This is a genomic window from Legionella sheltonii, assembly GCF_026191355.1.
Taxonomy (GTDB): Bacteria; Pseudomonadota; Gammaproteobacteria; order Legionellales; family Legionellaceae; genus Legionella; species Legionella sheltonii.
Genome location: NZ_JAPHOQ010000018.1, coordinates 1 through 57,671 on the forward strand (window position 1 = coordinate 1; position 57,671 = coordinate 57,671).

Genomic DNA, 57,671 nt, shown 5'->3' on the forward strand with positions numbered 1-57,671 from the left:
GAAAAAATTTCTAGATCTCTTCTCGCATCCTCAATATAGAAAGTATCTGTTACAACTTTGGAAAGAAGGATTTAGACCTTTTTCCCAGCAAAGATTTAATGAGCTACTTTTCTCCTATGATTTCAATAGAGAATATGGAGAATTTAGTCACGATATAATACAGTTTTATGTTACGGTTGCCCGAGACGATACTTTTCAAGATTTTTTTTCTTTTTCAGAGGACATTGATCCGCTCCTGCTGTTCATAGAAAACCCTCTTATAGAGGTCAATCTATTTAAAGAACTCCAGAAAAAAGTAACGAGGGATTGTAATTATGAATCATTAGTACAAAAGACAGTAAGTCAAAGTAAATACAATCTCTACTATTTCCCTCATCAAGATAAGCATATTGAAAAATACCTCAATTTAATGAACAAGCTAATTTTTTGCTTATCGCAGTGCCATTCTATTGATCATTTAGCATCAACTCCAGGCTTCTTAAATACAGCTAAATTCGATCTGCATATGTTCTTATCAATGGGGTTAGGCTTGGTCGTTGCTTCTACAATTAATACTCAAGCGATAATCCCAGAACCTACTTTAGCTAATGAGACTTTATTTTTTGGTTTTAAACTTCTGTTTAAGGATCCAACAGCAATAGAATTAAATGAATCAATAAAAAAACTGATTCATATTCTGAAAGAAAGAAATGCGAATAAATCTCAGTTATTAAATTTATTTTTCTATCTTTATGTATCGAATAATAATCAAGTACGCAAAAATAGCTTATTCTATGAGTTGATGCGAGAACTAATCAAGGGTATTTCTCCTCAGGAGATACTTCAAATTGTAAATAAATACTTTTCTTTTATAAGTTTGTTTCAGGCAAAATTGAATGTTCTCCCTACCCAGCAAGGTTTATCCTGGCGTCAAGCAATACCTGATTTTATACTTTTTATAACAAAAGCAATTTCGCTTAATTGCGCACAGCAAGATGCAATTCCCATCCAATTGCCTGTTGTCTTATGTAATTTATTAATACTTCAAGTGAAGTTACAGTGCCAATTGAATGATCAAAAATCGGATATTTTCACTCCTGATGTAGAAAAAGTTATAACATCTTTTCTTACTCAGATTGCAGAAATTCGTGAGGAAAGACTTAATGCAAAAATCCTGATGGCATTCGCCCTGAATATGATTTTTGCATATAAAAACGCAGGAATTCAATTATTAGAAGTTATCTCACAAATTGAACCATCCTGGATAAATTATATACCCACCCTCCCTCTCCCACTACATAATCGCAAACTTGACCTATTATCCTTTTTATTAACCCAATTAAGCTCAAAAGATGATTCAATTGTAATAAAAAATGCTGACATTATTTTATATTTATTGGCAAAGCTGATGAATAATAAAATCCCCCTACCCCCTGATTTTTTACAAAATGTTGCTGAATTGCAGCTTAACTTCCTGAAAAAATCGCTATTAAGTCAGAAATCGCAGGAAGCACTGGAATTGATTTTTAATCAGTGCATACATAAAGTTCGAGGTACTGAGCAGGACGCTCTTTTTGAGGACATGCGTACAAAAATATTATTAAAAGCTGATTTGGATCCATCTAAGGATCCTCAAGCAATTCATACCAAGGAAAATCATCTTTATGCAGATCAAATATATCAAGAATGGCTTCAAACTCTTGGAACAAAAGAGGAGCAAAAAGAAAAATTATTGAAAGGATTAGGCCTATTTATCTCTTATATCAGTTTGGAAAAAGAAAAGACGATAAAAAATTCGCTTGCTTTCACACAGGATCCAGATAAGTTAAAAGAACTTATTGGCTATATTTATGGACTTAGGAATGAGGAAACGGACTCGGAGCAAATCAAAGAAATCCATGAACGAGTTATTTACCATAATAAGGCCCTGCTATATTTGCAACAAATCAAAACAAGAGCCATGACTTCATCACATCATGGAATGAAAACTGAAGAACATCGAATCATTGAGGATGCACAGAAGTTATTAAATATCATTTCAATGGTTGGATATTATTCTGATTCCTCGCTTACTCAACCGTTCATTCGTGATGGTAATGAAGCACTTAACATACTGAAATTGGAATTATTTGATCAAATAGAACATCCATCATGCGACCAAGGCCCTTATATGAGATTTTTGATGGCTTTGGAACCGGTTACGAACATTAAATTTCCTACGCTACAGAGAAGAACCATTCCATTTATCATTAAAAATTACATTAATGATTATTATCAGCAATTACCTCGGGAAGCGAAACAACAGTTTATACAGGAAATATATGGGAAAATAGATGATCTAGAAGGTCTCGAGGAAATTGAGACTTTACCTGCCAATGCATTTGATTCCCTAGTTAAGGTATTCCTTGCTGATAATGAAGGAAGACTCGGTTACCTTACTCCTAAAGAAGTCAGGGATTTATTTAATTACGAGCGTCCCAAAGAATATCACCCTGAAATTATTAAGGATCTGAATCAGTATCATCAGTTAAAAAAGGAAAAAACAAATTCTAGTGCAACTAATCTAAATAGATTTTTTGCCTTGTCCCCTGCTACGAGTGCTGATGATGATACCCAGCCTAGCCAGGGTTTAAATAATATGTAGTTTTTTTCTTCCAAGGAAAAAATCAATTAGGTACTTCTAAAACCAATGTAAAGCGGCTTAAAACCGCTTTACAGTTATGGTGTTGAATTTATCTTGTAATTACTGCTTTTTTCATCATCAATTATTGGTCATTTATCACGATTTCTTTTCGTCCCGCCCTTATTTCTTTCATCGAGTTTTATTCAAAAATTTATCTTATTTTTGCATCTTAAAATTCTATGTTTCATTCCAGATTATAGGTAAGATAGCTAGATTAGTGGAGTTCATTACTTTTATAAGGAAATAGAAATGTATCAAAAAATTTTAGTTGCGATTGATGACAGTGATACATCAATTCATGCCTTCAATGAAGCCATTGAGTTAAGCAAAATACATCATGCAAAATTACTCATTGTGCATGTAACCAATGAGTTTTATGCCCCATATTTGGGAACCGGAGTGGATTATGAAAAACTGGAAGCCTCATTTAAAGAATACGGAAACAAATTTTTGAGCAAGATGCAAACAATTGCTCGAGAGCGCAGTGCAGATTGTGAAGCACAATTACTTGAAATGAATTCAGCACAAGAAACCGTTGCAGATAAAATTATTGCAGCAGCAAAAAAATGGCCAGCCGATTTGATTGTCGTTGGAACTCATGGTCGACGAGGTTTTCAGCATTTATTATTAGGCAGCGTTGCAGAAGGAGTTATTCGCAATGCATCCATACCTGTTCTGCTTATTCGCAGCAAACAATCACCTAAATGATGCGAAAAAATTAGGACCTAATGATGCATAGTATCCTGTTCATAGTTTGTTATAATGCAGCAAAAATTACTGATTGGATCTATTTTAATGCAACTGATTAATGATTTTCATGAAATTGAAAAGCACTTTTTTTCTCTCATCAGCTTAAGTTATCTTGATTATCAAACAATAGCTGCATTTGAAACCGGAGTACTTGCATCAGGGCTTAATCCTGCTTTTTTAACCCAAATAAATGAGCACTTTTTAAAAGATTTGGAGCAATGTAAATCATACTTCACCCAAAAGAATCTACCTTGGGCACTGATCATTCCTGAATTGATACCTAATTTCTCAAAAGACGAATGTCAATTACCTCCAGATTATAAATTAGTCGATACCGGTGTAGGGATGGTATGTGATCTTTTATCAAATAATCTGCAAGCTGCTGACGTCGAACTTGAATTTAAATTAATGAATGACGATTTAGATACCTGGAGTATTCCCCTGATTCATGGTTTTCAATCAACACCAGAAATTACTCAGATTTATACCCTAAGACATGCCGAGGCATTAAAAAAATGCAAAGGTATCTACCATTTTTCTGGGTTTCTCGCAGGAGAAGCGGTTGTATCCATGACGTTAACCGTCAAGGAGCGTCTTGCCCGCATCGATGATCTCGCCACAGTTCCTAACTTTCAAAAGCGTGGCTTTGCAAGTGCCATGATGGCTTATGCGTTAAACAATGCTTTAGCGTTGAAAGTCCAAAACTGCTTTTTAGAAGCATCAAAAGTGGGTCTAAATCTATATCAACGCATTGGTTTTCAACCACTTTTTACAAACCATTATTATGAGCTATAACCTGGTACAAGCAGCCCTATCATCAATTTAAATTTTTTCTCATACTCGCTTGGGGAGCCATTGTTGCAATGGGTTTGTCTTCGATCGTTCTCACCTCTGAAAATCGTTCGCTCTTAATCGCTTCGAGATTGGCAGGCGCAGATAAAGTTTGATTATTGTAGGACAGCAATTGTTGAATGATTTTGGGATCAGTGACTTCTTCGATAACATTGATAACTTTTTTTCTAGTCCCCTCGTCAAGCTCCAGCCCCTCTAGACGTTTGATTAATAGTTCTGTTGGCGATAAAGTTTCTGGAATTCCCATCTCTGCTTTTCCGTGGAGATCCTTCCATTTATCCGATGCAGTTGGAACAATTTCCTTGTTGGATTGGGATAACGCTGAAATTACAGAGTCTCGGGGCCCTATATCTCTCAGCTCGATATCTTCTGAAAATTTCGTTAATTGCTCGCAGTGTCTTTCTATACGTCTTTGAAATCGAGCATGATTAGTAGCTGGAACTTGGATAAGTTGTGCTTCATTTACCGCAAGTGTTATTCCAAATAAATCGAATACTTGCTTTGCTTGTTGCTTTGTTTTCGGAATGATCTTCAGCGACAAACTGTTATCCTCAAGCCATAAATAACTCAGATCCACTTTAGGATCTCGAGGCCGATTATCTTGACTTAGTAAAGCGCTCAAATTAGGTAAGGTTATGAATTTATAAGTGGGTTTAATCAGCAATCCATCCCTTTTTTGATTGTACTTTAGCTCTGCATTTTTTATTAGCTGACTCAGTGCATCAGCATTGATATTACAACTTAATCCCGCATCATTTTGTTTGCAATCAAGCCCAAACTCATCCTTTAATTGGCGTGCAAGATTTGTATTGGTTGTAGTTAGCGTATAAGTCCCATTCTCTTCTTTTTTTAATTGAAAGGGAGTTCTGCCACTTGGGGGATCAAAACGCATCGTATTCAGAAAAACCTCACCATCATGAGACATCACCGAAGCTGGGGAAAAATATTTCTCTAGATGATCAAGCAGATCAACTTCCTGAGCAGTTAATAATACTCGTTGTTGGAACGTGGTTAATATATGTTGGTTGCTGTTCCTGGCAGTTGCTGCCATTCCATCAATAAACTCTAGGTAATCAGCAAGTTCTGCATCATGCATCTCGTTTTTAATGCCCATGTCAATTAAATCGATTTTTATTTGACTAAAATATAAATCAAATGTGGATAGTTTCCCTGAGCATAGCTCTATAATTTGGGCATCGATTAAAGCCTGTAAATGACTCCCTTCCTGACTTTGCTCTCTAAGCCTTCCTAAGACATTTAATAATTCTTCAGGGGAAGGAGTTTTTTCTTGAATTCGATTTAATTCCTCTCTTAGCCCTGGATAACTTTTCATTACTTCTTCACTGGGATTTTCTCCAGTAATCATTTTTCTGAATAAATGAACTCCCTCCATGCGTTCAGACAAGGCAGTGTCATAGAAAATACTGTAGTTTCGATACATAAAATGACGAGCAAAACCAATCGTTGATGAGCTTCTAAATAGTGCAGGAGCTTTAGCAAATTTGTCTTCAAATGAAAAATCATCACTTAAACTTGCTGCTACGCCCTCTCCTTCATAAGGTTTACCATAGTCAAAACCATAAAAAGCCTCATCTGCAAAACCTTTATTTTGTGCTTCCTTACCTATACCATCCCGATCGCCAACTCCAATACCAAAAATTAAATTCTTAGCTAAGCCAAAAATATATTTAGAGTGCTTGACTGCTGCGTCCTTATCCTCAACCAACACCCCATTGTAATCAGGCTCAGAACCGCCATATAGAAAGTGAGTTAGTTCTTGTAATCCATTTTTCCAGCCACAAGCCAATACAGCATGAACTTCTCCTTTACCTTTATTGATCCAAACAATTTCCTGCCTTTGATTTTGAGCACTAAAAATTCCCGCAAAACGAGTACCAACAAATTCTCTGAGTGCTTCTTTATTCGCTTTGATTCTGTCTTTTTGCCCCTCTGCATAATCCAGTTTATACATCCAGGCGCTTAAGTGATTATTCTTGGCAACTGCCGTTTTCACTTCACCGCAAAGCCATTGGATGCAAGGAGTCATTACTTCCTTAGCATGAGGTCCTTTTATGTGACTGTTGATAAAAATTGAAAAAATAATTTGTTTTTGGTGCAAATCCTTTTCTTTACTCAAAAGTTCCTTCAAGTCTTGGAGTTTTTGCACATCTCGAACTTGTTGAATCGATGGCAAACGATCATGAGTTAACAGCTTATCCAGTTCCAGAAAAAATAATTCATCTATATCAATTGCCCTAAATCCTGGCTCAACTCCACTGGGTTTTTCTGCATAGCAGAATTGTTTGTCGCCAAACATACTGCCTAATCGGGTAAATTCAGCATTTTTACGTAAAGTGAATTGGCCTATTTGCTCTCGGGACGATTCGACATAATCTAACGAAGGACTGACTCTAGGCTTTGGCTCTTCGAACTTTCCTAGCACTGGAGCACTTTTTGAGACATGACCCACTGCAGTTGCTCTCCTTTGAATGGGCGGTAATAAACTCTCTTTCTCTGAGGATTTTATACCTTGAGCTTTTAAGATATGCATTATCAAACCATCTGGTTGGATATGAACAGTTGATTCCGGACCTAACTTGACACCAAAATTTTGTGCACAAAATTGTCTGATAAATTTACCTAAGCCACTATTTGAGCCACGAAATGATTTTGAAATCAGAGCATATTCACTCACAAAAACATCCAAAAGTGCAAGAAGTTTGGCATCATCAGATAATGTTTGATCCTTCTTTATTCGGATTATTTCCTCATTCAGTCTTTCTAAACTGTTTTCTCTTGAAGTATCTACTTCGAGTCCACTCAATAGATTACTGATTTCAGTGTATTCCTTTGCGAAGTGATTTGTTTTTATAAGTGATTTTCGTTGATTCGGTTCAGTACTTTTAGAATACATACCATCTCCCCTAAGGATTTATGATAAAATACATGTTCAAACCATATGTTCAACATGCACTCGACTGAATCATATTTTAATCATATCCCCTTATGATTAAGGAACTATTAAGCAGCTTGTAAAAATAATGCAACTGCATATTGCATAAAAAGAGAAAAATGACTATTTTTTTGATCCAGTAATAGGTAAAGTATAGTACACAAGACTAAATTGTAATCACATGGATATTGTTACAGCCAGCCTGTTCAATTTATTTCAGAAACAAACTAAAATATCATGATTCAATTGGGATGGTTTATAAATGAGATTGAACCAAAATGGCGAATGGCAAAAGCGCCAGATTCATCCACATTCTAAAAGGCGTATTGATTTATGACCAATACAGGAAAAGATAAAAAATCATCATCCTTTACCTTATTTCCAGTGACACAACAAAATGGAACGGTGGTGTATTATGCCTCTGATTTTTCCCAGGAGTTAGGCTCTTCGGTTTATAAGGGACATCAATGTACATTGATCGACAATGAGCCTATTGATTTAAAACCGCGGCGCGTGAATAAAGAAGAACTTATCATTGATGAAAAAAAGCCTGTATCAATAAAGCTTTATGACGACAAACAACACCCGTCTCCTTTTCAATTTTATGCGTCACAGAGAGCGCGCTTAAATATCGAAGGCCGAGATGTGCTTATCATGGATTATATTGATGGGTTTCATATTTACCCAGATTCCAGCGACAATCCGGAACTAAATCAACTCACTTTTTTTCAGGCGGTCGATGTGTCTTGGCAATTAATTCTAAGACTGAATCACCTTCATTATAATAATACCAGCGGCCCTCCCATTGTTCATGGTGATATCCATGGTGAGAATGTCAAAATAAAAATGAATGCCATCATAAATGCTGAAGAAAAAAGATATAAATTTGAGGTGTCCTACTTAGATCTCGATTATGCCAAACGTATTATTGGAAGGCCGCAAATCCCTCAAGGGACTCCAGAACATATCGCCTTGGAAATACTTCAAGGCGACTATTCTGAATCCAGTGATTTTTTTGCATTAACACCGCTTTTATTGAGTATCTTTGGTGCGAAAAATCCCCTAAAAAAAATAATTGAATTCAGAAATAAAAATCCAGATATGAAGTCAGATAAACTAATAAGGGCTTTTCGTGAGCTTGGTTTTTGTAGCGAGGGGCTCTTTGAGCATTTTGATAACAAACCGGACCCATTTATTTGTGAGTTGATAAAAAAATTTATCCTGCAAATGGGCGAAAAGAACAAGGAAAATCGACCTTCACCTGATGCAATACTTGAATTTTTTACTGCATTAAGGCAATTGCTCCTCATCGATGAGGGTGCTGAAAACGATAAAGAGTGTTTGATCTTGCGGCTTTGTATCGCTGCCAAAGAGGATAATTGGCTAACTGAGAAAAAATATCAAAACTTATTTTTTAATTTGGATGAATCTTTGCAAAATAGATTAATTACTTTGATGAATCCGAGTCAATGCGTTTTTCTTTATAAAATGGCTCAAGAAAAACAAGCACCTGCCTCACTTGTAAATCAATTAAGACACCCTATCGCTGCTTATCTAACCGAATATATTCATTTTTTAGAAAGACCATCATATTCAAGATTGCTTTTCTTTTCTTCAATAACACAACATGATCTAAAATGGTTACTTAACTGTTATGAACAGAATGATCCCGCAGTTTTTTATTCCGCAAAACATGAAAAACAAAGAAAAAAGCTAGAATCCTGTACTGAAAAAAACCTAGCACCTTTCATCTCCATTATTGCTGAAGGAATTAAAAGCGATCTCTACCTCGTCCCGTCCTGACATCACTGATAAAATAATATGAAATTGAGGCATTACTGATGACCTATATTTTCCCCGGGTTTTTCTGCCTTTACTAGTGAATATCCGATTTATATTGATACTCGATAGAAAACACTTCCTGCATTAGTTCAGCGGATTTTTCTTGTCAGATCCTGAAGTTAATGACGCTTCAGATTGATTATCCTCTTCAACTACAACTTCGACTTCGGCTTTTCTTTTTTTATTAGGTTCCGGGGTACTTAAAACTCCTAAATCGCTTTTCGATAATAAAGTGGGAGCACTCGCTTTTTTTCTCCAGCCAAATACATTAATGTTTGAATCCTCTTTTAAATTTTTCGACATCTCAAATGTGACAAAATTTTGCGAAGCTTTGGCACAATGATTTTTAAAAGCGTGCTTACAGGATTCTTTTCCTAAATCCAATAGAAGATACTTTGAAGGTGAGTCTTCTAACTCATCAAGCCGTTCCTTCTCCGTTTTTTGAAACCAGTCGCTTATCCCAATATCATCAAGATCTGGTGGATAAAAAGCAAATTTATTATAAACGGCAAGGGAGTCTGCTGTGGGACTGACGGACATATTAGTCTGCCCTGTATTTACGAAAAAATTAAAAGCCTGCACCATCATTAAGTTAGCAAGTCCTTTACAGCGATAATCTTTACTTACAAATAGACTATATAATTGGGATATATTTTCTGAGTTTTGGATTAGCCTTAATTCTATAAAGCCAATAACCTTGCCATTATCTCGCAAAACAAGCATTAAATCACATCTCTTGCCATCTTTATGGAGCAATTTTCCATTTTTGTTAAATAGCTCAACCGTATCATCCTCTAATTTTTCCACCTCTTCATTTTCAAAATAAATTTCTGCCATCGCACTCTCGTGCTTCACGTAATTAAAGAAGTCCAAAAAATCATTTTTATTAGGATAATCCAGAACATAGTGCGGTGTACTTAATGGAACAACATTATCATCTGCTTTTCCTTCCATAATTGATACCCAAATTACCATCACATTGCTTAATTATAATTCTATTGGAATATATATTCAACAGCAAAAATTAAACGGTAGGTACCTCAAATCGTGGTGGCATCAAATGAGGCGGATCAATTTTCCATTAAGTCACCCTAAGGAAAGACAAAATGAGTATACTTTCTGAGGATATTATCATTTCTCCATTGGTATATACTTAAATGAATCCAGTTGTTTTTTCTACTCATTTAATAAAAGTAAATACGCGTCTTAAAAAAGGGGGAGCGTGTGGAAAACAAACAATGGCAGTCGCTCTGGTATGTGCTGATGATTTGTTGGATGATTATCCTGTTCCAGAACTTATTTTTCGCCTCACATCCTGTCAATATTGCTTACAGCGATTTTATCACTCTTTTAAAAGCAGATAAGTTAGATAATGTTCTACTCGATGAAAGCTACATTACCGCCAATGTGAAAACTGAAGGTTTGGTAGGATTACTCCCTGAAGATAAATTAAATGAAATAAAAAAATATGGTGGTAAAGAACCACAAATCACTACCGTACGAATTAATGATCCCTCTTTGGTATCGACTCTAGAAGCCGCAAAAGTAAAATTTAATGGGCAAGCTGAAAATAAATGGATAACCCTACTGCTATCTTGGATTATTCCTGCACTGCTTTTTTTTGCTCTGTGGAGTTTTTTGTTAAAACGTATGGGCTCAGCTGCTGGTGGTGTCTTGGATGTGGGAAAAAGTAAAGCCAAAATGTACATGGAAAAAGAAACCCATGTATCATTTCAAGATGTTGCTGGAGTAGATGAAGCAAAAACCGAGCTTATGGAAGTCGTCGAATTTCTCAAAAATCCGCACCATTATACGCGTATAGGGGCGCATATACCCAAGGGAGTACTTTTAGTTGGGCCACCAGGAACAGGAAAAACACTGCTCGCACGAGCTGTGGCAGGTGAGGCTGGCGTGCCATTTTTTTCAATTAATGGGTCAGAGTTCGTAGAAATGTTTGTTGGTGTTGGGGCGGCGCGAGTCCGAGATCTCTTTAATCATGCCAGAGAAACAGCACCAGCAATTATTTTTATCGATGAACTGGATGCTTTGGGCAGAGCACGTGGCGCCTATCCTATTGCAGGGGGTCATGATGAAAAGGAACAGACCTTAAATCAGTTGCTGTCAGAAATGGATGGTTTCGATCCCAGTGAAGGATTAATTCTCCTTGCCGCAACCAATCGCCCGGAAATTCTTGATCCCGCATTATTACGTGCTGGGCGTTTTGACCGCCATGTATTAGTGGACAGACCCGAAAAAAAAGGTCGCATAGAAATTTTGAATGTTCATCTGAAAAAAATAAAACAGGCTCCGGATGTTGATCCCGAAAAAATTGCTGCGTTAACCCCAGGTTTTTCTGGTGCTGACCTGGCGAATCTCGTCAATGAAGCAGCTTTGCTCGCCACACGCCATAATGGCGACTCGGTATGTATGGATGATTTTACTAACGCAGTAGAACGCATTGTGGCCGGATTGGAGAAAAAGAACCGTTTACTCAATCCTGAAGAACGTAAAGCGGTTGCCTATCATGAAATGGGTCACACGTTGATCGCACTCTCCTTGCCCAATGTCGATCCAGTGCATAAAGTTTCAATTATACCGCGCGGAATAGGCAGTTTGGGTTATACCATTCAACGCCCTACAGAAGACCGCTATCTCATGACGGAAGAAGAATTAAAAAATAAAATGATGGTGCTTCTTGGAGGCAGAGCCGCTGAGTTTGTAGTTTTTGGCCGCTTTTCAACTGGAGCAGCAGATGATCTCGCGAAAGCAACGGATATTGCCCGCAGCATGGTCATGCGCTATGGGATGGATAAAGAACTGGGACCAGTAACCTACCAGAAAGAACACTCTACCTTCCTAGAGCCTCCTATGGTTCATAACGAACGTGACTTTAGTGAGGAAACTGCGTGCGAGATTGATTCAGCAGTTCGCAAAATTATCCAATCTGCATTTGATGATGCCGTGGATATTATAAAGAAACGCATCAAGATTTTAGAAAAAGGGGCAACCTTGTTATTACAAAAAGAAACTCTAAATGAAGACGATTTAGTTGCATTGAATATAAAGTAATACTGAACAGTAGCCTAGCTGCAGTACAACAAACCTATCATGAAATTCCCTTCTTCCCGCGGGGAGAAGGTGCCCGTCAGGGCGGATGAGGGTATTAATCAGAATTTATGTCCTCTCACCCCTACCCCACAAATGGGAGAGGCAATTTTTAACTGCATCATTCATTGCGGCATCAACTGTTCCAAGCTTAAAGGGTGTAACGCACTCGTTTTATCAAAATGAATTAATCCATCAAACTGATAAGGCAAGTGTGTAAAAAAATAATGACTATAACGTTCAGACTTCGGCAAATAAACCACACCTATGGCACGTTGTAGGCGAGGAATAGTTAAATAATGCTCGAGTTTCTTATTATCTAATAAATTTAAGAAAAAATTCTTGTATTTTAGATGATGAAATAATTCCTCATAACTTCCTGGTAAACCAGGCTGTACTTGTTTTTCCTCTCCGGGTTGCCCCCAATCCGATGCAGCCATAACCGTGCCTTCATAAGTCGAAAAACCAAGAGAATAAGAATGCGTATCATATTGTTCGCGTACTAATTGCCCCAGGTTACACTCTTGACGCTCCCCCATCTCAGTGGCCCGTGAATCCCCCACATGTGAGTTATGTGCCCAAATAATGATTTTAGCCGGTTTCTTGAATCGGGTTTCCAAATGATCAGCTAACACATTAAGTGTTTCTGCCATATGTTGATCTCGGATATTCCAGGTAGAAACCCTTCCTTCTAACATGGAGCGATAATAATTTTCTGCATTTTTTACCAATCGGGCATTTTGAGTTGCAAAAAAGTAGGCATCCTCAACCGCTATCCCGTCACGATGCAGGTATTCAAACGCACGATGTTGTAATTCAACCAATTGAGCTACTGCTTCACGGATACAAGCCTTTTTTATCCCAGCATTAATTAAATAGCCATACATTTGCGGATCTTGATTCAAATGATCAAAACACGCATAACGCTGCTTTGCACGTTGTGCTGCTTCAGGGTCGATTCTGTTTAAGAAATCAATCACAGCGTGCATGGAGGCATTTAAACTGTATAAATCAAGACCATAAAATCCAATTTTTTGTGCTGCAGGTAAATTGTCATTGTATTGACGTAACCAACTTAGAAAGGGTGGAAGAGTAGTATTTCGCCACATCCAAACAGGGAAACGCTGAAAACTATCCAGAGCCAGCTCACTAGAGGTTACACTTCCTTCACCTTGTAAATAACGATGGACACGATGGGCATCAGGCCAATCCCCTTCAATCGCAACGGCCATAAATCCATGCTCTTTAATAAGACGCTGAGATATTTTAATACGTGTCTGATAAAACTCATGCGTTCCATGGGATGCTTCACCAATCATCACAAAACGCGCATCTCCTATTTGCTCTAGCACCGCATCATAGTTTTCGTTTTGGGCTTCCAGAGGAATTACTGAATCATCGAGTGCATCAATTAGCTTTTGTAACGCGTCCCTATTCATAAAAGCCTCCTCAACTCACGCATCCCAGTATCACAATAAATCTCCAGGTAAGGTGCTCGGGATTGCGGAGCAGTATGACGTTATTTTATCCAACACAATACTGGTCAAACCATTTTTTTGCTAAATCCGCTACCTCGCTTAATTTTCCAGGTTCTTCAAATAAATGGGTTGCCTCAGGAACTATTTTCAATTTTGTGGTGCAGTTCATCTGAGCCATCGCTTGTTGATTAAGCTCAATAACCTCATCATCATACCCCCCTACAATAAGTAAGGTAGGTGTTTTGACTTGAGGTAAATAATTTCTGGCCAAATCAGGCCTGCCACCTCGGGATACAATCGCATGGATGAACTTAGGCGTCTGTGCTGCTGCTACAAGTGCTGCCCCACCTCCTGTGCTTGCCCCAAATAAACCGAGAGGAAAATGATATGCCGCTAATTCATCGGTACACCAATGAACGACATCAATCAGTCGAGAAGCTAATAAATGAATATCAAAACGAAATTCGCGAGTCACATTATCAATAAAGTCTTCTTGTGATGTAAGCAGATCAAAGAGCAATGTAGCGTATTTCCCTTCATTCAAAGTACTTGCGACATACTGATTACGACTACTGAATCGACTGCTACCACTTCCATGCACAAAAATCACAAGCCCTTTAGCTTCTTCAGGAATAAATAAAAATCCATTCAGGTATACATTTTTACTAGGAATTGTCACGGGATGTTGAATATCAGCAGTATAGGTATTCATGAGCATTCCTTTTCCTGAGCCTATCATTATTTCAAGTATAGACCAGTAAATGGCTCAGAATTTACAGGCTAGAGTCCTGAGGGATTCAAAAAATGAATACCGTTTACTGTTCATGACAAAAACCAATAAACTAGACCACCGCTTGTGATCATACAGAGTAATAATAACGAAGATTGCAAAGCAAAACGTACAGGAGTTAAGCTCCATAAAAGCGCAATTTTAGATATAAAACTCGCACCGATTGCAGCGTACAGCATCAAACAGGCTTGATCGAGTTGCACTTTTTCTCCCAAATAAAGTAAGGCAGTCGCTAGAGAAATACCATGAATTTCAAGCAGCCCTCCCAGAAATGAAATCAATAAAATCCCATTGATTGAAATGATGCGTTTTGCCATAGCTACAAGTACTAACAATAATCCAATAAGAATCGAAGTACGCAATATTGATAACAAATTCAATGGAGAAGAAAGTAGCGTAAAATCATGGTTTGCTTTTTTTTGATTATGAAGCAGAATCACTGTCAGTAGAATTCCTGTACTTATCATCGCAATGAGTGCTCCAAGAATTGAAACCAGTAACATGGGTGAAGCGACAAAAATGATAATAATGACATCAACAAGCATTGCCACTGTGGCAAGCAGACCCGAAGCTAAAATAGCGGGTACCGACTGAGGGTATCTCTTTAAGGTGTTGTGGACTTGGGCAAAAACTAAAGTACTCGAAACCAATCCCCCCATAAAACCACTTAACGGGATACCTAAACGTTCGCCAAATAGATGAATGGACACATAGCCACATAATTGAATGCCGCCAACAGTTGCAATCAACAAACCAAAAACTCTTGGATTAAAAAACTGCCAGGGATCAATCGTACGATCAGGAAGAAGCGGCAAAATCCCCAGAGTAAAAATAACCAATACAATGACCGTTTCCATTTCATGGGGCTTGAATTTTTTCCGCGCCAAGAGATGAAGTCTTTTTCGTTCAATAAGTATGAGTAAAATAATCGCACTCAGGGTAATTGCTACTAAAGGCAAGTGAGGTACCATATAACCAAGACAAAAAATAAGGCCTGCCGTAATTTCTGTTAAAGCACCAATATTACTGTTCATCCGCTGATTCGCACTGATTTGAAAATAATTGAGCAGTAAAATGGCAAACACAAAAGCACTTGCAGTAACCGTAAGCCCGGGTTGGTTAAGTGTGGCAATTAAAGTTCCGAGAATTGATAATAAGGTGAATGTTCTAACACCAATAAATTGCGCCCCCTCCGGATGGCTGCGCTCACGCTCAATACCGATCAGAAAACCGATCAAAAGCGATATAATAAATGATGTAAGTATCTCTAACATAAAGCAACTCTTCCCTGGGTCTATTTTATAGGTTCAAACCACGTTCCAGGCATTGGCGCGTATCAACTAAATTGAAATCTCCTTAATAAATGGATTATAGTACATCTATCTCACTATTAAGTAATTGAATTAACGTTTAAAAATAAGGGGAACTTATTCATGGATAATAGAAATCCCTGGGCTTTAAACGTCCCTATTGATTCTTTTTTCTTTGACTGTGATGGCACCCTCTCCCTTATTGAGGGGATTAATGTGTTGGCAACGATGAATGGCGTCGCCCAAGAAGTACACCAAATTACAGCACGATGCATGGGAAAAACCGGCATGACACTCGATGATTATCGACAGCGATTGACCTACGTTCAACCCACGCTCAAACAAGTAGAGGAACTGGCAGAATGCTATAAACGACATACAGCTCCTGGTGCCCAGGAGCTCATTCAATTATTGCGTCGTTTACATAAAAAAATTTATATTATTTCCGCAGGGATCAAAGCGGCAGTGGTTCCATTTGCGCAAACTTTAGGAATTCCTCCAAGTCATGTGCTCGCCGTAGACGTTTATTTTGATGAAAAAGGAAACTATCAAGGATTTGATGAACAAAGCAATATGACCCAAGGCAATGGTAAAACTGTAGAAATCGCCTCCGTACTAAAGCCTGGTGAACACTCCTTATTAGTTGGTGATGGAGTCAGTGACTGGGAGGCTCGAGAAACAGTTACCCGATTTATTGGTTTTGCTGGACTAAGCCCTAAAGAGTGGGTGAAAAAGCATTCCAATTTTTATATTTGCTCTACAAGCTTTTACCCAATAATTCCTTTGGGGCTGACGCAAAACGAGTTGAATCAATTATCGTCACAAGACTATGCTTATTATGAAAAAGGACTTACGGATATTTACAATTCTGTTGTTTTGATCAAGGGGAATGACCATGTTTACTATTCAGGTTCTTGATAATATATCACCGCAAGGCTTAAGTTTATTTCATCCTGACCTTTATCAATTAGGTCTGAACCCTATTGATCCTGATGTGATTCTAGTGCGCTCCCATAAATTGCATGATCATCAGTTTGACAAAAATTTAAAAGCAGTAGCTCGCGCTGGCACAGGTACGGATAATATTCCTGTTGAGGCTCTTACCCAGTTAGGTATTCCAGTATTTTATGCTCCTGGAGCAAACGCCAACGCCGTCAAAGAGCTGGTGATGGCAGCCATGATAATGGGCTATAGGCATTTAGATGAAACCCGCACTTTTATTACCGAATTGTCAAAAGAGGACAATCAGTTATTAAATCGAGAAATTGAAACTAAAAAGAAGAAATTTATTGGACATGAGATTTCAGGTAAAACGCTAGGCGTCATAGGATTAGGTAATATCGGTGTTAAAGTAGCTAATGCGGGATTGGCTTTAGGAATGAACGTATTGGGTTTTGATACCAATATGACCCTAACTAATGCACTCGCATTGATGCCTGGAGTTGAAAAAGTAATGGATATGAATGAATTGCTTATTAATGCAGATATCATTACTTTACATATCCCTTTAAATACTGCGACCACTCATTTAATCAATGAAGAAAATATTGCCCTCGTAAAACCTCATACACTTTTACTTAATTTTTCACGCGAACAAATAGTAAGTGAAGCAGCAATTTTGCAACAATTGACCAGTCAGCGCCTCATGGGCTATATCACCGATTTCCCAACCATTAATTTGGCGGGACACCCTAATGTCTTATGCTTCCCCCATCTGGGAGCAAGCACTCAGGAAGCGGAGCAAAGCGCGGCTGAAATGGTCATCCGCAATATCTGCAATTATTTGGAATATGGAATCATTGAATATTCGATCAACTTTCCGAATATATCCCTCTCTACTTCTCAAGTATCTAATTGTTACCGCATACTGGCGATTAATGAAAATACCCCTGGAGCTATGGGTAAAATCACTCAGCACATATCAAAACTTGGATACAATATTGAACAAATGGAGAATAAATCCCGTGGACCAATTGCTGTGAACCTTATCGATATATCAGGTGCCAAAGAAGACCTAGCCAAGCTGTGCAATCAATTGAAGCATATTCCCAATTTAATGAATATACGACTGGTCTCGAGCTATCAAAAATAGTAAGCCATCACCCCATGCGTGGTAAGGAATCTCCCTTCGTAACTTAGTACTACAACTTAGGCCTATGTCATTTTGTTCTTTGCGTTTTGATACCCCAAACTCAAACCATTGGGGGGTCAAAAGAGCAACATAAAAACAAGGTTTCTGATAAAAAAGTGTTTAATTTTTGAAAAACACCATTTTCTTTACTAAACTTCTAAATGTTATTCCCTTATTTAAGATATTTTTACTCTATTTTATAAGGATTGCTGTGCATAATATTGAGTTACTCGCCATTCGTGATAACAAAACAAATGGCATGGCGGTTTGTTTAAAGCCAAGAATTCCATACATTATTACCCCATCTTTGGTTCATGAGGTTCGGAAGTTACAAAATAAAATAGCGGAGCGATACTACACCTCACCATGGGATGGAATTTATTATATCCTTTGGTATTTACATTATGATACCGCACCTTGGAAGGGGCTAGACTTTCATTTTATCCATGAAGCATTGCTCAGCCATCATGAGCGCAAAATGGAGCATTACATTGAAAGTGTATTTGAATTGTTGTTTATTAATTATGTAGGTTTTGGCCTTCCGTTAATTAACTGTTCTATCATAAACAGGAAACTCAGCGGAATTTCAAAAGATTTCTTCTATGTCAATCGCATCAACTTCATAAAGCGGTATAAAGAGTTAAATTGCTCTGACTTGAATCAACCGTCTTTTCGTAAATTAAACTTTAATTCTGAAATTAAAAAAGCCTCATTTCCTCTTAAAATTTATACGCGTAATAATTTTTATTGTTTTGATTCTATTAATTTAAATTCAATGAAAAAAATTCTTGGCTCACATCGTTATACTCCCATAGACCAGCCACAACAATATGAAATAAAACGGATATTCCATCAACTTAGCCAGGAAACAATTACAAAAATATATCAATTAGCATCAGAAAAAATCAATTTAATTGAACGTTTTGCGCTGATTCAATCGTTACAAAATGAATCGAGGTGAAAGCAAATTTATCTTATTACAATCCTGTATCGAGTAAGTTGGGCCCAAGCTTAACCTACATCACATGCTAATCCGGTCTACCATTTAAATCGCAATAGAGTATAATATGAAAAAAATTTATACAGGAACAATGAATTAATGTTTGGACTGAATGACAAAGTAGGCAAATCATTTTTTAAGGATGCGAAATCCGATGAGCTCTTTGTGACCAGTCGTTTTTTTACCTTACAGGGAGAAGGACCATTTCGGGGGCATCCTGCCTATTTTATTCGATTAGCTAAATGCAATTTGGCATGCTCTTTTTGTGATACTTATTTTGATGCCGGCGAGTGGCTTGATTTTAACTCCCTGTTGGAAGAGGCAGATACAGTCATACAGGCTTTTTTTCAAAAACGTAATCTTCCTACCCCTTCTTGGGCGCAAGGACTTAATAAAAAAATGATCCTGGTAATTACTGGAGGGGAACCTTCATTACAACAGAATTTATCTGCATTTTTAGAAAAAGCCCAACCCTATTTCCAACATACTCAAATTGAATCCAATGGTATTACCATTCTTCCTGATCTCCCTCGATGCACGACTCTGGTCGTTAGTCCTAAGTGTCTGGAAAAAGAGGGTAAAATAATTCGATATTTGAAGCCTAATAGTAACATGTTGGAACGAGCAGATTATTTGAAATTTGTCTTGTCAGCCCCCGAAGATAATCAATATACACCCTATAGTGAAATACCCCAATGGGCGCATGAATGGGCCGAAAAAACAAAAAAACAAATCTTTGTCAGTCCCATGAATAGATACCTAAAAGAACCTCAGCGTGCGCAAGCGATTCGCGATAAAGGGCGTGATCTGACCTTGGCAGAACGTTCTGAAATCAATGAAGTAGTTAGTTTTTGGGAACCTGGTCTGTTAAATCTGGAAAAAAATCAACGTAATCACGAATATGCCGCAGAATATTGCATGAAATATGGGTTTATTCTTAACTTACAAATCCATCTGTTTGCAAGTTTGCCTTAAGGTAATTGGGTTTCGCAGCCGGATTAGCGCTGCGTAATCCGGGATCTTTTGGATATAAACCCGGATTACGCAGCGCTAATCCGGGCTACAAAATTTTCTTACTAATCTGAACATACCATATCATGGCCACAACATATAGGTGATTTAATTTGCCCACATCCATTAGGACATTTTGCTACTTGAACATGGCCTTTATCCGTTTTGACCATATCACTCACTAAGGGTGTATTGCATTTACTGCAGGTTAAATTTTTCACGCCCATTCCACATTTATGGCACTTGTACTCCATTACAAACCCTCCTAGGAAAATAAACTTCTTGTGATGTACAGAGATAAATTATGAACTTTTAATACCGAAGGTCACTTGTGGTTTACCCTAATAATGCGGCATCTAATGCCTCATCAATATGATCTTCATCAAATACTTGCACACCATGCTCCATCAAGAGCGCTGTAGTAACGCCATCCCCTTGCATCAACGTACGTGAAAATGTCCCATCATAAATCATCCCCGAGCCACAAGAAGGGCTCCGAGCCTTTAAAATGGCCACACGTATCTGATGTTTCTTTACAAGCTCCAGTGCTTTTTGTGCCCCTCTGAGAAAAAATTCAGTAACATCATGATTATTATTGGTTGTTACTGAAGCATTCCTCTTTAATACATCAACACCCGATTGTTTCTCTTGAATCTCGGCTGGCGGTCTTGGTGTGGGTAATCCCCCGGCCATTTCCGGGCAAATTGTGATAATGTTTCCCTCTTCAAGCCATTGCTGCAACAACGGATGATTTTGCAAACAGTCACTGCCGTCATAACGAACTTTTTGGCCAAGCAGACAAGCACTCATCAGTATTTTGGGCATAAAAACCTCTTTTCTAATCAATATATTGAGAACTCCCTTCTGACTTAAGGCGACCTGCTACTAAGGTCTGCTCACTCGTTTATACCCGACGTACTGTGCATAAATCAGGGGACATCGGCGATCAAGAAGACTTTTTTAGAGCTTAAGTCTCCGTAACCTAAGTGCATTAAAAATCACAGAAACAGAACTTAATGCCATCGCGCTTGCGGCGATAATCGGATTAAGTAATAGTCCTGTTAGCGGATACAGCACCCCAGCAGCCAACGGAACGCCTAATCCATTATAAATAAAAGCAAAAAATAAATTCTGCCTGATGTTACTCATGGTAGCACGGGATAGATGATACGCTTTAACGATACCACTCAAATCACCATGCAGCAGGGTAATGCCTGCACTTTCAATTGCAACGTCGGTTCCCGTACCCATGGCAATACCAACATCAGAGATTGCCAAAGCGGGCGCATCATTCACCCCATCACCAGCCATGGCGACAACAAGGCGATTGTTTTTCAATTCACTGACTACACGGCGTTTATCTTCAGGCATAATTTCAGCAATCACCTTGTTGATTCCTAATTGCTTCGCAACAGATTGTGCTGTTTTTTGACTGTCCCCGGTCAACATGTAGATCTCAACCCCATTTTTTTGCAGCGCATCGATAGCCTTAGGGGTACTGGGTTTTATTGGATCTTCAACTGCCAAAATAGCGACTGTTTCACCCGCGATAGCCATAAAAATAACTGTTGCTCCTTGGGCACGTAATTCATCAGCTCGTTCAATAAGTGAGGTTTGAGCACTTCCATATTCCTGCATCAACTGCAGATTTCCAAGTGCAACAGAGGATTCATTGACCTTTGCAATAACCCCTTTCCCGGGGATCGATTCAAAATTCATTACCGTACTTAGTGGCAACTGTTTTTCTTTTGCAGCAGTAATAATTGCATGAGCCAGTGGATGCTCACTATGATGTTCCATGGTAGCTGCTAAAGTGAGTATTTCATCCGTTTCGAATTCTTTATCCGTAATAATTTGGGTTAGTTTGGGACGGCCCAACGTCAGCGTACCTGTTTTGTCGACAACAAGTACCTGAACCTTTTCCATTTGTTCGAGTGCTTCTGCATTTTTGACCAATACTCCATTCTGCGCCCCTTTACCCACACCAACCATAATGGACATCGGTGTTGCTAAACCTAACGCGCAAGGACAAGCAATAATGAGTACTGAAACTGCCGCAAGCAAAGCATAGCTCAATGTGGGTTGAGGACCAAAGAAAAACCAAATGAGGAATGCCAATACTGCGATGACAATCACTGCAGGTACAAACCAACCCGAAACAATATCAGCTAAGCGTTGAATGGGGGCACGGCTGCGTTGTGCTTCACTCACCATACGTACAATATGCGATAGCATGGTGTCACTGCCAATATGTTCTGCCTTCATCACGAAGCTGCCATTTTGGTTAATAGTCGCACCGATCACCTTGAATCCCACCTCTTTGCTTATTGGCATCGATTCCCCAGTCACCATTGATTCGTCCACATAACTATGCCCTTCGAGTACTTCGCCATCCACGGGAATTTTTTCACCAGGCCGAACCCGAAGCTTATCGCCAACCTGAACCTGCTCTAGGGTTACTTCCTCCTCATTGCCATTTGGGTCAATTCGCCGCGCACGTTCAGGAGCTAAATTCAATAAAGCTCGAATCGCACCGCCTGTTTGTTCTCGAGCTTTCAATTCCAATACCTGTCCAAGCAACACCAAAGTGGTAATCACGGCAGCGGCTTCAAAATACACATTGATTAATCCTTGATGACGAAAAGCAGCGGGAAAAATACCTGGAAATACCAAAGCAATGGTACTGTAAATCCAGGCGACGCCAATTCCCATGGAAATGAGGGTAAACATATTCAGTTGACGTGTTTTCAATGAGAGAATTCCACGCTGGAAAAAAGGTAAGCCACACCATAAAACTACAGGTGTAGCCAATACAAATTGAATCCAGACGGAACTATTTGCCGAGATCAAATCTTGGAATATGTGCCCGCCCATTTCGAGTACAAACACCGGAATACTTAAAATAAGAGCCAGCCAAAATCGATGCCTCATACTTTTGTACTCAGGATTTTCTTGTTCTACTGAAACCGTTTCCGGTTCTAAAGCCATACCACAAATTGGACAGTTTCCGGGTCCGGATTGACGAATCTCCGGATGCATAGGACAAGTATAAATTCCAGTTTTAACTCCATGTGCATCTGGAGCATGGTGCTGATGCATCTTATGGTGTTGGTGACACCCTTGATGAACATTTACTGGTTCCGAACGATGTTCCTGATGTTGATGTTCGTGCTCACAATGTCCGTGTTTCATCTTTCACTGATCCTTTATCTATGCCATGTACTCTAGTGCAATCCCTCACCTACCCCTCTCCCACTTGTGGGAAAGGGGCGTTTTAAAAGTGGGGATGTCTACCATTAAGTTTAGCAGCTCCCTTCTCCCCTTGGGGAGAAGGTGCCCGTTAGAGCGGATGAGGGTACCAATTACCGAATTAAATCCTCAATAGTCCAATCATCGTGTTCCAAGACTTTTGCGATCACCTGATTCAATTCCCGCGCAATTAATTCTTTACACTCGGTCGTTACTGGACCATTAATCGAAATTAAATACTCTCCTTGCTGATTTCTTGAAAATAAGACCCATAGAGAACGATTATTTACAGGGCGATCCTCACTTCCAAAATGATTCGCATACTGAAATTTAAGATTCGTCAAACTACTATCAGGAGCTGCCTTACTGAAAAAGGAAGGGGTAATGTTCATGAGAACGCGTAACCGCTCCGGTTTTTGCAAAGGCCTTTTGCGATTAAATAATTTATTGAATTTTCTTTTAAGTGAGGTATTGAAACTAATGACTTCAGCCCAGCTTAGGTACTTAAGATAGAAATCAACCATCAATGAATTAAGCTTCGTTTTCCTAAATTGTTTCATTAATTGCAGTCTATTCCACCTATAAAATAAATAATGGCTTATTGTGAATCCCGAATATTTAAACTCACTGTTTTTAATGATATGCGAGCATTTTTGAAAAGAAGCCGTTTTTAATTGTTGTTCCTCAATCGATTTAATCAATTCAATAAAGTGATCTTGCTTATCCAGGGTACTATTTAGCCGTTTATACTCTGAGAACATGCCGACAATAGACTTGTATTGGCTCCCCTCCCTACCACTATGGATCAGAATAAAAGGGATTTTCTTTTGCTGACTTAACTTATAAAAAACAATATGACATGCAGCAATTAACCCAAGACTGACATTCATATTTTGAGTCCTATGCCATTCAATAAACTGTTCGGCCTTATGCGAATCAATAGGATAATGGAATAAATACTTTTTCTGACTGTCTATAGGCATAAAGTATTTAGGTCCTAGGTACAGCATTTTAAAGCCCTTGTTATAATTCTGCCAAAACTTAATTTTGTGTTTTAAATTTGCTGCATACAGATGATTACTTTTTTTGACATAATTGAGATAGGAATCTCTTTCTGGTTCCAAAATCAATTCCTGACCCTGGGCCAACGCTTCATAGCATTTTTTAAATTGACTCAATATATAATCACATGAGGGTCCATCAACGATGATATGAGGGATTATCATGTGCAATTCGTGCAAATCACTGTTGATTCTATAGAGATAGACCCTAATGAGTGGCTGTTGGGTTAATGGGATTTCATGCCTCATATTATTTTGAAATTCCTGATTAAGCTCCGTCTCTTCATTATTCAGGGAAATGTCTTTATAGATTAATTCAAATTGTCCTTTGTTCCTCAATACTTGAATCGGCACTTCCTTGTCAAATTGCAACCAAAAGGCGCTATTTTGTTTTACAACTGCATCAAATGCCTGAGCAACATAATCCTTATTCAGCTTACCTTGAATCTGTAATTGTGTGCCAATATTATAGGGATAACCGAGTCTATTGAGCACCCAAAAAACATATTGAAAATCACATAAAGGAACTTCCTCACCGACTGTATTTACAGCCATTTGCTGTTCTGTTTTATTATCAAAATCAAATACATTTTGTAATTCATTCGCTATATTTTTAGCAATCTTGCCCACACTGGGATCATTAATAAAATATTCAATGGATAAGTTCAGGGTGGGACATTGCAATTTATCATGAATGCGATTGCGAATTTCAATTGCCATCAGTGAGTCCAAACCCAAAGAGAACAATCCATCATTGACCTTAATCTGTTCTACATCGTCCAAACCGAGAACCTCGGCAGCAATTTCACGCAAAGCTTGGCTCAATATGGGGATACTTTCTTCCTTGGAATGCTGACGAAGCGAATTTAAAAAATGCTGATCAACTGGATGAGCCTGTTTCATCAGCTCTGCGAGCCATGCCTGCTTGGGCGAGTATTTAAAATAAATATCCCAATTAATCGGGCATACAGCAATTTGCGCTAACTCGCTTTTTAACAAAACATCAAGAACATCGATACTGTCTTTATCTAACAAGGAAAAGCCACGTTGTTGCATTGCCTGTCCTAGGTTTGCGCTCATTCCCATTGAGTGAAACGGCCCCCAATTAATGGTCAATGCAGGCAACCCTTGTTGTTGTCTAAGGTAAGCTAATCCATCCAAAAATCCATTGGCAGCCACATAGTTAGCTTGTCCTCTGGCACCAAGTATGGACGCTGAGGATGAAAATAAAACGAATAAATCCAGTGGAATATCTTTGGTTAACTGATGCAAAATCAATGCACTGTCCATTTTAGCACTGAGTACGCTTTGCATCTCCTCATCTGTTAAATTAACCAATAAACCATCTTGCACAATGCCGGCAAGATGAAAAACACCTTGCAAGCGTTTGGCGCTTTGTTCAATCTCTGCAATGAGGTGCTCCATTTGCTGATAGTTACTGGCATCTGCCTGATAATGTTTAATAAAAACTTGTTTTTTACGAGCACGATCAATCAATAGTTTGATTTCGGGGGAACATTCAGACCGGCTAGTAATCACAATATCATGTGCCCCTCGACGCATGAGATACTCAATTAATGATTTTGCCAAAGCACCTGTACCGCCTGTGATCAAATAAGTTGCATCACTTTTAAATAACATCTCTTGTTGGGGCACATTTGCAGAAAACGGCGCTTTCTTTAATCTAGGAATATAAAACGTCTCACGGATTGCAAATTGATTTTCAGCGCTGTTAGTAGCAAAAAGATACTTTAATATCTCGGGCAAAGTACTCGCCGTCCCTAAATCGATTGCATAATTATTAATGAGTTCAAGCTCATTACTAAAAGTTTTCCAAAAAGCACAAGCCATGGTGTGGTAAGGGTTTACCTTATCGGTTTCATGAATCGAATAAGCATTTTCAGTGACTAATATGAAGCGATTAGGTCGTGACCTAAACATCTTTTGACAACAATGAAACAGATCATGGAATTGACTTTGATTGTATAAAAAAACGATGTTTTTATTTTCAATAGGTCCTAACTCATTGGCATCTTGAATCAGCTGATAATCCAGATCACCCAATACTGCCTTTGCTTTATCGGGATCATTTGCAATGACCACTAACTCAGGAAACGGTGTTTGAGTCAACACGTTGAGCTTGAGGGGACTCCATCGGATTTGATACAGGTACTGGAGATAGGATTCATAAGGTATGAAATGACTTTGCGTCACTTTTCTGAGTTTAAACTTTTCAATTTCACCAATCAGCAACCCCGAATTATCATAAAATTTGATATCGAAACACAATTCATGTTCATGTTCAGACACTCTTTGAACTACATGGAGCCACATGCTGCGAGGGGCTTCCTGGATTGTCGTCATTCGTGCAAATGTATAAGGCACATAAACAGTGTGCTCATCATGATTCATTTTGAATAACAAAATACTTTGCATCATGCCATCAAGCAAAATAGGGGGATAATAATAGTTAACACTTTGACAGTTTTTAGTCATTACTACCTTAGAAAGAACACCATCTGCATGAATGTAACTCTCTTGGAGAACACGTAAATCATCGCCATAAAATACGGCATGCTTTTTAAAATGTTCATAAATTTGTGATGCATCAAATTGCCGTTCAGATGATGATTTTAAATCATAAAAATCAAGAGAATCCGATATAGCCGGTACCTGCGAATTGATTTCCATTTCAGAAAATAATTGCCAATTATCCTCTTGTTTGGCAAAAATATTGATTTTATATTGTTCGTCATTTTTCGGTTTCGCATGCAATTGAAACTCTTGTTCGTGTTTCGGATACAATGGACGTTCAATATGAAAGTGTTCAATTGAAAAAGCATGATGCTTCAATACAAACTTGGCTGCCGACAAACCCGATTCAATAAATGCTGTCGCCGGAAAAATGACCTTGTCAAAAATAAAATTTTGATTGATATACGTTAACTTTTCTAAATCCAGCTTGTTGCTGAATAAAAATTCATTACCGGGCATCGAGAACATCTGCCCTAAAAGAGGATGTACCACATCAGCTGAGGGGCGGCTCGAAGTGCTTTTATCAATCCAAAATTCAACCGGATCAAATACATAATTAGGTAAGTTAATTTTGTTACATTCATAACCCCTGTTTTTATAGTATAAAGCCCAGTCAACGTGTTTGCCCTGCATATAGTCTGTCAGCACCGACTGAAGCATGGGCTCATTTTGCACTTCAATAGTGCTGTTTTTTCCGTGTGATAGTGCAAACTGTCCTGTTTCTAATAAGTGACTTGCCTCTTGGGCATTATGGGCTACTAAAGCTAATCGATAGAGCTGCTGAGCGCGACATGTTGCTGCAGTAAAACAAATATCACCAAAATCATCTTGTGTTGTTGCCAAATACTGCTGATAACTTTGAGCTAAATGCTCCAGGGATACTTGCGAATTGGCAGAAAGAATCAATAATTCGACTTTGGTCGATTGAGTTGGCTTTGGTTCTACGGGTTTAGGAAACTCTTGTAAAATAACATGTGCGTTAGTGCCACTAAAACCAAAAGCATTGACCCCGGCACATCTTAATTTAGAGCCCGAATTCCAATCGATTTTTTGCACAGCAAGAAGGGTATCACCCAAATGAATGTGGGGGTTTAATTTTTTAAAATGGAGCAACTTATAAATTTTTTTCTTTTGTAAGCTCAGCACTGTTTTAATCACACTCGCCACGCCAGCAGCACTTTCAAGATGGCCAATGTTGGTTTTAACCGCACCAAGATATAAAGGATTATCCTGAGAATGTTCTTTTCCATAAACTTGGTTGATTGCATGAACTTCTATGGGATCCCCCAAAGAGGTACCCGTTCCATGCGCTTCAATGTAGCTGATATCACTCGCAGATAAATCCGTTTGACTTAACGCCTTCATCATGACCTCTTCCTGGCTTTTGCCATTAGGAACGGTCAATCCCGCAGATCGTCCATCATTATTTACCGCGGAAGCTTTAATGACCGCCAAAATGTTGTCTTTATCACGGATTGCATCCGATAGTCTTTTAAGAAAAAGCACTCCACAGCCTTCTGCACGGGCATATCCATCGGCTTGTTCATCAAAAGTTTTACAGTGACCATCAGGAGCTAAAGCTTTGGCTTTACATAAAGTGATATTCGACTCAGGTAATAACAGTACATTGACCCCACCAGCTAATGCGTAATCAATTTCCCGATTTTTTAAACTCTGACATGCATAATGAATGGCAACTAAAGAGGAAGAACAGGCAGTATCCACACTGATTGATGGACCTTTAAAATCAAAAGTATATGCTACTCGGCCTGGAATAAGATTGGAGACATTCCCTGTAATCGAGTAGACACTTAATTCTTCATTAGAGAAACCTGATTTCTCCAATTGCGCATAATATTCATTGGGACCTACACCGGCAAAAACTCCGGTCAAACTGCCACGTAGTGACTCAGGCAAATAATTTGCGTTTTCAAAAGCCTTATAAGAGCACTCTAAAAAGATGCGTTGTTGAGGCTCCATTAATTTTGCTTCGCGAGGGCTAATACCAAAAAAGCTTGCATCAAAACATTTAATATTTTCGATTAATCCGAGTTTATTGACATAAGATTTTCCTGGCGCATCCATATCTGGATCATAGTATTTTTGATTATCCCAACGCTCAAGTGGAATATCTCTCATGCCACTTTTTCCCTCGTCAAGCAAAGTTTCAAATGCTGCAATATTGGGCGCATTAGGAAAGGTACAACTCATACCAATGATAGCGATTGAATCCTCTTCTTTTCCAACTACAGGCTTGGAAGCTGGCTGAGTAATTAAATACTTATTGAGTTCTGAAGCAATATGCAAGGCCAGTTTGTTAATGGATGGGTAATCAAAACCAATGGTCGCCGTTACTTTAAGGGTTGGTGCCAGTTTTTCCTTAAGTTTGCTTGCCAGCTCAGTAATCATCAATGAATCGAAACCCAGCTCAAAAAATCCCTCATCCTCATCCAACTCGTCTGCGTTGGTTATTTCAAGAATCTCATTACAAATAGCACATATCATATCTTTGCAAGCCTGGAAGCGATTTTCTTCTCTCGTTTCCAGATAATCATTTAGCCATGAAGATAAATTTTTATGGGCAAACTGCTCTGCTGCATTCAGCTCATCCCCTAAATGTTTATGAAAAGCAGGTACGGGCTTGGAAACAAAGTCCAGCATGAACTTGAGGTATTCCGGTGAAATAATGGCTGCGTGGCTTAGCTGATCATTGATGAGAATTTTAATGAAGGCATGACCTTGCTCGTTACTTATTAAGGATTGCTTCAAACCTTGATCTTGGGAGCGTTTTTTTGCCATCCCTACTTCGCCCCAAGGCCCCCATTCAATCGCAGTTCCGACCATCCCCAAACGTTGACGCTCAGCAATCAAAGCATCTATGAAACTGTTGGTGCCGCTGTAAACGGATTCTTTATTACTTCCGAACACTGAGGAAATTGAAGAATAGACAACAAAGAAATCCAAATCGAGGTTTTTACTCAACTCATGCAAATACCAGCTGCCTTGTACTTTGGCAGCAAATAAATAATCGACATCGTTATCTTTATGTTCGAGTAATGGCGCCTTAATTGCTGCTCCGGCAGCATGAATAATGCCTTTGAGCAGCCCATCCGCATTCAATTCTAAAAGTAAGTGACGCATGTTTTTTTTGTCAGTCACATCGACACTGACCGTACGAATGGTTCGCCCTGTATAATTGTATTGAATTTTTTTGATTGCTTCTTTTACCGCAGGTTTATCCGGATTTCTTGAGGTCAGGATAACCTCTCTTGCACCTGCAGAAAGTAACGCTTGTGCCGTGACCAGACCTAAACCACCACAACCACCGGTGATCAGATAACGACCTTCACCATATAAAGAGGGCCTTCTGTCCAATAATTTGGTTTTTTTCAAACGGGCAACGAACCGTTTGCCTTCACGATAAGCCACAACATGCTCATACCATTGATCATAATTATGCTTGATTTCATCGACGACTTGCCCAGCATAATCTTCATCTTCCGTTTTTTCTGCATCAATTAAAATGGTATTGAATTGAGGTAACTCTAAAACCAAAGTTCGGCAGAAGCCAATCAGGGGACTATCATTCAGATTAAGCGCACCTGCTGCGAGTTCAGGGATTGCATTCGTGGTAAGGACGATTAATTGCAATTGAATGCTTTTGTTATTGAGCTCTTTAACTAATGCTAATAGTTTTTTTATCGTGTTCTTTTGAAAATCAATACTGGCTTCAATATCTGCTGCCGAGGGAGAATCCAATCCCATCGCAAAAATAATTCCATCCAAATGTTCTAAGGGAAGATTCTCTTCCTCTGGAATAATGTCTAATCCCTGCGCGCCAAGACGAGGAGCAAGTTGTCGCGCACCTATCAGAAGCCAGTTATTACCCTGTGTTTTGCGATTAGTGCGAGTACACAGTTGTTGTTGCCACTGTAATTGAAAACACCAATCTTGAGGCATATGGATGTCTTTTATTTTGTCTTTCGTTTCAAACCAATGTTCTTCACGATCAAACTCATATAAAGGGAGGTTGACTTTGATAAATTGGGTATTCAGCGACTGATAAAAATCAGTCCAATTGATCATAAAGCCCGCTTGATAATCAGCCTGTAATTGCGCCAGTGATTTTGGTTGTTGTGAGGAGAAGGGATTGTTTTTTTCTTTTTTGATCGAATAGATCGTGTATTCATTTTTTTCAATAAGCACAGCCGCTTCGTTTGCTGTGCTTGCTTGAATTGCGACTCGAAATAAAAAATGGTTTCGACACGTTGCTGCGGTATAGCAAATATCTGCAAATTCCTCATGGGTATTGGCTAAATATTTTTGATAACTTGCTAAAAGTAATTCAAGTGCCGTTTTACTTTTTGCGGAAAGCACTAACAGAGACTCTTGGGGAAGTATGCGCCTTTCTATTGTTCTTACCGGAGCTTCTTGCATCACGATATGTGCATTGGCACCACTAAACCCAAATGAACTCACCCCGGCACACCGTAAACCTCCCTCCTTCGGCCAATCCATAGTACTCAACGGAATGACTGTATTTTTTAGCTCGATGGCAGGATTCAATTTTTTAAAGTTAAGGTGTTTAAATAATTGATGCGTTTGTAAACTTAGAATGGCTTTTATCACACCAGCCACACCCGAGGCACTTTCGGAATGGCCTATATTCGTTTTTACCGAGCTAATATAAAGAGGTTTCTCTTCGCTATGGTACTCACTAAAAATTTTACTCAAGGCATTTGCTTCGATAGGATCAGCCAGCGGCGTACCCGTACCATGTGCTTCGATGTAATCAATGTCTGCAGGCGATAGCTTTGCTTTGGCCAGCGCGCTTCGAATTACCTCTTCCTGAGCAATACCATTAGGAACAGTAAAACCACCACTTTTACCGTCACTATTAATCGAGGTTCCTTTAATTACTGCAAGAATCGTATCATTTTCTTTTAAAGCAGTACTTAATCGTTTCAAAACAATAACACCGCATCCCTCACTACGCGCATATCCATCTGCATCCTCACTGAAGGTTTTACAACGGCTTTCAGGAGATAACATTCTGGCTTTTGAAAGGGTAATGTTAGAATCCGGAGCCAGTAAGATATTCACTCCACCCGCAAGGGCCATATCACAATCGCCATTTTGCAAACTCAAACATGCATCATGAATCGCAGTCATCGATGAAGAACATGCCGTATCAATTGCTTGTATGGGTCCATGAAAATCAAATGCATAAGCCACTCGACCGGGCATCGCATTTAAGACATTTCCGGTTGCAAAATAAATATTAAGATCATCCAAACCGACGCCAAGACCCGCCAATAATCGGGGGTACTCATTGGTACCGCAACCAACAAAAACCCCAGTTTTACTGTCTTTAATCGCAGCCAGGGATAAATTGGCGTTCTCCAAAGCATGATAGCTCGTCTCCATGAATACCCGTAATTGGGGCGACATGAGCTTCGCTTCACGTGGGCTGATATTAAAAAAATCTGCATCAAATGTTTTGATATGTTCAATTAGACCAAGTTGCTTGATATAAAGTCGCCCTAAAGCATTTACATCAGGATCGTAAAATTTTTCATTATCCCATCGTTCCAACGGGATATCAGCCATACCACTTTCGCCGCGCTCTAATAAGGATAAAAACGCATCAATATTTTCTGCTTTGGGAAAACGGCAACTCATTCCAATGATCGCAATAGGTTCATTATTGAGTACATTGACAGTGGGTTGTCGATAAACTGGCTCTGGCATCTGGATTTGTTGTAGGTGTCTGGCCAGCTTATCCAAAGTTAGAAAAGCGGGAATTGCCATTTTATAGGAGAAAAGCGCATAAACACTTTGCTCGAGTTCGGATAGTAACTCCTGGTTGAACCCTAAAGAGCCGAAATCCTGATACTCCTCAATGTGTTCATTTTTTAAAAGAGATTGTATTTGAGCGGCAAGTTTTTCTTTAATCGTTTCTATTTGTTGTTCTTTGGGTTGCAGAAATAAATTATTTAACCCACTCTTGGTTCTTGACTCATGCCAATAGGGCTTTCTATCAAAATAATAAAGTGGTAAATCTGTTTTATTAAATGGAACATGATCTGGATCGATTTTTATATTAAATCCTGCAAGATATGCCTCATATATCTGATGTGCATCAGGAGCTACTGTTTGTAGCTCTTTTTTTACAGCGATCTTGCGCAACTCAAAATCGTCAGACTCAATCTTTTGGATCAAGGTTTCTTTATCTCGAGTAACAATCGCACAACGATATTTAAAATGATCGCGACAGCTGATGAGTGTAAAACAAATATCATGCAAACTCGTCGGCGTCTCTCGAAGATATAGTGCATAACGCGCCAACATTTGCCTTAATGAATACTCACTATTTGCTGAAACAACAAAACATTTTTCTTGCCCATCATCTAATGATGCAGATGGTAAGTCATCATGAGCTGCTTCTTCAATGATGACACTTACATTGGTTCCACTAAATCCGAAGTTAGATATCTGTACCTGCCTCTTTTTATTTTTTTGCTTCTTAAATGCAATTGCTTTCACCGGTAAAAGTGCAGGTATACTTTCAGGATCTATAGTTTTGTTGGGTTTCGTATAATGTAAATTGGCTGGAATTGTTTCATGCTTTAATGCGCCAATTGCTTTAATCAGTGATGCAACCCCTGATGATGAAATACTGTGACCTATATTACTTTTTACTGCGCCAATAATCAGAGGCTTATCTTGAGTATGATGCCCTTTATGGATCTGTTGTATTGCATTAAACTCAACTGAATCACCAACAACCGTACCCGTTCCATGAGCTTCAATATAATCAATATCACTTGGCGTTAAATGAGCTTGTGCCAGCACTTCGTGGTGGAGCGCAATTTGTGACTTAATATTTGGAGCCACCAAAATCGTCCCATCATCACCATCCTGATTCATGACAATACTTTTGAGTACCGCATGGATTGTGTCTTGATCTTTGATCGCATCACTTAAGCGTTTTACAATAACAACGCCACACCCTTCGCTTCGTACATAACCATCAGCATTTATATCAAAACTGCTGCATTGATCCCGCGCAGATAGCATGTTTGCTTTAGTCACACTGATAAAGCTTTCAGGACACAGGCTTAGATGAATGCCACCGACAATCGCCATAGAACATTGCTTCGTTCTCAACGAGCTTGCAGCAACATAAAGCGCTGCCAATGAAGAAGAACAGGCTGTATCTACAGCCATACTAGGGCCTTTTAAATTGAGAAAGTGCGAAAGTCTTCCTGCAGCAGCACTGCTGGCTGCACCAATCTGGGTATACGCATTAAACTCGATATTGTCTTTATAATTGAGTTGGCTGTAATCCTGAGTTGAACAACCATAGAATACCCCGGCATTTGAATTATTTAATGAGTGCAGTGGAATGTTGGCATGATTTAAAGCACGAATCGCTACTTCTAAAAAAAGACGATGTTGGGGATCCATTTGTTTGGCTTCGATTGCAGATATTTTAAAAAAAGATGCATCGAACAACTGAGGATTATTAAGAAAACCGCCTTTACGACTAATTATTTTATCGGGTTTCTCACGATCAGGATCATAATACTCATCAACATCCCAACGATCCTTTGGCATTTCTCTAATAGGCGAAAGCCCCTTGAGCAGCATCGCATAAAATGCCTCAACATCTTCCACATCCGAATCAACACCAGGAAATTGGCAATTCATTCCAATGATTGCAAGAGGTTCATTGAGAATGTCTTTTAGATTAAGTTCCTGGTTTTTTTTCACCACTTTAAAATACTCCCATACCACCAGAGACAATACCATTAAGTTTAATGGCGATGAACACCAGAGGCAGTGCACAAAATAAAAATAAAAAATAGCAATAATAAGGACTTATAACAAGACACTGAATTTTTGCGTGATAGGACAAATATACTTTGATTTTGTTTATTGCTGAATATCAGTTTCTTTTATATGCTTATTCAACGTATCCCCATTGCCTTTGTTTCATCTGAAAGCAATAACGTCAAGGCTCAAAAATTTATTCACAAAGTTCCTTGAAAAGCAACTTCATGACACTCATACTTATTTAATAGCACAAAAGATTCAATAGAACAAAAAAACAGAACAAGAATACTTCTTTGTCGCAGTGTTGACGGGGAGTTGTATTTGATTAATACAACACTCCATGATAGGTTATTTATTTAATGAATGATTTAATCACGGAAAATAACATTAAAACCTATGGCCAGGCTCTCAAGCAAATTCGTTCCTTATTGAGACGAGTGACTCTTCATCCCTCTGAAGTAAAATTGATTAAAGACCAAATTCAGGAGAGCTATGAAAGCTTTGCGCATATTATTTTTGATAAATCCTTTTTGAATTGGGGATTATGGAATCAACAAGTATATGATGAATACGCTGCATTGAACTTTGATTTTTCAAAAATATGTACGATACAAGATATTTATTCTCCCTTACTTGTCTTTTTTCTAATAAGACCATTAGTAAAAATGGAATTTTTTGATAAAAAACTGCTTGAAATTGGGTGTGGTAACGGTATCGGTTTAAGAGTTAGTTCCGAATTACTCAAAACAAAATATGCTTTAGGCGTTGACTTAACAAAAGAATTAGTAAAGCACGCAAACCATAATTTCTACAAAGAAAACAAAATCAATTACATTCAATCTGATGCAGAATGTTTGCCTTTTGAAAATAACAGTTTTGATATTATAACCAATCTTGAGAGCTCCCATCTTTATCCGCAAATTGAACTATTTTTTTCAGAAGTTGAGCGTATTTTGTCCCCTGATGGTTTTTTTTGTTATTCTGATCTGAGTATTAAAGATAAATTACAAGCAAAAAGAATTGAAGCATATCTTAAGACAAGTACCTCTTTAAAAGTAATTCAAAAGGTAGACATAACTCGAATGGTTCAGTCGGCCATTTATAATCGCTTAGTTGTAAATGAGAAAAAAATAATACCTTACATTAATTCGATGATGAGAGATGATGAAGAACTTCAAGATTTCGTTAGTTCCATGGGATTAGCATTTCTTCCCTGGTGGTTTTTTTTGTTTAAAAAGTCAGCTCTCCGCCACATGGCAAAAAAAGAGCGTAAAAGAAACCTTATCTATGGAAAAAAATATTATTTTTACTACTTAATTCAAAAGGTTAGTCGATGAAAATTATGGATGTGAAGACCATAGATTATTTTTATGGCGATGAAGAGAACATCAAGAATATTTTATATAAGTCTAAGGAGCCCCTGCTCATAAAAATAAAAAACTTTAGGGGTAACTTTGATTTAGATTATTTCGAAAAACACATTCAAGCAGACACAACCTATGCTACTTTTGAAAATAATCGTCGCGTTGCGCATCAACCTGCTGATTTTGGGACAATAATAGCTAAGATAAAACAAAATATGCCCTACCGAATATTTGGTCAGATTCTTACCGAAAAACAATCTGCCGAAATTGAAAAACATATCCCCCTTTGGCAACATATTCCCTTAAGACCGAGATACTTTAATAAGACTTTAAAAGTTATCTATTTTTTTGGTGGCCAAAACACGCATACCTATATGCATTACGACAGAGAGCATTGTAGCAATCTTCATGTATGCTTAAGTGGGAGAAAGAGATTTTTATTATTTACTCAAGATCAGAGTGAAGCGCTCTATAAACTTCCCTTTGTGAGCGATAGCTTGATTGACTTTAGCCGACCTTTGGAAGAAATTAATCAACAGTATCCAAGATCAAAACAAGCTGAAGGGTATAGAGTGACTCTTGAAAAAGGGGATATGTTATTCATGCCAAGAAATTGTTGGCATTATACTGAATATCTCGAGCCGTCTTCTTCTGCCTGTTATATTTTTTATCCTCAAAAAATACTGCATATTTATGGGTATTTTACAGGATATTTTTTCCTTGGGTTTAAAGAGCCAACTGGTTTTTTGATTAGTAATTGGCCCATTGTTAAAAAATTTAGTGAACGTTATGCTTTAGCGACTGGAGTAAAAAAATATCTGATGAAAATGATTGAATTCATAATATTTCCAATCATCTTACCTATTGTAAGTATACTTGCCATTATTGCTCATAAATTAAAACCCCGCCGTGTATATTAATTTTTTACCAATTGACAAAATACATTCATCATCGCAATTTGCTCGATGTTCGTTGGAATAGCATCCAGCAAAAAAGGCGAATAGACAACAATTGCCAAACACTGGGCTCGCGAGATGGCGACGTTTATTCTGTTTTTATCAAAAAGAAAATTAAGTCCTCGAGGAGATTCATCTGCATTACTCGCACACATGCTCAAAAAAACAATTGGTGCTTCCTGTCCTTGAAATTTATCAACGCTTCCTACTTTAGCCTGCTCACCCAGCGCTATCTTCAATTTATTTACCTGATGATTGTAGGGAGCAACAAAAAGGATATCCTCCCAACCAATTATTTTTTGCACGTCTTTATCCTTAAATGTTCTGCCTAAAAGTTCTTTGGTTAATAATACAATTTGCTCGACTTCCTCATCACTGGCTTGGGTATTGCCCTCATGAATGACAGGTACAGGAATAATTCCTGCCTCTTTATTCAGCACGCCTTGATATCCTTTAGGAATGCTTATCAAGCGATATTCATTCCCAGGAGCAGTTTCCAGTTTACCTTCATAAATCGCTTTGCTAATAAATTGATTCACTGCCGGATGCATTCTATAGGTAGTACCTAAAAAAACCCCCATAGAGTCAGGTATAGTGGGCGTTGTATGTAATAAGTAATCCAATAGGGATAAACCACTTTCTTCGGGATGGCTTCCTTGGGAGGGCTGACCTAACTGCATTTGATCGCCCATTAAAATAATATTACGGGTTGAGCGGCTCATCGCAATTAAGTTGGCAACACTTACTTGCCCTGCCTCATCAATAAATAAATAATCAAAAGCATCAGCTAATTCTTCTCGAGCAAACCCCCAAACGGTAGTACCTACGACACATCCAGGCTGAATAAAATCAATGATCTGTTTATTCTCCAATACGGTAATATTTAAATTTTCAATTTGTTCCTCTGTATTACGGGTACAAGCAAAATGTCCTTTTATTCCTTCCTTATAGCAATAGGCAGCAGTATTCAGCAACAAGTTATTAATCGCCTTGTGGCTGTTTGAGGAAATACCTATTTTTTTTCCTTTTTGCACAAGCTCTGCGATTAAATGTTTTCCAGTATAGGTTTTACCTGCACCCGGAGGACCTTGAAGCGTAAGATAACTGTTATTTAGATTTAAAACTGCATGAATCATCTCCGCTAATCGTTCGTTAGGATCATGACTTGGTGCGATAGCCAATCCTTGTTGATGCTCGTTAATGCGCGGATACGATTTGCTCAGAAAATCCAGTATCGCTGTGTTTTCAAGCAACCCCTGCTCGAATGACGCAGCCTGCTTCGCAATGGCTTCAGGAATTGAATGCGGATCAACATAGTCATTAGGAACCAAAGTAATCGGATCATCTGGTTCATTTTTCATTTGTAGTACAATAATTCCATGCTCCAGATCACTATCGTCTTCATAATAGTTGACCACAACAGCCTTACCGTCTTCTGTTTCCTCGCCTAAAATAAAATACTGTTTGGCACTCCCTTTAAATTCCTGTTCTGGATCAAAAAAATATTCATAGGCCAAATTGCGTGATCTTGGCGAGGGTTTGTAAGGTGGCTTAGCAGTTCGTCGGCAATAGGCCAAACAGTCAATATCATCGAGTAGCTCCTCTCCAGTGAGTCCCAATCGCTCAAACATACGCCAAAACACAGGCTTGGCCTCACGTCGGTGGAACTCAATAGACCATGCAAAAATCATATTGATTTGAGCGCGTTGCAAATCCCCCTCTGCCTTCAAGCGTTCGGATTCCATCAACAATCGATCGCGCAATTGAATTCGCTCACTCAATTCTGTCTTCACTTCAAGCACAACCGGTTCGGTTTTACCTAAGTAACAAATACCTTGCTCTAATTGCCGTGCTCTCAACCAATCAACCAATTCCTGAGTCGAATTACAATCATCAATATTGTATGCGCGAATATCATTTAATATTTTTGATGTCTGCCAACTTTCCCCATCTGGTTTTTCTCGCCATTGCTCATAAACAACAACAGAGTCGCCTCCAGAACCTACCTCAGTATTTCGTTTACCCCGATATAAATGCTCTATATTTTTAATCGAATAGCGCGGTTCCCCAACAATCAGTGAGTTTTTAACAATCTTATATAAATCAACAAATACTTGATTACGTAAGAGCTGATCGACCTCATCTTCACAAACACCATATCGTCCCATGAGACGTCGACATGCAGAGATTTCATAATTGGCATAATGATAAATATGCATTTTCGGATCTTTTTGCCAACGTTGATAAGCCCAAAGCACAAACGCTTGAAAAGCTTCCTTTTCCTGCTCGGGGTTATGTGCCCAAAAATCCTTATATTGACGTTGCGCTTTTTCATCAAAATAAGTAATCCCCCAAAGATATTCCAAGCCCCCTTCTTCAAGAGGAAAACCTTCAATATCGAAAAAAATATCATGCGGTGATGCAGTAGGTAAAAGCGCTAAGCCTTGCTTTTGTCCTGGAACATGAGGAATTAATTGATATAAGGGGATTTCCTTACCGCTGCTTGCTTTTTGAATTTTGGCTTGTTCTTGCAAACGCACAAAACGCTCTGGCTTTATCCCTTTTACCCAAGAACATGTGGTATGAGCCAATTCGGTCATCGTATTGATACCCGCTTGCTGCAACTTTTTGACTTGTCCTGAGGTAATGGTTGCTACCTGGATTAAATGATCCGCTTTTGTTAATAACTCTTCGGCATAATTACTCCATCTCCCCCAATTTTTCGATGCAGCGGGATCAGGACACTCAGTCGCATCAAAATTCTGATGCGCCAATAAAAACTGCTGCTTCAAATTTTGGTAAAAATAAAAATAATCTGCCGTGCGAAAGCGTCTCTGTTCCTGATTTCCCAAAACTACGGTGATGAATTCAGCTCCACCGCCTTGCATTGCTTTAAGCATTTCTGCATAACAACATAATTGCAACAGAAAACCAGGTTTTACTGATTTTGCGAGCTTGGTGTCCCAAACCTCATAACAATAATCCCCAAATCGACTCTTCCCTGGTATTTTTATTAAAAAATCAGCATATCCCTGAAATGGAAGCAATTGTAAATGCGCTTGATAAATCACGTCAGCGCCGCTTTTCATTGCAATTAACGTTGAATCATAAGAGTTTGCCTGTTGATGCAAATTGACAATGGTTAATCCTTGGTTTTCAAAAAGAGTCAAGAGATCCAACTCGTGTTGATTTCCCAAATGTTGCAGTACATCTACTAATTCATTTTTTGCATCAGGTGAGGGTAATAAATCAGGATGCACCACTGCAAGATGTTCTATCCAGGATACAAAAGGACTTTCCATAAACTGAGTCAGATCCGAGGGTGAGAAGACTAAATGGCTCGATTCGATGTACATTTTCGATAGAGATTCATAGGGCTTATCTTAAAAGTATATCAAAATATTGGTTCAATGAACTGTTAATCTAACTGTATGATTTTATATGCTTTTAAAAAAGAGGCATGTTGCCTGAAAATAATATAAAATCTCGCCCAATAATAATTTGATAGCCTGGTGTTAAACCAGACTGCAACCATAAGTATAGCCCCTGAAATGGAAGAGAAACACGAACAAATTTCCCCAGAAAATCAAAAAAGTATTAATTTAGCGGTCGGCTTTTTATCAACCTCTATCGCGATGTATGCACTGATTCGCAAAGGCAATTTCCGCGCCGCTTTTCTTTTATATGAAAAAGGCGGGGGTGGTTTGAATCTTTATAAGGAGCAGGCTAATGGCAAACTAAAACGTTGTTTTGCCATTGACTATCATCCTTTTTGGGATAATAAGACCAAACAATCCTCGTGGAGATTACATTACCATCGGGGTGATAATGAAAGCCAAATGAAAAAACATCGACCGTATGAAGGGGGATGGTAATCTCCCTGCTTCCTGTGATGAATTTTTTAATTAAGCCTTGCAAAGGATTCTGATTCTTCTATAGCCTATAATTGTAATTATTATCCAAAGAGTGCGCGAATCATGTTTCTTTATTTGAGCTTCAACCACTCGATCTTGAGATAGTGAAATCACTATGAAACCTGATGCACAACTTGTTATAGATGCTTTAAAAGCGATTGTTGACGAGACAGAAGATTTTAATTGTTTTTTAGATGAAATCGAGTTTTTAAAAGAAGAGAACCGCTTGTTGATTTTGACTCAAATTGTCAAAGAGGATAGTAAGACAAGCAGAACAAACAAATATGCGCTACGCGATAATTTTTTTAAAAAATATTTAGGGGTTACACCTGTCAACCTGGAAGGGGAATATGCCTTCTTAGTCTCAGTCGATGAATTAAGCCAGCGGAAGATTATTATTGATAAAATCAATCAATTACAAAATCCCTCCGTTCGCAACACCAACTCGATACCCAGTGATGAATTCAGCAGAACACATCATCATGACTTAAGGACGTTATTACACACTTTAAATCCCTCCGAAGAGTTGCTCTCAAAGCTGGGGCAGCCAATGCATTATATTCGTTTTAATAGTTCACACGAGGTAGTACCCAAAGGGCGACACTTTATAACCAAAAGCATTGATAAAAATATGAAAGACACGACAAATAAGGTACTGGCCGAATTAGATGCCCTAGATCGACTGGATAATACCCTGTTCATTAACTTTACGGGGCATGAAGCCCCTGTTGCAAGTGCATTGTATATGAATGGAATTGATTGCATTTGGCAGCTATCCATCCTGTGTGATGAAACCTCGCAAACGCGGATTATGGACCAATTACAAGATTCTTTACCTCGTGATCAATTGCTAGCACGCGCTTCTGTATCACATGACTCTTCATTAGGTTTAATACTTGAACCCAATCATGGGTTCACTGAAATTGATGCTGAAAAATTGCCTTCATGGGATCAATTAAGCGCTTTTGGAGTGAAACAGGTGATTCTATTAACGGAGAAAAACTATAATCAAGGGAAATGTGTTTATCCGCTTGATGAACACTATTTCAAATGTGAATTATCATTTTATCACTGGCTCCAATTAATCCCCCAAGATTTTATTTTGTTAGTTATTGGCGTAGGAAATTTTGAGGAAAAACCTGAAGAGCATTGCCAGTCTATTGAAACCGTTTTTAAAAAGAAAGAGGCAACTTCTTTATCAACCTATAAATTACCTAATCTCCTTACCCTCTTTAAAAACATATCACTCTATGGCACTTCTTCTTCACCGCTCAGTTCAAATGGAATCAAAAAAACAGATAAGGAGGAAGATGATACGGATCAAAACACAATCAGCCTGGATTAAGCAGCATCCCTAAGTCACGTAAAGATCTTTGAGGATAGTTAAGTATTGCGGCCAGGTCTAATAATGAGGCGGCACTCCTGGTTGCAAGCAACTGACTCTTCTACTCATCTCTGAAAACCTAATCCAGCCCCACTTCCGGCGGACGCGGGATTCGGGAAACTACGCTAAAACACTAAGCCCCGCGAACAGGCCGCGCTTACATATTACTTAACAAAAACTGGTTTAGGTTTTTCAAAATTATAAATAATCCCAAATGCAAATTGTGCAGAAACAGGATAAATGCGAGTATTTTTTGTAACACCACCAAAAGATTCAAAAGTGTGGCTGGTGAATTTCTCGTAATTGATTTGGCTATAATCCGCCATCAATGTCCATTGAGTGGTCAGATTATAGCGAACTCCAACACCGTAACGAATGCCACTACGATTTGCTACTGAACTACGTACTGTATTGTCTGAGTTGTGAAGTGCAACATGACCATTCGCATAACCAATTCGTCCATAAACTACAGCACTATCGGTGAGAAGGAGCCCTGGTAATGCGCTTATTCCCTCACTATAGTGAACAGTAAAAGAAGTTTTCTTGAAATCATGATGAATATACTCTTTATTAACCAATCGATATTGAACTGAGCTTGGATTAAAATTGGCTTCACCAGCAAAATAAAACCGATTTCGTATCCAGGAATAACCTCCAAAAAAAGTGCCAAAAATACCGACTCCTGAAAAATTCTGTTCATCTATCACATTAAAGTTACCGTGATTATCAAAAACATGAGATTTTTGCGTAAATTGAGCATATTCAGGCCCAATACCAGCACCAACATAAAATCCAGCAAAAGAAGGGTTAACCAATACGAAAGAAATCACAGCTCCCCAATAAATCTTCCTTAACATTTTATTTTCCTAGAAAGTGGTTAATAATTACCTCTGCTTCAACGATAAGTCTTTATATTAATTTAACTTTTCCTGATAATGAAACCCGAAAAAAATTTTTGAATTCTTTTTTATTAAACCAAGGAACGGCACGCAATCTTGGAATAGTCCGCACATCAACGAGTTGGGTAATTTGATGTGCGTGGACTATTTCAAAAAATTCTTGCAACGTATGCGTTGAATGTCCAATCGTAAAAAGCTCAGGCATAATAATACCTTCGCTTGGGTTTCGTTGCCCTAAACATCATGAGCAGGCTGTTGTTCTAAACTCTTCGCCCTCACCCATCTTGGAAAAAAAGGACCTAGCTTTTTAATAAAATCATAGGCCATAAATAACGCACCAAGCGCAAATAACACGTCCCCAGGCAATCGTAACCACTGCCATATCAACGTTGTATTATAAAACTCCAGGCTCCTTGAATGAGCGAATCCGTTTTCATATACATCCATTAATTGCGCCCAACCCACAGGGAAGAAATTCAACACTATCCATAAAACCAAGCCTAAGTTATAGAGCCAAAATGCCCAAATTCCCAAACGATCACTCCAAGGAAAACGCTCACCTGCAGCATAACGTAAGCAAAAATAAATTAAGCCCAGACCCAATAAGCCAAAAGCGCCAAATAATGCGGTGTGTGCATGGTTTAAAGTAAGAAAGGTACCATGCTCATAATAATTGACAAGGGGGGCATTGAGTGTTCCTCCACCAAATACTCCTGCGCCCACAAAATTCCAAAAAGAAGCCCCCAAAATATAAAGAAAAGCTAGCTTATAAGTAAATGCAGATTGACGTTTAATGAGTTGATAATTTTCGATTGCATCAATAATCAGCAGCACTAAAGGCAATACTTCAATAAATGAAAACATGGATCCTAGTGGCACCCAGAGATCCGGCGTCCCTGTCCAATACCAATGATGTCCTGTTCCGATGATACCGCCTAAGAATACAAGAATTGTCTCAAAATACATTGTTCGTTCTGCTAGAGAGCGCGAAATTAAGCCGGTTCCCATTAAAAGATAGGCAGTGGCGCTTGCAGCAAAAAACTCAAAAGACTGCTCCACCCAAAGATGAACTACCCACCAACGCCAAAAATCAGTAATCGTGAACGATTTTTCAATTCCCGTTAATGGAATCATCCCAAAGCAATACAAAACTGCAATATTTATAGTGCTTGCCCAAAAGAGATGCTCTAATCGAATACGCCCAGTCCAAAACTCAACCGTAGCACTCTTTAAACCACTCCAGGTAGGCCACATGCCACGAAAAACAATAAAACTCCAAAGGAAAAGCCCTATACAAAACCCAATTTGCCATAAACGACCAAGCTGCAGATAAGATAACCCTTGATTACCAATCCAAAACCAGGATTCGTTTACATAGCCCATAATTCCTAAATAATTACCCAAAATTGCACCACCAACAATAAACAATGTGACCCAAAATAGAAGATCAACGAAAAAGCCTTGTCTTTTGGCTTCTTTTCCACTGATAAGAGGAGCCATAAAAACAGCAGAACTTACCCAGGAAAGAGCAATCCAAACGATTGGCGTTTGAATGTGGACATCGCGCAGAAAGTTAAAGGGTAAAAATTCATTAATATTAATCCCATAAAATCCCGTACGTTCTGTATAGTAATGTGCCATAATTGCCCCCACAGCAATCTGGATCAAAAGGACGAGTGCTACGACCACAAAATATTGCCCTACCTTATGTTGACTGGGGGTCAGTGCTTCAAATCCGAGAAATAGAGGTGTTTTAAACGCATCATCCGCAGCACTCAAATAGCGATGATAAATAAAAAGTACAGCTCCAAAACCCAGGAATACAAAACAAAATGATACCCAGGTCCAGTAAAAAGTATGGGGCGTTGGATTATTGCCCATAGTAGGCTCATAGGGCCAATTATTGGTATATGAACTATTTTGTCCAGGTCGATGCGCTATCGTAGTTAACGAAGAATAAATAAGAAAATCTGCAGTGTGTAGCGCACTTTGCTCATCCAAACTGTACGCTTTAGTCCAACCTCGTTGTGGATCATGATTCAGTAAAGTTTGTGAAATTTGATTACGTAATTGCGCGATTGCATCAGCGACTGGCTGCGACAAAATACTGCGTTGCTGGCTCAAATCGGTACGTTGTAGAGCCTGTTGCATTGTTTGCCGCACGACATATTGGCCCCCAACATCCAATTTCATAAAGGGTTTGCCGAAATGTTGTTGGGCGATTTTATCCTCTATAATTCTGCCTAGGCTTACTAAATATTTTGCAGTGTAATCTTCGCCAAAATAGGAGCCCATTCCGTAAAGACTTCCATAATCCATGAGATCGGCGCGTTGAAAACCGGCCTTGCCCTCAATAATATCCTCTGCGGTCATGACGATTTGGCCAGAGGGAGATAGAAATTGCTGCGGTAAAGGAGGGGCAAGCTGATAGGTTTTATAGGTACCCCAAATCAATACTATAAAACAGATAATTGCGGTAATTAGAAGAATCCATTTTAACACGTTTGCTACTTTATCAGAGCTTAGATGCTCAGCAACAACATTTTGGGGTGTACTATCCATTCGGCACATTCCTTGTGTGAACAATTTTGGGTTTAAATTTTAAAATAAGCGCTTAATTTTATAGAAGAATTATCGCAAAAAATAGATCCTCCATGTCAGTAAGTTAAGAAGAAGCCTCCTTAACTTTTGTTCCCGTCATCGCGAGCATAGCGAGGGAGCTCCATACTGTAGCACGGTCTTACAATGAGGAGATCCTCGCTATGCTCGGGATGACGCAGGAAGAAAAGAAGATCCCCGTCAGGGGTTGATGAAGCGCTTGATTATGGGGAATGCCCCCTCACCCCTACCCCTCTCCCACAAATGGGAGAGAGGAATTTACTTTTTTAACAATAACCACATACCTCCTTCTCCAAATGAGGGAGGGGGATTACTCAGAGATTTCTGGAGTTTGCCTAGAGTTGCTTTTCATGCATGCGCTTTAATAACAAATGGAAATAAACCAAACCTGCGTAGGGATGCCATTTTGCGGTGATTTCTGCGATTTTCTTATAATCCGGTTTCTTATCAAGATGCAAAAATTGATATAAATTATTTTGTGCGCCAAGATCGTCACCAGGAAAAATATCAATTCTTCCTAAACCACGTAATAAAACGTATTCCGCAGTCCAGCGACCTATGCCTTTAAAATCACATAAATAATTAATGATCGCATCATTTGATTTGTTTTCCAGGGTTCCCAAAATAAACTCATCTTGCATGATTGCTGTTGCTATTCGTATAAGGGTCTCACTTTTAGAGGTGCTATAGCCTATTTTCTTTAATTCAGGAACCGAGCAATTTGCCACTTCATTGGGTCTTGGAAATGCATAAAACAGGTGCTCTTCTTCTTTAATCCTTAGGCTCAGAAACTCAGCCAATCGATTTTGAATTTGCAATCCGGCGTCCAAAGAGATTTGTTGACAAGAAATTGCATTAACGAGCGCTTCAAAAACAGAAGGAAATCGAGGTGGTTTGAGCCCTTTAAATTGCATGACGATAGGATTTAATTGGGCATCGTGCTGTGCGATATGATAAAAGTCATGCAGCTCACGTTTCAACCCGAGTATGCTCTCTACTTCATTTACAATTTGATTTTGATAGACTTCTAAGCCCTCGCCTTTAATCGATAATACCAGCTCGGATTGGTTGAAATTTTTATTTTGTTCGACCACCACTTTAACGGGCACGTTCTCCATAACCAATAGTCTTGTGTAACGTTGGCCATCCCAAAGATCGACATTATTTTTACTTCTTCTCCGTAAAGCTAAAGCAGTATAATCCAAGCGAAACGGAGCTACTGGATGTAAGGTAAAAGAAGTTTCCATCTCAAATTACCTTTCTGTTGAATCAAACTTGCGATATAGTGTAGGACAATTCATCAGGAATTTAGTCCAAACCCCAGGCCAGAAAACCTTAACATTGAAGCCATTAAGTGAACACTTATTCTTATGGTTGTAGTGATTGACTGGGTCTAGGTCGTTCAAACCCCATTTGCTCAACTATACTCGCGACTTTATGCTCATCATTAAATTTTTGTTTAAGAAACTGTAATGCCTCTTGAGGAATTTCTGTTTTTGAACCGTGATTCTCAAAGCGAACTATATGATTTAAGGTTTTTCCTGAACATTCCATAGGATAACGTTCGTTGTTCCCAAAATAGGACGTTTCGAAACCTTTTTGTTGCAGTAAGTTTCTAAAAGCAGCCGCCTCTTGAGGATTGTCGAAAGCGATTTTGAATGTACCATTTTGTAAACCCTTACTCACTATGGGCAGTTCTGGTGTTGTAGGCGCGCTTGACGCCATCATGGTCCGAATCATTGCACTGACCTCTATGCTTGAAGTGTTTTTATGAGTCATTTCATACAAAGAATTTTTCATGCGCGAGGAAGCAAAATTATCTTTTTGGGGTGATATAGAAGAATCTGGCAATTGTTTACTGAGTTGAAAAAGATCCATGTTGCTGTAATTCCGGGTCATAATTCCTCGAGCTCGTTCTGATAAGTCACCTGGATTTTGCACAATCGTTGAAAAATGGCCATCTCGTTGGTACAAACGATTTCGCTCCTCCATCCATAAGATACCGAGTTTATTGCCTGTGTCAGAAAATGACTCAATCGCCCCCCCTTTTTTCCAACCCCAATTACCATCCTGATTGTTAGTGGCTCTACTTCCAGTATCTTCTATGAGACACGCATTTCCTGTTGCTCTTAACGCTTTTTGAACTTCAGGGTTTTTTAATTTTTCTTGAATTGCTCGTTGCATCGCTTCGTCAGCTAATCGAAAATCCGTCCATGCTTTTTTTTGCCCCTCATCCCTCGCATTCTGCGCATTTCCTTGCAGAATCCTGTCTAGATATTCTTTATCCTGAGGATCTTTTTGATATTGAAAATAATGTTCCACTGTAGGAAACGTCCTTTTTCCAAAAGGTGTCTCCATTTCGATGGGGATTTCTGCATAATTAGAAAAAATCCCCCATTCATCCCCTTCTCTATCAAAAGCAACTACATCGATACTATCTGATTGAGTTTGATAATTAACATGATTTGAGGGACCACTTAATTTTTTAATTGAACCTGTTTTGAATCGTCTACTCAATGGCATAACTACACTCCATCTTTTGAAAGCATTCACCTCCCAAACGTAGTGTGTGACCTCCAATATTCGGCATGAATAAAATGCTCAAGTTAGGAGCGCCCTCCTCGTGAATTCTTCAAGAGAACGAGGGTCGTGAATGGTTTACTTTTGAAAACACTTTCCCAAAGTATAGTACATTTATTTAACCAATAGATTTTAATTAAAACAATAAAGAACAAAAAAATTATGGCGGGCGATGTGTATTTCATTAATAAACAATACGCTACGGCTCAATAGACTATCCTTTAACACAAACAATAGGTACCAGTCGGGCAACTTTTTTGGTTAAACCAGACGCTTGTGCCGCATCAACAACGGAATCGACATTCTTATATGCCTCGGGCGCTTCTTCTGCTACACCGCGATAAGAGCTGCTGCGAATTAAAATTCCTTGTTGCGCCAATTGCTCAATGATCTCACTCCCACGCCATTTTTTGCTTGCCTGATGCCGGCTCATTGCCCGCCCTGCCCCATGGCATGCAGAACCAAGTGATTTGTTTTCCGAATTTTCTGTACCGACTAAGACATAAGACGCCGTTCCCATACTGCCACCAATAATTACAGGTTGTCCAACATGACGAAACGCCGTTGTTAATTGAGGATGGCCGGGTCCAAAAGCTCGTGTCGCCCCTTTGCGGTGAACAAATAAGCGCTTGGGTTTACCTTCGAGCTGATGGGTTTCCTCTTTACAGGTATTATGGGATACATCATAAATGAGTCTTATTTGAGTTCCTGGCATTTCATTCTGAAATACTTCACGCATAAAATGAGTAATAATTTCACGATTCGCCAGCGCACAATTAATTCCTGATCGCATAGCGCCTAAATACTGTTCCCCCATGGAGGAACGAATGGGAGCACAAGCTAATTCCCGATCAACGAGTTGGATCCCATGCTGTTGTGCGTGTATTAACATAGAACTTAGAAAATCAGTTCCTATTTGATGACCAAGGCCACGTGAGCCACAATGGATACTCACAACCACATCCCCTAGGGATAAACCGAATGCTGCAGCAGTCTGTTCGCAATATATTTTGCATACCTCCTGAACCTCCAAGTAGTGATTACCAGAACCCAAGGTACCCATTTCATTTTTTTGGCGTTTTTTTGCATGTTCTGAAACATGCTCAGGCAAGGCCCCCTCTACACGACCATATTCTTCAATTCGCTCTAAATCCTCTTTTTCTCCATAGCCCTGTTTTACTGCCCAAACAGCACCGCCATGCAACATATCGTCCATTTGATTCATGGTCAGATTAATACGACTTTTACTCCCTACACCCGCTGGAATATGAGCAAATAGAGCATCTGCAAGTTGCTCTTTATAGGGTTCAAACTCCTCGCGCTTAAGCCCCGTAGATAAGAGCCTGACCCCACAAGAAATATCAAAACCCACACCCCCTGCTGAGACAACACCATCATTATCGGGATCAAATGCTGCAACTCCCCCAATGGGAAACCCATATCCCCAATGTGCATCAGGCATCGCATAGGAGCCGCGAACAATTCCAGGTAAAGTAGCTACATTCGTCACTTGTTCATAGACTTTCATATCCATATTGAGAATTAACTCTTCTGAGGCAAAAATAATCCCCGGTACACGCATCTTCCCATGTTGGGGAATTCGCCATTCAAAATCACTGATTTTTTCTAATAGGTTCAAGTCCATGGATTTTCCGCCTTTAGCTGCCTTACACATCAACAACACATTGTGCCACCCAATTGTTATTGCTTGGGTATACTTTTAATTCAGTAAACGTAGCTCCTTTGACCTCCACTGCAGGTTGATGTCGGCTAATATCTACGTGTTCACCTGCAATTATAGCATTTAACTTCAGCCCCTTAATGGCGACATCAAACTCACGAAACAGCATGTTGTGGATTGCCATGTTATAAATAATGGCATTTAACCAATCGACAAATAAAATCTCCTGATTGGGGGCCTCACAGGTTATATGTATTTTCTTGTGGGGATGGACTGATTGCGAGCGAGTAATGACATTCGTCAAGGCAAGCGCCCCCATTGCAAAAGCTTCCGACACCGTTGCTCCATAACCTCTGACTCCGATATCTGACTCATGCGAAAAATGTTCCCACCTCTTTTTTGCACTCATGGGGCATAACCTGGATTCGATAAAAATTTAGAAAATACTTTATCTCACATAAACTTGATTTTGCAAAACCATCTGCTTACCGCTTTGCATAAACAGTAATTGAGAAAATCACCATGCCCATGCCTATTGCTTGTCCTAGAGTCAGTCGCTCACCCAAGAGTACCCAGGCAATGAGCACCGTAGCCAATGGCATCACTGCTGTTGATAATGAAGCCATTACCCCATCCACTTTCTGACAACCAAAATTCCAAAAAACATAAAAAAGACCCGAGCTTAAACCTAAAATAATCAAAATCATCCAATCTAAAAATTGGATGGTTATCCCACCCCAGGAATTAAAGCCCAAACAAATCAATAACAAAACAGCGTTAACTGCATTGAGTAAAGAGGAAATTAGAAATACGGGAAGCGAATTCGTATGCATCTTACTTAAAATATAGTAAGTCGCTTCAGGTAAAAGAGAAATTAAAACAAGCGCATCCCCCTTAAAAGAATGGCTCACGGGCAAACCCACGAGCTTATCGCACGCAATCACGATTAATCCAAGGGTTGCAAAACCCACACAAATAGCCTTCTTACCGGAAATCTTTTCACCAAGAATGCTCCAGGACATAATGGCAATGATCGCAGGTAAAGCACTGGTAATAATACCCGCCACATTCGCATCAGTGTAATTTAATCCCCATAATATTAAGAAATTGAACAATACCCCCGCAGAAACCGCCTGAGCCCCAATAAAAAACCAATCGCGTTGTTTTAATTGCGAAAAATAATAACTCAACGACTTATTTTTAGCTGAAGTTAACCAGTGCAAGGGTAATAAAATAATAGCGGCCAACGTAAAGCGCAGAGCCAAAATAAATAGAACCGGAATTGAAGAAAGCAAATACTTGGAAAAAACAATGTTCACACCGACCATAATTTGAGCCAAGATAAGGAAGACCATCCCCTGTAAATAAATATGAGTTTTTTGCATATTAATACCTTCTCTAAATCGAAAGACTTTGTTGAAAAACGGAGGTCATTCCCGTGAATGAGGTAGTTTGGTCATTGTATTTTTTCAAACTGTTTTTCAACAAAGCCAAATTGCAACGTGAAAACAATCTGCAGTTTATCAATTTTGCGATCAGTACGAGTTATCCATTTCGCGCATTTTCTTTGCTGATAACGCTTTTGTTCTCCATTGAGAAGGCGATTCCCCAAATACTTTACTGAATCGTCGACTAAATGCGGGTAAATTTTCATAACCCACAGCAAAAGCTATGGCTTCAATGGAAAGATGCTGGGCAGAAAGCCATTGTTTGGCCTGATTTAATTTTTTAAATCGCCAATACTCTGCAATACTACAACCTAGAGATTGCTTGAACCGACGCTGTAATTGACTAACACTTAGATGACAATGCTGCGCCACTTTGCTTAGATTTACAGTATCAGCGAAATGAAAATCAATCCAATTTTTTGCCTTAATCACCGTTCGGTCCAACTCTGGTGAGAACGATTTTGTAGCAAAATGCACGAGTAATTGATTAATTAAAGAATCAGTCAAAAAATCTCCCTCATTCGCCGCTAAATAATAGTGTGTAAATTGTATGAGTTTTTTAATGCTCGTCGTCAAATTAAAGGCATGAGAGTTGTGTTCCTTATAGAGATTATTTTGGTTTGCTACATCAACCACTAAAAAAAGATTCTCCTGACTTCCCGAAAAACAATGCCGTTCACTGGGGGCAATAAAAACACCAACCTGATGATTCACAACTCCAGAATAATGACCTGCTTCCAACTCCATGGAGCCAGCAAGAGGTAAAACCAATTGCGCAAAATCATGAGAATGGCTGCAGCTTTCTGTATGGTAGGAGCGAAGATCAACATGATGGGTAATCAATTGCACGACTCACTAAAAAAACATTTAAAATAGGGCTAATTATACCATAGGAATTTAAGGTCGGGTTTGGGCATTTTTTGTTTTTGACTTACATTGTAGCAATGAGGTGTTGGCATTCACGTACAGACAGGAATGACTAAATCAAAAAAAAATCCTCTAAAATCTCTATTCGTAAACCTCTTTACACGTGAATAAAATCATTACATAATGCCCAATTATTTATTCATCAAATGGTTTCATTCCAACCCTAATTATTCTTCTTAATTCTAGTTTGGAGTCCGCAATGCAAAGTAAACATGAGCCAACAACAAATCAAGCGGCATTATCTTTAGATGTCCTTTTTGAAGAAAATACCAGGGAAGCTGTAGATTTACCTCAAATCCAATCTACAGCAGCTTCAGCCATGAAGATACTTATGTTAGGTAATCAACAAGGCTATATTAATGAAATCAACCAACTGGCAAATGCCTGTGCGCAGATACTGGAACAGGGCTCTACTGTGGATTTGGTGGTACAAGCGATTCAATCCGGTATGACTGCCTCGCATCAACAGGCACTGGACAAAATAACCAGTGAAATTGGTTTAGGACAATTTCAATTGAATCATTCCAATCGCCTTACTGTCGCCGGACAGAATCTGGAAAAACGCGTTCGCTGCATGAGACGCTATAAAGAAACTCCTCTTGCAGAACTTATTGAGGCTGTTACGACAGATACCTTAGTTCAAGCAAGTGCACGATTTGGCGCCAACCTAGGTGATTTTGATTTTTTAAATTGTAAGCCAGGGTCTGCTAAACTATAAACTTTGTGAAGTAGAAACTTTAGTAATGCTGATGTAGGTTGAGTCTTGGCCCAACCTAAAGAATCATCTCTATAATTTAATTGTTAATACATCCGTAGGATGAGAGAACAATTGATTTTCCGCTATAATTTGTGCCCCAGAATTTTGATAAAATCGATTTAATGAAGGTTTTAATGTATCCAGCATGACGAACTCAGCTTCTTTGGATTTTGCTATTTCCTTGGCTTTTTCGATAATTTGCTTGCCAAAATTTAATCCACGATAGGGTTTATCTACATAAACATACATTAATTCACTTACGGTGGGTGCTTTGAACTTGTTTTCATTAAACTCAGGGGCCATTTCTTTGGGAAATAAAGCAAATAAAGCTACAGGCTGACCATTAGATGTTCCCACATAGACATGCTCCTTCAAAGAGCCAAGAAGTTGCTCACGGTATTCAACCCCTTTGTTACGAATATAGCCCCACTCGTTTTCTGCCCAAGCGGCAACCAATGGTAAATACTCCATACACTCAGATAATTGAGCAAAATCCAATTTATGTTTAAATAATGCAGTGCTAAAAAGTAACATGTTACATCCTCATTGCAAGTAAACTCATGCTGGTCATTGAGTTGAACCGAATCCAAACTGGTTAAGTAGGGTACTCATTTTTTTTAAAATTTGAAGTTTTTTCATAGGACAACACGCTGATTGAAACGATAAATCACTTTATATTAAGGTCCAAAATCTTATAAAATGGGGCTCAATCAAAAAGGGAGGCCATTTCATAATGTCCCTATGGAAAAAATTTAAAGCATTTTATAATGCCTCAGCTGAAAATCGAATAGGATTTTATAATTTCCTTGCCTTTCTCATTATTCCTATTCTAGGGATGACGATTTTGTATGTATTGGTGCGTATTTTTTGGATAAAAGCTTAGGTTGGAAGGTGTGGTTAACACCCTCACCCTGACTTCTCCCAACCTTACACGCGGTGGAGAGCGAGTTACTCCATGCTCAAATAATGTCCCCTGGTGATCATGATGAGCCAATTTTTAGAGCTACTTGGCTTGTTCCACTTTGATCTCTCGAGTTCCAGTTTTAGATTCCGTTTTTTTAGGTAAATCAACCCAAAGCATTCCTTTTTTAAACGTCGCTTTCGCCTTAGTCAAATCAACGCTAGTGGGCAAAGAAATGGATCGTTCATATTTCCCAAAGCTGATTTCTCGGGAAATATATCGTTTACCTTCATTTTTTTTCGAACTGGACTTTTCACCACTAATAGTGAGTACATTATCCAATATGGAAACCTTAATGTCTTTTTCGTCCAAACCTGGCATTTCTAACTGAACACAGAAATGATCTTTATCTTCAACAACATCCATTGAGGGAGCAAGAGCTAGTTTTTCAAATTGTCCCCAATTAAATTTGGTTGGTGAAAAGAAATCATTAAAGTCACTAAATAATCGATCCACTTCATTTTGCAGACTTAAAAATGGATTTTGTGAACGATTAATTTGAATGGAAGCCCCCTTGCTTGTCGATCCTTTGCTGGGAGTTCCTTTCTTAAATTGCGTTACTTTGCTCATGATATACCTCCATATGATCTATGGCATCTAATAAAATTTTGGTACATAAACCAGTTTTGTCAAATGAAGGCTGGATTGGTTCATTCTTGAATTGGTCACCTCCAGAAAATCAAAAATCAATCAAATTGCGCCATTTAATACAGCCCTAATGAGCTATGATCTTGCACAATCCAAACACTTTAACTTAATGGACAATTACATTCTGCATCACGTGTCTCACCGGGTGTCGGTATTGCATCCAGAGTAATAAAAAGGCAATAACGGGCATGAAGATATCCGTCCAAAATACGCTACCTGCGTTGCCAGGTTCAAAATTATGAGCAACAATCATTTGATAAAGATGCACGCCGGCAGCCCCCCATAAGAACAGGGCAGGAACAATAATCGTTGCGGCACGAAAAGCAATTGAACCTCTAAAGCTGATTATTCCATTCATGGCAATTCCCAGGCTGGCAAAGCCGACTTCCATTTGAAATGGACTTTGTGGCCAACCAATAAACTGCGCGGTAAAATCACCCAAGAAGACATGCATTATAAAGTTAAATAAATAGGCTAATCCAATATTAAACAATAAATACCAAGAAAAAATGATTTCAATAACCTTCGCTTTTTTCTTCGGTCTGGAGCAGAATAACCATTCTAGAAGAGAACATATCAAACCAAGTATCAAAAAAGTCAATGTGACATTGCGCATTGCCAAAATAATCAAATTAACCATAACACCGCCCGTTGATAATAGACTGTATTTAAATAATAAATTACCCTGAAAAGGGTAGTAAATACAATTTATAAAGCACTGCATCCATAGTTTAATGGGATTGAATACTTCATTTTTGAGCAAATTTGTTTTCAGGGTGAATAAAGATGACTATTACGTGGGTTAAATGAAATATAAAAGATTTATAACCACTTCATTTCTTCCTTTAACCCAATACTAAGGTTAACCAGAATAAACTATAGAGTCCATCTGAATTAACATGAACTATCTTTCATATAAAAGAAAACAATACAGTACAGATTAATTTTTTCGCATACCATAAAGCAAATGAATTTCTGTATTGAAATGCAGCTCAAAATGAGAAGTCTTAAGTTGTATCACTTAGACAGCGTATTGAGACGTAATTGATGGAAAATAATGATAACTAATTCTCAAACGTGCAAAATATCAAAACAAATCCATGAGATAAATCAGCTTTTAACAGCAATGAAAACCTATTTAGGTGGTTGCGAACTTATACATCAGGAACGGTAATGGATAAGCCTTATACAAATACCACCGTTTTTATCGTCGATGATGACCCAGAGATTTGCAAATCATTTCGTTGGTTATTTGAATCAATAAATCTTAAAGTTCAAACTTATGAAACTGCCAAAGATTTCCTCGATAATTATAATAATCAAAGCGGATGCTTGATCATCGATGTACGTATGCCTGTGATGAGCGGTTTAGAATTACTAGATCACTTGAATGAGTCAAAAAACCAATTGCCCATAATCATTATTACGGGTTATGGTGATATTTCAATGGCCATACGCGCTATGAAAGCAGGAGCTGAAGATTTCATTCTTAAACCAGTCAATCACCAGAATTTATTGGAAATATCACAAAGATGCCTTAAAAAAGTTAAAAGTAATATAACGCTGTCTCAAACTGCTTTTCAGGAGCGAATGAATAGCTTAACCAAACGTGAAAAACAGGTCATGAATTTGGTTGTTGAAGGCAATCTTAATAAACAGATTGCCTACGAACTTAATATATCGATATCCACTGTTGAAGTTCATCGTGCTAATGTCATGAGAAAAATGCAGGTAAAATCGTTAGCTGAGCTGATAAAAATTAATCTGATTTATAACCAGATTATTGAATCCACTAATGCCTGAATGAACCCCATGCAACTTTTTTGCCTCAACCTTTTGATCTGGATGAATTATTCCATCTTTTGAAAAAAATAGGATGATACAAATGAAACAGCGGTCCGTTTTTCATCCTTTTCATATTAAGGCCGCGGGAATGAACTATTGGTGCTTGGTATATTTTTACTTTACCAAAGCAGTAGAATTAATCGAGCTGTTCGTTTAATCTACACCCACTCATTAGAAGTCGATTAACATAGGTTTTCAAATATGATACGTACATTACCAAGAACAATTATTTTGACTATGCTGTGCTCAGGGATTTTAAGCAAATCAGCATTGGCACACGCTCATCATGAAACAAGCTCAGTAGGAAGTCCAGGGAATGCAGCAAAAGCCACAAAAACGATTCAAGTGACTGCTTCGGATAACATGCGTTTTAACTTTTCACAAAAACTAAAACTTCATGATGGTGACATTATAAGCTTTCAAGTAACCAATATTGGAAAAGTACCTCATGAATTCTCGATTGGCGATGAAAAGGAGCAAAAAGCACATCAAGAAATGATGCGCGCAATGCCAGGCATGGTCCATGAAGACGGTAATACAATTACCGTTAATCCTGGTGAAACGAAAACATTAACATGGAAATTTAAATCGAATCCAAAACATGAGGTTGTATTTGCCTGTAATATCCCGGGGCATTTTGAAGCCGGCATGTACAAAAAAGCAACGGTTGCGACTACTTAATATAAATCTCTAAGTCCCCAAGGATTTGGGGACTCGTATTGTATCTATTGAAAAAATATTCGGTAAAACCCGAACTCTTACCAATTTTTGATGCGGACTTGCAAAAGGAAAAGAAATTATCTGACTTTTTGCGAAAGAATTTATTAGCATAATTTAAAGTATAAATAGCCTAGGAATTCCTGCAGCCTAGAACTGAGAGACAGACGCACAATTTAAAATAATTTAAGATTTTTTAGTGCAGTGCTTTATACAATAGTTGCCAAATTATGTTTTAATTTTACGCGCCACTCCGGTTTTAATGGCTGCCTGTTTCACAGCTTGAGCCACCCTCTTTACCACCGTCGTATCAAAAACACTAGGAACAATATAACTACAGCTTAAATACTGTTCCTCTATAGAGTTTGCTATAGCATATGCTGCAGCGAGCTTCATTTCCTCA

39 protein-coding genes (1 of these 39 running past the window's edge) are annotated in these 57,671 nt (G+C 38.7%); 16 read left to right on the forward strand and 23 right to left on the reverse strand.

The genetic code is table 11. From position 1 onward, the window contains the following. The 3 genes from OQJ26_RS17400 to OQJ26_RS17410 all read left to right on the forward strand — a co-directional run. A partial coding sequence (locus OQJ26_RS17400) for a hypothetical protein (RefSeq protein WP_265704972.1) occupies positions 1 to 2,623 on the forward strand: 2,623 nt, incomplete at its 5' end. Between the two features lie 288 nt (positions 2,624 to 2,911). Continuing rightward, positions 2,912 to 3,370 carry a universal stress protein gene (locus tag OQJ26_RS17405; RefSeq protein ID WP_265704973.1) on the forward strand — a complete coding sequence of 153 codons (459 nt, stop codon included), beginning with the start codon at positions 2,912 to 2,914 and terminating at the stop codon, positions 3,368 to 3,370. Positions 3,371 to 3,424: 54 nt separating this feature from the next. Continuing rightward, positions 3,425 to 4,207 carry a GNAT family N-acetyltransferase gene (locus OQJ26_RS17410; RefSeq protein ID WP_265704974.1) on the forward strand — a complete coding sequence of 261 codons (783 nt, stop codon included), beginning with the start codon at positions 3,425 to 3,427 and terminating at the stop codon, positions 4,205 to 4,207. Between the two features lie 22 nt (positions 4,208 to 4,229). On the opposite strand, the gene OQJ26_RS17415 is transcribed toward OQJ26_RS17410, so the two are convergent. After that, on the reverse strand, positions 4,230 to 7,178 hold the full coding sequence (locus tag OQJ26_RS17415) for a hypothetical protein (RefSeq protein WP_265704975.1): 2,949 nt from the start codon (positions 7,176 to 7,178) through the stop codon (positions 4,230 to 4,232). A 372-nt stretch (positions 7,179 to 7,550) separates the two neighbouring features. On the opposite strand from OQJ26_RS17415, the gene OQJ26_RS17420 reads away from it, so the two are divergent. Continuing rightward, positions 7,551 to 9,020, forward strand: a complete 1,470-nt coding sequence (locus tag OQJ26_RS17420) for a protein kinase domain-containing protein (RefSeq protein WP_265704976.1) — start codon at positions 7,551 to 7,553, stop codon at positions 9,018 to 9,020. Between the two features lie 123 nt (positions 9,021 to 9,143). Here OQJ26_RS17420 and OQJ26_RS17425 read toward each other — a convergent pair whose 3' ends face one another. Then, positions 9,144 to 10,013: a GNAT family N-acetyltransferase gene (locus OQJ26_RS17425; RefSeq protein WP_265704977.1), complete on the reverse strand. Its 870-nt coding sequence runs from the start codon at positions 10,011 to 10,013 to the stop codon at positions 9,144 to 9,146. 270 nt (positions 10,014 to 10,283) lie between these two features. Between OQJ26_RS17425 and ftsH the strand changes: the two genes are divergently transcribed. Beyond that, positions 10,284 to 12,128 carry an ATP-dependent zinc metalloprotease FtsH gene (gene ftsH / locus OQJ26_RS17430; protein WP_265704978.1) on the forward strand — a complete coding sequence of 615 codons (1,845 nt, stop codon included), beginning with the start codon at positions 10,284 to 10,286 and terminating at the stop codon, positions 12,126 to 12,128. A gap of 161 nt (positions 12,129 to 12,289) precedes the next feature. On the opposite strand, the gene OQJ26_RS17435 is transcribed toward ftsH, so the two are convergent. From OQJ26_RS17435 to OQJ26_RS17445, 3 genes are all read right to left on the reverse strand, one after another. Then, positions 12,290 to 13,603, reverse strand: coding sequence for an erythromycin esterase family protein (locus OQJ26_RS17435; protein WP_265704979.1), 1,314 nt, complete (start codon positions 13,601 to 13,603; stop codon positions 12,290 to 12,292). Positions 13,604 to 13,688: 85 nt separating this feature from the next. Next, complete coding sequence (locus tag OQJ26_RS17440) at positions 13,689 to 14,354, reverse strand: dienelactone hydrolase family protein (protein ID WP_265704980.1); 666 nt, start codon at positions 14,352 to 14,354, stop codon at positions 13,689 to 13,691. 110 nt (positions 14,355 to 14,464) lie between these two features. Continuing rightward, positions 14,465 to 15,706 (reverse strand): MgtC/SapB family protein, encoded by a 1,242-nt coding sequence (locus OQJ26_RS17445; protein ID WP_265704981.1) that lies wholly within the window; start codon positions 15,704 to 15,706, stop codon positions 14,465 to 14,467. Positions 15,707 to 15,865: 159 nt separating this feature from the next. Here OQJ26_RS17445 and OQJ26_RS17450 point away from each other — a divergent pair, with 159 nt between their 5' ends. From OQJ26_RS17450 to OQJ26_RS17465, 4 genes are all read left to right on the forward strand, one after another. After that, a complete protein-coding gene (locus OQJ26_RS17450) occupies positions 15,866 to 16,660 on the forward strand; it encodes an HAD-IB family phosphatase (RefSeq protein ID WP_265704982.1) in 795 nt (264 codons plus the stop codon). Then, positions 16,638 to 17,834, forward strand: a complete 1,197-nt coding sequence (locus OQJ26_RS17455; RefSeq protein WP_265704983.1) for a 3-phosphoglycerate dehydrogenase family protein — start codon at positions 16,638 to 16,640, stop codon at positions 17,832 to 17,834. The genes OQJ26_RS17450 and OQJ26_RS17455 overlap by 23 nt, the downstream gene beginning before the upstream one ends. A gap of 250 nt (positions 17,835 to 18,084) precedes the next feature. Continuing rightward, on the forward strand, positions 18,085 to 18,834 hold the full coding sequence (locus tag OQJ26_RS17460) for a hypothetical protein (protein WP_265704984.1): 750 nt from the start codon (positions 18,085 to 18,087) through the stop codon (positions 18,832 to 18,834). Positions 18,835 to 18,972: 138 nt separating this feature from the next. Then, positions 18,973 to 19,848, forward strand: a complete 876-nt coding sequence (locus tag OQJ26_RS17465; protein WP_265704985.1) for a 7-carboxy-7-deazaguanine synthase QueE — start codon at positions 18,973 to 18,975, stop codon at positions 19,846 to 19,848. A gap of 101 nt (positions 19,849 to 19,949) precedes the next feature. Here the strand turns inward: OQJ26_RS17465 and OQJ26_RS17470 are convergent, their stop codons facing one another. From OQJ26_RS17470 to OQJ26_RS17485, 4 genes are all read right to left on the reverse strand, one after another. Continuing rightward, on the reverse strand, positions 19,950 to 20,105 hold the full coding sequence (locus OQJ26_RS17470; protein WP_265705040.1) for a hypothetical protein: 156 nt from the start codon (positions 20,103 to 20,105) through the stop codon (positions 19,950 to 19,952). Positions 20,106 to 20,220: 115 nt separating this feature from the next. Beyond that, positions 20,221 to 20,709 (reverse strand): 2-thiouracil desulfurase family protein, encoded by a 489-nt coding sequence (locus OQJ26_RS17475; protein WP_265704986.1) that lies wholly within the window; start codon positions 20,707 to 20,709, stop codon positions 20,221 to 20,223. Between the two features lie 135 nt (positions 20,710 to 20,844). Beyond that, complete coding sequence (locus OQJ26_RS17480) at positions 20,845 to 23,076, reverse strand: copper-transporting P-type ATPase (RefSeq protein WP_265704987.1); 2,232 nt, start codon at positions 23,074 to 23,076, stop codon at positions 20,845 to 20,847. Positions 23,077 to 23,246: 170 nt separating this feature from the next. Beyond that, the gene (locus OQJ26_RS17485; protein ID WP_416209971.1) at positions 23,247 to 34,508 is read right to left on the reverse strand and encodes an SDR family NAD(P)-dependent oxidoreductase; all 11,262 of its coding nucleotides are present in this window, start codon (positions 34,506 to 34,508) and stop codon (positions 23,247 to 23,249) included. 419 nt (positions 34,509 to 34,927) lie between these two features. Here OQJ26_RS17485 and OQJ26_RS17490 point away from each other — a divergent pair, with 419 nt between their 5' ends. Next, on the forward strand, positions 34,928 to 35,905 hold the full coding sequence (locus OQJ26_RS17490; protein WP_265704989.1) for a class I SAM-dependent methyltransferase: 978 nt from the start codon (positions 34,928 to 34,930) through the stop codon (positions 35,903 to 35,905). Further along, positions 35,902 to 36,852, forward strand: coding sequence for a cupin-like domain-containing protein (locus OQJ26_RS17495; protein WP_265704990.1), 951 nt, complete (start codon positions 35,902 to 35,904; stop codon positions 36,850 to 36,852). Before OQJ26_RS17490 ends, OQJ26_RS17495 begins: the two co-directional genes overlap by 4 nt. Here the strand turns inward: OQJ26_RS17495 and OQJ26_RS17500 are convergent. Further along, positions 36,849 to 40,244, reverse strand: a complete 3,396-nt coding sequence (locus OQJ26_RS17500; protein ID WP_265704991.1) for a TM0106 family RecB-like putative nuclease — start codon at positions 40,242 to 40,244, stop codon at positions 36,849 to 36,851. The genes OQJ26_RS17495 and OQJ26_RS17500 overlap by 4 nt on opposite strands. A gap of 156 nt (positions 40,245 to 40,400) precedes the next feature. Between OQJ26_RS17500 and OQJ26_RS17505 the strand changes: the two genes are divergently transcribed. Continuing rightward, positions 40,401 to 40,763 (forward strand): hypothetical protein, encoded by a 363-nt coding sequence (locus OQJ26_RS17505; protein WP_265704992.1) that lies wholly within the window; start codon positions 40,401 to 40,403, stop codon positions 40,761 to 40,763. Positions 40,764 to 40,917: 154 nt separating this feature from the next. Beyond that, entirely contained in the window at positions 40,918 to 42,147 is a 1,230-nt protein-coding gene (locus OQJ26_RS17510; protein ID WP_265704993.1) for a hypothetical protein, read from the forward strand. Positions 42,148 to 42,350: 203 nt separating this feature from the next. Here the strand turns inward: OQJ26_RS17510 and OQJ26_RS17515 are convergent, their stop codons facing one another. The 9 genes from OQJ26_RS17515 to OQJ26_RS17555 all read right to left on the reverse strand — a co-directional run bounded on the left by OQJ26_RS17515 (position 42,351) and on the right by OQJ26_RS17555 (position 52,256). After that, a complete protein-coding gene (locus OQJ26_RS17515; RefSeq protein WP_265704994.1) occupies positions 42,351 to 43,043 on the reverse strand; it encodes an outer membrane protein in 693 nt (230 codons plus the stop codon). A gap of 52 nt (positions 43,044 to 43,095) precedes the next feature. Beyond that, positions 43,096 to 43,290, reverse strand: coding sequence for a DUF488 family protein (locus OQJ26_RS17520; RefSeq protein ID WP_265704995.1), 195 nt, complete (start codon positions 43,288 to 43,290; stop codon positions 43,096 to 43,098). Positions 43,291 to 43,319: 29 nt separating this feature from the next. Beyond that, positions 43,320 to 45,647: a nitric-oxide reductase large subunit gene (locus OQJ26_RS17525; RefSeq protein WP_265704996.1), complete on the reverse strand. Its 2,328-nt coding sequence runs from the start codon at positions 45,645 to 45,647 to the stop codon at positions 43,320 to 43,322. 392 nt (positions 45,648 to 46,039) lie between these two features. Continuing rightward, positions 46,040 to 46,951, reverse strand: a complete 912-nt coding sequence (locus OQJ26_RS17530) for a DNA-3-methyladenine glycosylase family protein (RefSeq protein WP_265704997.1) — start codon at positions 46,949 to 46,951, stop codon at positions 46,040 to 46,042. 121 nt (positions 46,952 to 47,072) lie between these two features. Further along, positions 47,073 to 48,227, reverse strand: coding sequence for an NADAR family protein (locus OQJ26_RS17535; protein ID WP_265704998.1), 1,155 nt, complete (start codon positions 48,225 to 48,227; stop codon positions 47,073 to 47,075). A gap of 271 nt (positions 48,228 to 48,498) precedes the next feature. Beyond that, entirely contained in the window at positions 48,499 to 49,929 is a 1,431-nt protein-coding gene (locus OQJ26_RS17540; RefSeq protein ID WP_265705038.1) for an RtcB family protein, read from the reverse strand. 22 nt (positions 49,930 to 49,951) lie between these two features. Then, positions 49,952 to 50,374: an archease gene (locus OQJ26_RS17545; RefSeq protein ID WP_265704999.1), complete on the reverse strand. Its 423-nt coding sequence runs from the start codon at positions 50,372 to 50,374 to the stop codon at positions 49,952 to 49,954. Positions 50,375 to 50,450: 76 nt separating this feature from the next. Beyond that, complete coding sequence (locus OQJ26_RS17550; protein ID WP_265705000.1) at positions 50,451 to 51,350, reverse strand: DMT family transporter; 900 nt, start codon at positions 51,348 to 51,350, stop codon at positions 50,451 to 50,453. A 150-nt stretch (positions 51,351 to 51,500) separates the two neighbouring features. Next, positions 51,501 to 52,256, reverse strand: a complete 756-nt coding sequence (locus tag OQJ26_RS17555) for an AraC family transcriptional regulator (protein WP_265705001.1) — start codon at positions 52,254 to 52,256, stop codon at positions 51,501 to 51,503. 283 nt (positions 52,257 to 52,539) lie between these two features. Between OQJ26_RS17555 and OQJ26_RS17560 the strand changes: the two genes are divergently transcribed. Next, positions 52,540 to 53,058 carry a hypothetical protein gene (locus tag OQJ26_RS17560; protein ID WP_265705002.1) on the forward strand — a complete coding sequence of 173 codons (519 nt, stop codon included), beginning with the start codon at positions 52,540 to 52,542 and terminating at the stop codon, positions 53,056 to 53,058. A 69-nt stretch (positions 53,059 to 53,127) separates the two neighbouring features. On the opposite strand, the gene OQJ26_RS17565 is transcribed toward OQJ26_RS17560, so the two are convergent. The 3 genes from OQJ26_RS17565 to OQJ26_RS17575 all read right to left on the reverse strand — a co-directional run bounded on the left by OQJ26_RS17565 (position 53,128) and on the right by OQJ26_RS17575 (position 55,346). Next, a complete protein-coding gene (locus OQJ26_RS17565; RefSeq protein WP_265705003.1) occupies positions 53,128 to 53,631 on the reverse strand; it encodes a GNAT family N-acetyltransferase in 504 nt (167 codons plus the stop codon). Positions 53,632 to 54,100: 469 nt separating this feature from the next. Beyond that, positions 54,101 to 54,628, reverse strand: coding sequence for an Hsp20/alpha crystallin family protein (locus tag OQJ26_RS17570; protein WP_265705004.1), 528 nt, complete (start codon positions 54,626 to 54,628; stop codon positions 54,101 to 54,103). 184 nt (positions 54,629 to 54,812) lie between these two features. Next, complete coding sequence (locus OQJ26_RS17575) at positions 54,813 to 55,346, reverse strand: DUF6790 family protein (RefSeq protein ID WP_265705005.1); 534 nt, start codon at positions 55,344 to 55,346, stop codon at positions 54,813 to 54,815. A 533-nt stretch (positions 55,347 to 55,879) separates the two neighbouring features. On the opposite strand from OQJ26_RS17575, the gene OQJ26_RS17580 reads away from it, so the two are divergent. Together OQJ26_RS17580 and OQJ26_RS17585 are read left to right on the forward strand one after the other, a co-directional pair. Further along, a complete protein-coding gene (locus tag OQJ26_RS17580; RefSeq protein ID WP_265705006.1) occupies positions 55,880 to 56,509 on the forward strand; it encodes a response regulator transcription factor in 630 nt (209 codons plus the stop codon). 243 nt (positions 56,510 to 56,752) lie between these two features. Next, positions 56,753 to 57,232, forward strand: a complete 480-nt coding sequence (locus tag OQJ26_RS17585) for a cupredoxin domain-containing protein (RefSeq protein WP_265705007.1) — start codon at positions 56,753 to 56,755, stop codon at positions 57,230 to 57,232. Between the two features lie 264 nt (positions 57,233 to 57,496). Here OQJ26_RS17585 and OQJ26_RS17590 read toward each other — a convergent pair whose 3' ends face one another. Beyond that, positions 57,497 to 57,671, reverse strand: the 3' end of a protein-coding gene (locus OQJ26_RS17590) for an NAD-dependent malic enzyme (RefSeq protein WP_265705008.1). It continues 1,241 nt past the right edge of the window; the window shows 175 of its 1,416 coding nt (coding positions 1,242-1,416); its start codon lies off the right edge, out of view — the gene reads right to left on this strand; the stop codon is at positions 57,497 to 57,499.

Excerpts from the sequence above, each read along its gene's own strand:
- OQJ26_RS17415 (WP_265704975.1), bottom strand. The coding sequence starts at position 7,178 with ATGTATTCTAAAAGTACTGAACCGAATCAACGAAAATCACTTATAAAA.
- OQJ26_RS17420 (WP_265704976.1), top strand. The coding sequence starts at position 7,551 with ATGACCAATACAGGAAAAGATAAAAAATCATCATCCTTTACCTTATTT.
- OQJ26_RS17565 (WP_265705003.1), bottom strand. The coding sequence starts at position 53,631 with ATGTTACTTTTTAGCACTGCATTATTTAAACATAAATTGGATTTTGCT.
- OQJ26_RS17560 (WP_265705002.1), top strand. The coding sequence starts at position 52,540 with ATGCAAAGTAAACATGAGCCAACAACAAATCAAGCGGCATTATCTTTA.
- OQJ26_RS17435 (WP_265704979.1), bottom strand. The coding sequence starts at position 13,603 with ATGAATAGGGACGCGTTACAAAAGCTAATTGATGCACTCGATGATTCA.
- OQJ26_RS17575 (WP_265705005.1), bottom strand. The coding sequence starts at position 55,346 with ATGGTTAATTTGATTATTTTGGCAATGCGCAATGTCACATTGACTTTT.
- OQJ26_RS17580 (WP_265705006.1), top strand. The coding sequence starts at position 55,880 with ATGGATAAGCCTTATACAAATACCACCGTTTTTATCGTCGATGATGAC.
- OQJ26_RS17540 (WP_265705038.1), bottom strand. The coding sequence starts at position 49,929 with ATGGACTTGAACCTATTAGAAAAAATCAGTGATTTTGAATGGCGAATT.
- OQJ26_RS17545 (WP_265704999.1), bottom strand. The coding sequence starts at position 50,374 with ATGAGTGCAAAAAAGAGGTGGGAACATTTTTCGCATGAGTCAGATATC.
- OQJ26_RS17525 (WP_265704996.1), bottom strand. The coding sequence starts at position 45,647 with ATGGATAGTACACCCCAAAATGTTGTTGCTGAGCATCTAAGCTCTGAT.
- OQJ26_RS17570 (WP_265705004.1), bottom strand. The coding sequence starts at position 54,628 with ATGAGCAAAGTAACGCAATTTAAGAAAGGAACTCCCAGCAAAGGATCG.
- OQJ26_RS17530 (WP_265704997.1), bottom strand. The coding sequence starts at position 46,951 with ATGGAAACTTCTTTTACCTTACATCCAGTAGCTCCGTTTCGCTTGGAT.
- OQJ26_RS17550 (WP_265705000.1), bottom strand. The coding sequence starts at position 51,350 with ATGCAAAAAACTCATATTTATTTACAGGGGATGGTCTTCCTTATCTTG.
- OQJ26_RS17455 (WP_265704983.1), top strand. The coding sequence starts at position 16,638 with ATGTTTACTATTCAGGTTCTTGATAATATATCACCGCAAGGCTTAAGT.
- OQJ26_RS17500 (WP_265704991.1), bottom strand. The coding sequence starts at position 40,244 with ATGTACATCGAATCGAGCCATTTAGTCTTCTCACCCTCGGATCTGACT.
- OQJ26_RS17425 (WP_265704977.1), bottom strand. The coding sequence starts at position 10,013 with ATGGAAGGAAAAGCAGATGATAATGTTGTTCCATTAAGTACACCGCAC.
- OQJ26_RS17535 (WP_265704998.1), bottom strand. The coding sequence starts at position 48,227 with ATGCCATTGAGTAGACGATTCAAAACAGGTTCAATTAAAAAATTAAGT.
- OQJ26_RS17440 (WP_265704980.1), bottom strand. The coding sequence starts at position 14,354 with ATGAATACCTATACTGCTGATATTCAACATCCCGTGACAATTCCTAGT.
- OQJ26_RS17495 (WP_265704990.1), top strand. The coding sequence starts at position 35,902 with ATGAAAATTATGGATGTGAAGACCATAGATTATTTTTATGGCGATGAA.
- OQJ26_RS17475 (WP_265704986.1), bottom strand. The coding sequence starts at position 20,709 with ATGCCCAAAATACTGATGAGTGCTTGTCTGCTTGGCCAAAAAGTTCGT.
- OQJ26_RS17585 (WP_265705007.1), top strand. The coding sequence starts at position 56,753 with ATGATACGTACATTACCAAGAACAATTATTTTGACTATGCTGTGCTCA.
- OQJ26_RS17450 (WP_265704982.1), top strand. The coding sequence starts at position 15,866 with ATGGATAATAGAAATCCCTGGGCTTTAAACGTCCCTATTGATTCTTTT.
- OQJ26_RS17465 (WP_265704985.1), top strand. The coding sequence starts at position 18,973 with ATGTTTGGACTGAATGACAAAGTAGGCAAATCATTTTTTAAGGATGCG.
- OQJ26_RS17510 (WP_265704993.1), top strand. The coding sequence starts at position 40,918 with ATGAAACCTGATGCACAACTTGTTATAGATGCTTTAAAAGCGATTGTT.
- OQJ26_RS17490 (WP_265704989.1), top strand. The coding sequence starts at position 34,928 with ATGAATGATTTAATCACGGAAAATAACATTAAAACCTATGGCCAGGCT.
- OQJ26_RS17405 (WP_265704973.1), top strand. The coding sequence starts at position 2,912 with ATGTATCAAAAAATTTTAGTTGCGATTGATGACAGTGATACATCAATT.
- OQJ26_RS17445 (WP_265704981.1), bottom strand. The coding sequence starts at position 15,706 with ATGTTAGAGATACTTACATCATTTATTATATCGCTTTTGATCGGTTTT.
- OQJ26_RS17410 (WP_265704974.1), top strand. The coding sequence starts at position 3,425 with ATGCAGCAAAAATTACTGATTGGATCTATTTTAATGCAACTGATTAAT.
- OQJ26_RS17515 (WP_265704994.1), bottom strand. The coding sequence starts at position 43,043 with ATGTTAAGGAAGATTTATTGGGGAGCTGTGATTTCTTTCGTATTGGTT.
- OQJ26_RS17480 (WP_265704987.1), bottom strand. The coding sequence starts at position 23,076 with ATGAAACACGGACATTGTGAGCACGAACATCAACATCAGGAACATCGT.
- OQJ26_RS17520 (WP_265704995.1), bottom strand. The coding sequence starts at position 43,290 with ATGCCTGAGCTTTTTACGATTGGACATTCAACGCATACGTTGCAAGAA.